This window comes from Streptomyces sp. QH1-20 (assembly GCF_041283565.1).
GTDB classification, from domain to species: Bacteria; Actinomycetota; Actinomycetes; order Streptomycetales; family Streptomycetaceae; genus Streptomyces; species Streptomyces syringius.
Genome location: NZ_CP166299.1, coordinates 6,059,371 through 6,116,590, shown reverse-complemented (window position 1 = coordinate 6,116,590; position 57,220 = coordinate 6,059,371). Strand labels below are relative to the sequence as shown.

Annotated in this window: 59 protein-coding genes (2 of these 59 running past the window's edge); 38 read left to right on the top strand and 21 right to left on the bottom strand. The window is 68.7% G+C overall.

The features are described 5' to 3' along the window. On the bottom strand, positions 1–146 hold the 5' portion of the coding sequence (locus tag AB8O64_RS27735; protein WP_370421992.1) for a glycosyltransferase family 39 protein. It extends 1,369 nt beyond the left edge of the window; 146 of the gene's 1,515 nt are visible here — the first part of the coding sequence; its start codon is at positions 144–146; its stop codon lies off the left edge, out of view. Between the two features lie 60 nt (positions 147–206). After that, positions 207–1,742 (bottom strand): amino acid permease, encoded by a 1,536-nt coding sequence (locus AB8O64_RS27730; protein WP_370421990.1) that lies wholly within the window; start codon positions 1,740–1,742, stop codon positions 207–209. A gap of 222 nt (positions 1,743–1,964) precedes the next feature. Between AB8O64_RS27730 and AB8O64_RS27725 the strand changes: the two genes are divergently transcribed. After that, on the top strand, positions 1,965–2,789 hold the full coding sequence (locus AB8O64_RS27725; RefSeq protein ID WP_370421989.1) for an inositol monophosphatase: 825 nt from the start codon (positions 1,965–1,967) through the stop codon (positions 2,787–2,789). A 254-nt stretch (positions 2,790–3,043) separates the two neighbouring features. Here AB8O64_RS27725 and AB8O64_RS27720 read toward each other — a convergent pair whose 3' ends face one another. Together AB8O64_RS27720 and AB8O64_RS27715 are read right to left on the bottom strand one after the other, a co-directional pair. Beyond that, positions 3,044–4,375, bottom strand: coding sequence for a tyrosine-type recombinase/integrase (locus tag AB8O64_RS27720; RefSeq protein WP_370421988.1), 1,332 nt, complete (start codon positions 4,373–4,375; stop codon positions 3,044–3,046). 238 nt (positions 4,376–4,613) lie between these two features. Further along, on the bottom strand, positions 4,614–5,057 hold the full coding sequence (locus AB8O64_RS27715) for a helix-turn-helix domain-containing protein (RefSeq protein ID WP_370421987.1): 444 nt from the start codon (positions 5,055–5,057) through the stop codon (positions 4,614–4,616). Between the two features lie 172 nt (positions 5,058–5,229). Here AB8O64_RS27715 and AB8O64_RS27710 point away from each other — a divergent pair, with 172 nt between their 5' ends. Continuing rightward, a complete protein-coding gene (locus AB8O64_RS27710; RefSeq protein ID WP_370421985.1) occupies positions 5,230–5,571 on the top strand; it encodes a helix-turn-helix transcriptional regulator in 342 nt (113 codons plus the stop codon). Between the two features lie 69 nt (positions 5,572–5,640). Here AB8O64_RS27710 and AB8O64_RS27705 read toward each other — a convergent pair whose 3' ends face one another. Then, positions 5,641–6,477, bottom strand: coding sequence for a helix-turn-helix domain-containing protein (locus AB8O64_RS27705; RefSeq protein WP_370421983.1), 837 nt, complete (start codon positions 6,475–6,477; stop codon positions 5,641–5,643). A gap of 658 nt (positions 6,478–7,135) precedes the next feature. Here AB8O64_RS27705 and AB8O64_RS27700 point away from each other — a divergent pair. The 15 genes from AB8O64_RS27700 to AB8O64_RS27630 all read left to right on the top strand — a co-directional run bounded on the left by AB8O64_RS27700 (position 7,136) and on the right by AB8O64_RS27630 (position 18,655). Further along, positions 7,136–8,056, top strand: coding sequence for a YqaJ viral recombinase family protein (locus AB8O64_RS27700; protein ID WP_370421982.1), 921 nt, complete (start codon positions 7,136–7,138; stop codon positions 8,054–8,056). Next, positions 8,053–8,841, top strand: a complete 789-nt coding sequence (locus AB8O64_RS27695) for a recombinase RecT (RefSeq protein ID WP_370421980.1) — start codon at positions 8,053–8,055, stop codon at positions 8,839–8,841. Before AB8O64_RS27700 ends, AB8O64_RS27695 begins: the two co-directional genes overlap by 4 nt. Continuing rightward, entirely contained in the window at positions 8,841–9,182 is a 342-nt protein-coding gene (locus AB8O64_RS27690) for a hypothetical protein (protein ID WP_370421978.1), read from the top strand. The genes AB8O64_RS27695 and AB8O64_RS27690 overlap by 1 nt, the downstream gene beginning before the upstream one ends. Before the next feature lie 98 nt (positions 9,183–9,280). Continuing rightward, positions 9,281–10,159 (top strand): hypothetical protein, encoded by an 879-nt coding sequence (locus AB8O64_RS27685; protein ID WP_370421976.1) that lies wholly within the window; start codon positions 9,281–9,283, stop codon positions 10,157–10,159. After that, on the top strand, positions 10,156–10,560 hold the full coding sequence (locus AB8O64_RS27680; RefSeq protein ID WP_370421975.1) for a hypothetical protein: 405 nt from the start codon (positions 10,156–10,158) through the stop codon (positions 10,558–10,560). The genes AB8O64_RS27685 and AB8O64_RS27680 overlap by 4 nt, the downstream gene beginning before the upstream one ends. Beyond that, positions 10,560–11,027: a single-stranded DNA-binding protein gene (locus tag AB8O64_RS27675; protein WP_370421974.1), complete on the top strand. Its 468-nt coding sequence runs from the start codon at positions 10,560–10,562 to the stop codon at positions 11,025–11,027. The genes AB8O64_RS27680 and AB8O64_RS27675 overlap by 1 nt, the downstream gene beginning before the upstream one ends. A gap of 40 nt (positions 11,028–11,067) precedes the next feature. Continuing rightward, the gene (locus AB8O64_RS27670) at positions 11,068–11,382 is read left to right on the top strand and encodes a WhiB family transcriptional regulator (protein ID WP_370421972.1); all 315 of its coding nucleotides are present in this window, start codon (positions 11,068–11,070) and stop codon (positions 11,380–11,382) included. Then, positions 11,379–11,573, top strand: coding sequence for a hypothetical protein (locus AB8O64_RS27665; RefSeq protein WP_370421971.1), 195 nt, complete (start codon positions 11,379–11,381; stop codon positions 11,571–11,573). The genes AB8O64_RS27670 and AB8O64_RS27665 overlap by 4 nt, the downstream gene beginning before the upstream one ends. A gap of 24 nt (positions 11,574–11,597) precedes the next feature. After that, positions 11,598–12,230 carry a hypothetical protein gene (locus AB8O64_RS27660; RefSeq protein ID WP_370421970.1) on the top strand — a complete coding sequence of 211 codons (633 nt, stop codon included), beginning with the start codon at positions 11,598–11,600 and terminating at the stop codon, positions 12,228–12,230. Positions 12,231–12,388: 158 nt separating this feature from the next. Next, complete coding sequence (locus AB8O64_RS27655; protein ID WP_370421969.1) at positions 12,389–12,613, top strand: hypothetical protein; 225 nt, start codon at positions 12,389–12,391, stop codon at positions 12,611–12,613. Next, positions 12,603–13,541 carry a class I SAM-dependent methyltransferase gene (locus AB8O64_RS27650; RefSeq protein ID WP_370421968.1) on the top strand — a complete coding sequence of 313 codons (939 nt, stop codon included), beginning with the start codon at positions 12,603–12,605 and terminating at the stop codon, positions 13,539–13,541. The genes AB8O64_RS27655 and AB8O64_RS27650 overlap by 11 nt, the downstream gene beginning before the upstream one ends. 731 nt (positions 13,542–14,272) lie before the next feature. Beyond that, entirely contained in the window at positions 14,273–14,704 is a 432-nt protein-coding gene (locus AB8O64_RS27645) for a hypothetical protein (protein ID WP_370421967.1), read from the top strand. A gap of 288 nt (positions 14,705–14,992) precedes the next feature. Then, positions 14,993–16,474: a terminase gene (locus tag AB8O64_RS27640; protein WP_370421966.1), complete on the top strand. Its 1,482-nt coding sequence runs from the start codon at positions 14,993–14,995 to the stop codon at positions 16,472–16,474. 91 nt (positions 16,475–16,565) lie between these two features. Further along, positions 16,566–17,879 (top strand): phage portal protein, encoded by a 1,314-nt coding sequence (locus AB8O64_RS27635; RefSeq protein ID WP_370421965.1) that lies wholly within the window; start codon positions 16,566–16,568, stop codon positions 17,877–17,879. Then, the gene (locus AB8O64_RS27630) at positions 17,876–18,655 is read left to right on the top strand and encodes a hypothetical protein (protein ID WP_370421964.1); all 780 of its coding nucleotides are present in this window, start codon (positions 17,876–17,878) and stop codon (positions 18,653–18,655) included. The genes AB8O64_RS27635 and AB8O64_RS27630 overlap by 4 nt, the downstream gene beginning before the upstream one ends. 537 nt (positions 18,656–19,192) lie before the next feature. On the opposite strand, the gene AB8O64_RS27625 is transcribed toward AB8O64_RS27630, so the two are convergent. After that, positions 19,193–19,420, bottom strand: coding sequence for a hypothetical protein (locus AB8O64_RS27625; RefSeq protein WP_370421963.1), 228 nt, complete (start codon positions 19,418–19,420; stop codon positions 19,193–19,195). A 450-nt stretch (positions 19,421–19,870) separates the two neighbouring features. On the opposite strand from AB8O64_RS27625, the gene AB8O64_RS27620 reads away from it, so the two are divergent. Genes AB8O64_RS27620 through AB8O64_RS27605 form a run of 4 tightly spaced genes read left to right on the top strand, consistent with a single transcriptional unit; the run spans position 19,871 to position 22,186 of the window. Then, positions 19,871–20,368, top strand: coding sequence for a hypothetical protein (locus tag AB8O64_RS27620; protein ID WP_370421962.1), 498 nt, complete (start codon positions 19,871–19,873; stop codon positions 20,366–20,368). 13 nt (positions 20,369–20,381) lie between these two features. Then, positions 20,382–21,377: a phage major capsid protein gene (locus AB8O64_RS27615; protein WP_370423983.1), complete on the top strand. Its 996-nt coding sequence runs from the start codon at positions 20,382–20,384 to the stop codon at positions 21,375–21,377. Positions 21,378–21,437: 60 nt separating this feature from the next. Next, positions 21,438–21,815 (top strand): hypothetical protein, encoded by a 378-nt coding sequence (locus AB8O64_RS27610; protein WP_370421961.1) that lies wholly within the window; start codon positions 21,438–21,440, stop codon positions 21,813–21,815. Then, the gene (locus AB8O64_RS27605) at positions 21,797–22,186 is read left to right on the top strand and encodes a hypothetical protein (RefSeq protein WP_370421960.1); all 390 of its coding nucleotides are present in this window, start codon (positions 21,797–21,799) and stop codon (positions 22,184–22,186) included. The genes AB8O64_RS27610 and AB8O64_RS27605 overlap by 19 nt, the downstream gene beginning before the upstream one ends. Positions 22,187–22,200: 14 nt before the next feature. Here the strand turns inward: AB8O64_RS27605 and AB8O64_RS27600 are convergent, their stop codons facing one another. Continuing rightward, complete coding sequence (locus AB8O64_RS27600) at positions 22,201–22,665, bottom strand: PLAT/LH2 domain-containing protein (RefSeq protein ID WP_370421958.1); 465 nt, start codon at positions 22,663–22,665, stop codon at positions 22,201–22,203. A gap of 98 nt (positions 22,666–22,763) precedes the next feature. Between AB8O64_RS27600 and AB8O64_RS27595 the strand changes: the two genes are divergently transcribed. From AB8O64_RS27595 to AB8O64_RS27555, 9 genes are all read left to right on the top strand, one after another. Then, positions 22,764–23,075 carry an HK97 gp10 family phage protein gene (locus AB8O64_RS27595; RefSeq protein ID WP_370421957.1) on the top strand — a complete coding sequence of 104 codons (312 nt, stop codon included), beginning with the start codon at positions 22,764–22,766 and terminating at the stop codon, positions 23,073–23,075. Continuing rightward, positions 23,072–23,458, top strand: coding sequence for a hypothetical protein (locus tag AB8O64_RS27590; protein WP_370421955.1), 387 nt, complete (start codon positions 23,072–23,074; stop codon positions 23,456–23,458). Before AB8O64_RS27595 ends, AB8O64_RS27590 begins: the two co-directional genes overlap by 4 nt. A 54-nt stretch (positions 23,459–23,512) precedes the next feature. Beyond that, the gene (locus tag AB8O64_RS27585; protein WP_370421954.1) at positions 23,513–24,112 is read left to right on the top strand and encodes a phage tail protein; all 600 of its coding nucleotides are present in this window, start codon (positions 23,513–23,515) and stop codon (positions 24,110–24,112) included. 72 nt (positions 24,113–24,184) lie between these two features. Beyond that, a complete protein-coding gene (locus tag AB8O64_RS27580) occupies positions 24,185–24,529 on the top strand; it encodes a hypothetical protein (protein ID WP_370421953.1) in 345 nt (114 codons plus the stop codon). Positions 24,530–24,609: 80 nt separating this feature from the next. Next, positions 24,610–24,945 (top strand): hypothetical protein, encoded by a 336-nt coding sequence (locus tag AB8O64_RS27575; protein WP_370421952.1) that lies wholly within the window; start codon positions 24,610–24,612, stop codon positions 24,943–24,945. 45 nt (positions 24,946–24,990) lie between these two features. Beyond that, complete coding sequence (locus AB8O64_RS27570; RefSeq protein WP_370421950.1) at positions 24,991–29,817, top strand: hypothetical protein; 4,827 nt, start codon at positions 24,991–24,993, stop codon at positions 29,815–29,817. Positions 29,818–29,865: 48 nt separating this feature from the next. Then, complete coding sequence (locus AB8O64_RS27565) at positions 29,866–31,431, top strand: hypothetical protein (protein ID WP_370421948.1); 1,566 nt, start codon at positions 29,866–29,868, stop codon at positions 31,429–31,431. Further along, the gene (locus tag AB8O64_RS27560) at positions 31,428–32,621 is read left to right on the top strand and encodes a siphovirus ReqiPepy6 Gp37-like family protein (protein WP_370421946.1); all 1,194 of its coding nucleotides are present in this window, start codon (positions 31,428–31,430) and stop codon (positions 32,619–32,621) included. The genes AB8O64_RS27565 and AB8O64_RS27560 overlap by 4 nt, the downstream gene beginning before the upstream one ends. Positions 32,622–32,718: 97 nt before the next feature. Continuing rightward, entirely contained in the window at positions 32,719–33,606 is an 888-nt protein-coding gene (locus AB8O64_RS27555) for a hypothetical protein (protein WP_370421945.1), read from the top strand. Between the two features lie 193 nt (positions 33,607–33,799). Here AB8O64_RS27555 and AB8O64_RS27550 read toward each other — a convergent pair whose 3' ends face one another. Further along, positions 33,800–34,225: a peptidoglycan-binding protein gene (locus tag AB8O64_RS27550; RefSeq protein ID WP_370421944.1), complete on the bottom strand. Its 426-nt coding sequence runs from the start codon at positions 34,223–34,225 to the stop codon at positions 33,800–33,802. 214 nt (positions 34,226–34,439) lie between these two features. After that, positions 34,440–34,871, bottom strand: coding sequence for a hypothetical protein (locus AB8O64_RS27545; protein WP_370421942.1), 432 nt, complete (start codon positions 34,869–34,871; stop codon positions 34,440–34,442). Positions 34,872–35,189: 318 nt separating this feature from the next. On the opposite strand from AB8O64_RS27545, the gene AB8O64_RS27540 reads away from it, so the two are divergent. The 3 genes from AB8O64_RS27540 to AB8O64_RS27530 all read left to right on the top strand — a co-directional run bounded on the left by AB8O64_RS27540 (position 35,190) and on the right by AB8O64_RS27530 (position 36,745). Continuing rightward, on the top strand, positions 35,190–36,056 hold the full coding sequence (locus AB8O64_RS27540) for a peptidoglycan-binding protein (protein ID WP_370421941.1): 867 nt from the start codon (positions 35,190–35,192) through the stop codon (positions 36,054–36,056). A gap of 165 nt (positions 36,057–36,221) precedes the next feature. After that, complete coding sequence (locus tag AB8O64_RS27535) at positions 36,222–36,476, top strand: hypothetical protein (protein WP_370421939.1); 255 nt, start codon at positions 36,222–36,224, stop codon at positions 36,474–36,476. Then, a complete protein-coding gene (locus AB8O64_RS27530) occupies positions 36,473–36,745 on the top strand; it encodes a hypothetical protein (RefSeq protein WP_370421938.1) in 273 nt (90 codons plus the stop codon). The genes AB8O64_RS27535 and AB8O64_RS27530 overlap by 4 nt, the downstream gene beginning before the upstream one ends. A gap of 76 nt (positions 36,746–36,821) precedes the next feature. Here AB8O64_RS27530 and AB8O64_RS27525 read toward each other — a convergent pair whose 3' ends face one another. Then, positions 36,822–37,688, bottom strand: a complete 867-nt coding sequence (locus AB8O64_RS27525) for a transcriptional regulator (RefSeq protein ID WP_370421937.1) — start codon at positions 37,686–37,688, stop codon at positions 36,822–36,824. A 1,836-nt stretch (positions 37,689–39,524) separates the two neighbouring features. Here AB8O64_RS27525 and AB8O64_RS27520 point away from each other — a divergent pair. The 3 genes from AB8O64_RS27520 (at position 39,525) to AB8O64_RS27510 (ending at position 41,130) form a co-directional block, all read left to right on the top strand. Next, on the top strand, positions 39,525–39,659 hold the full coding sequence (locus AB8O64_RS27520) for a hypothetical protein (RefSeq protein WP_370421935.1): 135 nt from the start codon (positions 39,525–39,527) through the stop codon (positions 39,657–39,659). A 171-nt stretch (positions 39,660–39,830) separates the two neighbouring features. Further along, positions 39,831–40,742 (top strand): radical SAM protein, encoded by a 912-nt coding sequence (locus AB8O64_RS27515; RefSeq protein ID WP_370421934.1) that lies wholly within the window; start codon positions 39,831–39,833, stop codon positions 40,740–40,742. A 28-nt stretch (positions 40,743–40,770) separates the two neighbouring features. Then, complete coding sequence (locus AB8O64_RS27510) at positions 40,771–41,130, top strand: hypothetical protein (protein ID WP_370421932.1); 360 nt, start codon at positions 40,771–40,773, stop codon at positions 41,128–41,130. A gap of 62 nt (positions 41,131–41,192) precedes the next feature. Here AB8O64_RS27510 and AB8O64_RS27505 read toward each other — a convergent pair whose 3' ends face one another. The 8 genes from AB8O64_RS27505 to AB8O64_RS27470 all read right to left on the bottom strand — a co-directional run bounded on the left by AB8O64_RS27505 (position 41,193) and on the right by AB8O64_RS27470 (position 51,130). Beyond that, positions 41,193–42,071 (bottom strand): hypothetical protein, encoded by an 879-nt coding sequence (locus AB8O64_RS27505; RefSeq protein WP_370421930.1) that lies wholly within the window; start codon positions 42,069–42,071, stop codon positions 41,193–41,195. Continuing rightward, complete coding sequence (locus tag AB8O64_RS27500) at positions 42,068–43,051, bottom strand: hypothetical protein (protein WP_370421929.1); 984 nt, start codon at positions 43,049–43,051, stop codon at positions 42,068–42,070. The genes AB8O64_RS27505 and AB8O64_RS27500 overlap by 4 nt, the downstream gene beginning before the upstream one ends. Before the next feature lie 457 nt (positions 43,052–43,508). Then, a complete protein-coding gene (gene dxs, locus AB8O64_RS27495) occupies positions 43,509–45,434 on the bottom strand; it encodes a 1-deoxy-D-xylulose-5-phosphate synthase (protein ID WP_370421928.1) in 1,926 nt (641 codons plus the stop codon). A 96-nt stretch (positions 45,435–45,530) separates the two neighbouring features. Beyond that, complete coding sequence (locus AB8O64_RS27490; RefSeq protein ID WP_370421926.1) at positions 45,531–46,334, bottom strand: TrmB family transcriptional regulator; 804 nt, start codon at positions 46,332–46,334, stop codon at positions 45,531–45,533. Between the two features lie 157 nt (positions 46,335–46,491). Next, the gene (locus AB8O64_RS27485; RefSeq protein ID WP_370421925.1) at positions 46,492–47,802 is read right to left on the bottom strand and encodes a sugar ABC transporter permease; all 1,311 of its coding nucleotides are present in this window, start codon (positions 47,800–47,802) and stop codon (positions 46,492–46,494) included. Next, on the bottom strand, positions 47,799–48,587 hold the full coding sequence (locus tag AB8O64_RS27480) for an ATP-binding cassette domain-containing protein (protein WP_130881716.1): 789 nt from the start codon (positions 48,585–48,587) through the stop codon (positions 47,799–47,801). Before AB8O64_RS27480 ends, AB8O64_RS27485 begins: the two co-directional genes overlap by 4 nt. A 69-nt stretch (positions 48,588–48,656) precedes the next feature. Beyond that, on the bottom strand, positions 48,657–49,766 hold the full coding sequence (locus tag AB8O64_RS27475; RefSeq protein WP_370421923.1) for a substrate-binding domain-containing protein: 1,110 nt from the start codon (positions 49,764–49,766) through the stop codon (positions 48,657–48,659). Positions 49,767–49,930: 164 nt separating this feature from the next. Next, the gene (locus AB8O64_RS27470; RefSeq protein ID WP_356456807.1) at positions 49,931–51,130 is read right to left on the bottom strand and encodes an ROK family transcriptional regulator; all 1,200 of its coding nucleotides are present in this window, start codon (positions 51,128–51,130) and stop codon (positions 49,931–49,933) included. Between the two features lie 681 nt (positions 51,131–51,811). Between AB8O64_RS27470 and AB8O64_RS27465 the strand changes: the two genes are divergently transcribed. Beyond that, on the top strand, positions 51,812–52,213 hold the full coding sequence (locus tag AB8O64_RS27465; RefSeq protein WP_130881718.1) for an ATP-binding protein: 402 nt from the start codon (positions 51,812–51,814) through the stop codon (positions 52,211–52,213). A gap of 76 nt (positions 52,214–52,289) precedes the next feature. Here AB8O64_RS27465 and AB8O64_RS27460 read toward each other — a convergent pair whose 3' ends face one another. The 3 genes from AB8O64_RS27460 to ngcE all read right to left on the bottom strand — a co-directional run bounded on the left by AB8O64_RS27460 (position 52,290) and on the right by ngcE (position 55,716). Further along, the gene (locus tag AB8O64_RS27460; RefSeq protein ID WP_370423982.1) at positions 52,290–53,192 is read right to left on the bottom strand and encodes a carbohydrate ABC transporter permease; all 903 of its coding nucleotides are present in this window, start codon (positions 53,190–53,192) and stop codon (positions 52,290–52,292) included. A gap of 121 nt (positions 53,193–53,313) precedes the next feature. After that, on the bottom strand, positions 53,314–54,231 hold the full coding sequence (locus tag AB8O64_RS27455; protein ID WP_370421921.1) for a carbohydrate ABC transporter permease: 918 nt from the start codon (positions 54,229–54,231) through the stop codon (positions 53,314–53,316). 51 nt (positions 54,232–54,282) lie between these two features. Then, on the bottom strand, positions 54,283–55,716 hold the full coding sequence (ngcE, locus tag AB8O64_RS27450) for an N-acetylglucosamine/diacetylchitobiose ABC transporter substrate-binding protein (RefSeq protein ID WP_370421920.1): 1,434 nt from the start codon (positions 55,714–55,716) through the stop codon (positions 54,283–54,285). A 401-nt stretch (positions 55,717–56,117) separates the two neighbouring features. Here ngcE and AB8O64_RS27445 point away from each other — a divergent pair, with 401 nt between their 5' ends. Next, positions 56,118–57,220, top strand: partial view of a GH92 family glycosyl hydrolase gene (locus tag AB8O64_RS27445; protein WP_370421919.1) — the start only. 2,764 nt of this gene lie beyond the right edge of the window; 1,103 of the gene's 3,867 nt are visible here — the first part of the coding sequence; the start codon lies at positions 56,118–56,120; the stop codon falls past the right edge of the window.

Here is a 57,220-nt window from a genome sequence, read left to right as displayed (position 1 = left end):
GACGGCAGTCGGGTCGTCACGGCCAGGGCGCACAGCACCGGCAGCAGCCGGGGCCAGAAACGACCGGCCCCGGGCGCGGTGGGCGGCCCGTCGGGCCGTGCGCCCGGGGCGGGGGCCGGGGCGGCGACGCGCTGCACTACTGACATGCACGTCAACCTATGGCCCCGTATGCCCCGTTCAGAGCTGACATACGGGGCTGTGTCCCGTTAAATGCCCGGCGGGGCCTGCCGAACCGAGGCATCCGCCTTGCCGAGACGGCTGTGCTGCCGCCCGTAGACGAAGTAGACGACGACGCCGAGCACCATCCACGCCGCGAACCGCAGCCAGGTCTCCCCCGTCAGATTGAGCATCAGCCACACCGAGGCCACCACGGACAGCACGGGAATGAAGGGGACGAGCGGGACCCGGAAGGAGCGCGGCAGGTCGGGGCGGGTGCGGCGCAGGATGATGACGCCGAGCGCGACGACGACGAAGGCGAAGAGGGTGCCGATGTTGACGAGTTCGGCCAGCACGTCGATCGAGGTGAAGCCGGCGAGCACCGCGACGACGACCCCGAGCAGGATGGTGGAGCGGTAGGGCGTGCCGAACTTCGGGTGGACCCGCGAGAAGATCCTCGGCAGCAGCCCGTCGCGGCTCATCGCGAAGAACACCCGGCTCTGGCCGAGCAGCAGGATCATGCACACGGTGGTGAGGCCGACGGCCGCCCCGAAGCTGATCAGACCGGCCCAGAAGGGGTGCCCGGTGGCCTTGAAGGCATCGGCGAGCGGCGCGTCCGTGGACAGCTCGGTGTACTTCTGCATGCCGGTGACGACGATGGACACGGCCACGTAGAGCACCGTGCAGATGGCGAGCGAGCCGAGGATGCCGCGCGGGACGTCACGCTGCGGGTTGCGGGTCTCCTCGGCGGCGGTGGCGACGATGTCGAAGCCGATGAAGGCGAAGAAGACCACCGCGGCGGCGGAGAAGATGCCCATGACGCCGAAGTTCGAGGGGGCGAACCCGAACAGCACCTGGATCAGCGGTGCCTTCACCCCGCCGCCGGCCTCGGTGCCCTCGGACTCCGGGAGGAAGGGGTCGTAGTTGGAGCCGGTGATGAAGAAGGCGCCCACGATGATGACGAGCAGGACGACGGTGACCTTGATGGCGACCACGACGGCGGTCACCCGCGAGGACAGCTTCATGCCGAGGACCAGGATCGCCGTCAGGACCAGCACGAGCGCGCAGGCCAGGATGTCGAAGCCGAAGCTGCCCTCATGGGTGCCCTCCAGCCCGGCGGGCAGATGCCAGCCCGCGTTGTCCATCAGCGAGCGGACATAGCCGGACCAGCCCACGGCGACCACGGCGCAGCCCAGCGCCAGCTCCAGGACGAGGTCCCAGCCGATGATCCACGCGGGCAGCTCGCCCAGCGAGGCGTACGAGAAGGTGTACGCGGATCCGGCCACCGGCACGGTGGAGGCGAACTCGGCGTAACAGAGCGCCGCGAGCCCGCACACCACACCGGCGAGGACGAAGGCGAGGGCTACGGAGGGGCCCGCGTTCTCCTTGGCGACCTTGCCGGTGAGAACGAAGATGCCGGTGCCGATGACGACACCGACACCGAAGACGGTGAGGTCGACGGCCGACAACGACTTCTTGAGCGCGTGCTCCGGCTCCTCGGTGTCCCGGATGGACTGCTCCACCGTCTTGGTCCGGAAGATGCCGCTCCTGCCGCGGCTGTTCCGGGAGGGTCGCACTGTGCTCATCAGCCCACCTCCGCCTGCTCGACCGTCGCTCGTCCCTGCAACTGAGCGAGTGTCCGCGATGATCCGGGCCGGATCCGGGCCATCCCGGCCACCGCTCCCAGGATTCACCCGATAGGACGCAGCGGCACCTATGCGAACGAGCCGACTGGTCCACCCGAACAGGCGAAAACCAGTCGGCTCGTCGGACGCCCGGGGCCGCGTCGTCCCGCTACTCTGCCCGCCATGATCAACTCAACTGCGAGCCTTGACGACGCCGATGTCGCGATAGCCGCCACGCGGGCCGGTGCGGAGGCCGTGCGCGCCAGGTACGGGCAGCGGCTCACCCACATCGACAAGGGTGCCGGGGACTTCGCCACCGATGCCGATGTGGCGGCCGAGGAAGCGATCCTCGGGGTCATCCGTGCGGCGCGGCCTGACGACGCGGTGCACGGTGAGGAGGGCGGGCAGCGGGGGGCGGCTGACGCGGGGCGCCAGTGGTGGGTGGACCCCTTGTGCGGCACGCTCAACTACGCCGTCGGCAGCATGCTCGTCGCCGTCAACGTGGCCCTGCGCGACGGTCCGGCCGCGGTGGCCGATCCCTTCAGCGACGAGGTCTTCTTCACCGACGGTGCGACCGCTTGGGTTCGCCGCGACGGACGCGACACGCGGCTGGCGCCGACGGCCGCCAACCGGTTGGTGGACGTGAACCTGGACCCGCCCTTTCCGAGCGCGCCCGGATTCCGGGCGGTGGACCTGCTCGCTCACCCGGGGTTCGTCGCACGGTTCCGGCCGCGGGTGGTGTCGACGACGCTGGCGCTGGCATGGGTCGCGGCCGGCAAGCGCGCCGCCTACGTCACCGACGGCGGCGACCTGACCGAGAGCGTGCACTTCGCCGCCGGCATCGCGCTGTGCCGGGCCGCCGGCTGTGTCGTCACCGGAGTCGACGGCGCTCCGGTCGGACAGACGGACGGACAGACGGGCCGTGGGCTCCTCGTGGCCGCGGACGCCGGGACGCATGCGCTGCTGTTGTCGATGATCCGCGCCGAGGACCCTGCGGTGACCTCGTAGACCGCGGCGGGTTCGATCAGGCTGCGGAGACGACGAAGGGCCGGTCGGAGCCACCCGAATGGGTGACCCGACCGGCCCTTCGCGAGAGCAGTGCCGGCGGAAGACCGCTGGTCAGCCGTTGACGACCCCGACGGAGTCCGTGGGCTCCTCGTAGCGGCCGTCGATCTTGGAGACCAGGCCGGTGACCTGGCGGGCGATGTCCGGGGCGGTGAGCCCGATCTCCGCCATGACCTCCTTGCGGAAGTACTGGCACACTATGCCGCTTGCACCATCTGACCTGCTGTTTTGTGGAATTGGTAGGGCTTCCAGATGTGCTCTGGGGAGAATTTGGGGAGAATCAGCTTCCGGGGAGCGGCGGTTGGCGCGTAGCCCAGCAGACGATCCACCGCCAGGCTGCCCCGTTGCCCTGACTGCGGAATGAAGTGCGCGTAGTACTCGAACGTGATGGTCGCGGTCTCGTGGCCGAGCCAGTGGGACAAGGTCACGACGTCCTCGCCGCCCTGCAACACCGATGAGGCGTAGGTGTGCCGGGTGATGTGGAAACCGTGCTTGCGTGACTTGACGAACTCCCAAGGACGTGAACCTGCCGGAGAGGGCGGGATGACGCCGGCGGCCACCAGTGCCGGTTTCCAAATGCGGACGTTCCAGGTGTTGAAGTTGTTTGCCCGGCCATAGGTAGTCGTGAGGACGAGACGGTGACTCGCGGTCTCTTCGGCCGTGTGCTTGCCCCAGGGCAGTTCCACCATCACCGGCGCGTAGTGGGCGACGTAGGCGCGCAGTTCGGCTTCGACTCCCGCAGCCATGGGGACGACCCGAGTCTTCTCGCCCTTCGGCAGCTTGAAGAAGAGGCGACTGCCGATCATCTGAACCTGGCGGCGGACGTGGATGAGCTTCTGTTCGAAGTCGAGATCTTCCACAGCCAGCCCGAAGACTTCACCCTGCCGCAGGCCTGCACCAGCGCCCAGGACGACGGCAATGCGGTGGCGGGGACTGATGGCTTCGATGACGCGACGGAGGACCGCAGGATGCCATGCCTCCCGCTTCTCCTTGATCTTCTTCGACGGGAAGACCACGGACTTGTTGCGTGTGGGGTTGCTTCCTATGCGTTTGTCCTCGATGGCAACGTCGAGGATGCTGCGCAGGGTCGAGCAGATGCTGTGTGCGTAAGTGGCGGCCAGGCCGGCAACCTCGTCAAGCTGGACGATGAACCGCCGCACGGCCGCAGGGTCGATGTCCAAGAGCGGGAGGTCACCGAGAAAGTCCTCTATGTGGTTGAGCTTGAGGCGGCGGTTTCTTTTGCTCTTCTCGGTCCCGCCCTTCCCTTTGATCCACACAGTTTCGATGTACTTGGTCAGGGTGATCAAGCCGTGGCGCGGGTCGGCGAACGTGCCGCGACTGGAGTCGGTCTGGGCCTTCGCGAGCCAGTCCTTGGCGTCCTGGAGGGCAGAGAAAGAGGCGTCGGCAACGCCGAGGACACCAGCAACTCTGTAGCGCTTGCCTTTACCGTAGCGACTGGTCCGGCGCCGCTGCCCAGTGGATGGGTCCTTCTTCTTGGTCAGCCAACGGTCTTCTATGTATCCCGGCATTCAAGTTCATTTCTGGGTAGGCGGAGCCGCACCCGGAGCAAGGTTCCGATGGAGTTCCGCAAGGGCATGCGCCTAGCGCAGCGCGGACCCGAGACGCAGAGGGCCGTCAAGCCGTGGTCGTGTGAGGTACGGCCCTCGTAGCGGCGCGCTGCAGGGCGATCGACTCGCCGGTCGCGAAGGGCTTCACGCGATATCGCGATGAACCGAGGTATGCCGCAAGCGGTGCGGTCTGCCGCAATTACTTGGGGGCGTCCGACCGTTCGGGATGGGTTTGAACGGTGGCAGCAAACAGGGCCTGGGCCGCTGCTTCAAATGCATCCAACTGAGCACTCGGGGCGCCGAGTTGCTTGCAGATCCAGCCGAATTTAAGTGCGCCGTAGAGACCCTTGCGGGCCTCGTCGAGGTCACCCCGAGGTGATGGCGAGGTCTCTGCGGGGTCGGGGGTTGGCTGGCCGCTCAAGATCGCATCGACTGTTCCGGCAGGCCAGCTCAACGCCTGCTCGATCCGGGTAAGGGTGTAGGGGCGCCGGCTTTTCGGGACTGCCCCGGCCTCGGCGTTCTTGACACTCCCCACGGATACGCCTGCGCGCTCGGCCAAGGCGGCTTGACTCAAGCCCTGGCGCTCTCGCTCCTGCCGCAGGGCGGAACCGAGTCGTCGCCAAGCGTGCTCTGACTCGTTCAAGATCCCTGCCCATCGTTGGCCCTCTGGTGGTCAAGGTACGTCCCCTCCTCTTCCCTCTGCAACGCAGTGCGCCGTAATGGAACATCGAATAGACAACGAAGTCAAACGAATGGGGATAGGCGTTGCTTAGTTAGCCATCGTTGCCTAACGTTGTGCACGTGGGTGCAGCAAGGTGCCCCGTTACCTTGGGGGTCTTGTGATCACTGGCGTTACATCGGCCGGGGCGGCCCGCGGGGGCGGCCTGGTTCCTGCTGTGCTCTCCACAAAGCAGGCGGCCATCTATCTCGGCGTGGCGGAAGCAACGCTGCGTACCTGGCGCCATCGCCGCCGGGGCCCTCGGTCCTTCCGAATAGAGGGCCATGTGGTGTACCGGCGGACCGCGCTGGTCGCCTATCTGGACGCTTGCGAAGCGGCTGATTCCCGCTCGAATTCTGAGCTGAACCCCCTGAACCTGGTTGCTGGCTCCAGGCGTGACCGATCCGGCGAACGACCGAGTGAACGTCGGGCCGCCTGATCACTTGGAAGCGCATACGGTGATGCCCCCTGCGGCCTGTGGCCGCAGGGGGCATTAGCTTTTTCCTTCTCAGGCAGCCGCGCGGAGCGGCTCGACGTCCGCGTAAGGCTCGCACTCGTCGGCGGGCACAACGGTCATGAGGCGGTAGCTGGGGTCACGCAGGAGGGGGAAGGCCAGGAAGACGACCTCGAATTCCTGATCATGGTGGTGCGGGAGGTACACCCGCCTCCGCGACCCGTCCGGGTGAACGTTGCGCAGGCCCTCTTCCCAGTAGATGCGTCGTGCGTCGGGGTCTTCGTTGACCTTCTTCACTACTTCTCGCAGGCGCGGGTGGTCCGGGTTCTTGTGCCTTGCCATGTGGAGCTGCGCCGCCATCGGGATGGCCCAAGACCGCTCCCAGTCGATCAACTGAAGCCGCGCTTCCGGCTGGGTGAGCGCCCAGAGCATGACGTTGCCGCCGCGCGTCATCCACCGCCATTGCTTGGCCGCCGCGTCGTTGTAGATGGGTACGTCCCAGCCCTGATCGGACACGTAGCAGGGGTGCGGCTGCATGTGTACGAACCTGGCGAGGGCGGGGTCGATGATGCTTGTGTCCACCCCCGGCACCGGCTCCGGGGGGCGCTTGACTGTGTAGGTGTAGAGCGTGTGGCGCTCGTCCCCGCTCAGCTCCAGCACCCGCGCGACGCTGTCGAGGAACGCGTCGCTGTAGGGGGTTTTCACGCCCCGCTCCAGATTGCTGTACCAGCGCGCGGAAAATCCGATCAGTCGGCTTACGTCGTCCTGCGTCAACCTGCTCTGCTGCCGCCGGCCATAGCGCGCGGTGAATCCTGGCAACTCCTCGGGGTCCACCCTCTCGCGCCACTGGCGCGCCATGCGGCCAATTGCTGCGAGGTCCCGCTCACTCACGTCTGCCACCTTCACAATTCCAAGATCAATATTCCAAGATCAATATCCGGGCCCCGCCCCACCGAACGCCTTAACCGTACACGCGTTCCGTTTGTTGAGAAATAAATTATGTGCGTCCGCCGGCGCCAAGAAACCCCCAACCCGGAATAGATCTGTTCCGGAACAGCGCCATTCCGGAACAGATCTGTTCCAACATGAGATCGAAAAAATCAGGCAGAGTAAGGGCCGCCGCACAGCCCGCCACCTGCGAGGAGGAGCCCGGCGTGAGCCGCTTCGATCTCTGATTTCATTCCCTTCGTCCTGCCGACGAACGGGTCATGTATCCCCTTCCCGCAGCCAACTCGTTGGCCAATCTGCCAACACTTCGCGCGGCGTCGCGCCACATGGCGCCTTCCCCCTTCTCTTGTGACGCCCATTCGCACGTCTCGATGACCTGTCGATAGGGCGACCTCTCTAGACCTGCTGGAGTGATTCGGCATGCCCGTAAGCCTGTTCATATCTGTGCCGTCCGCGCCTTTCTTCTCTCGTGGTGGTGCCGCATGAGTGCCTGGATCATCGTTGGGTTTCTGCTGCTGGGCGGCGGAACAGCCGCGTGGCTGGTACATACCGCTGGTGCACCCGGCGACCGGCGCAGTCGTCACCGTCGGGGAGATGCTCGATGACGAATGCACCCGAAGTGCTCGCCGCCCACTTCCTCGGCGCGTTCACACCGGGAACGCCGGAGTGGGACCAGGCCCGCTCAGGCCTCGTCATCACCGCGACAGATGCGGCTGCCGTCATGGGTCTGTCGCCCTGGCGCTCTCCGTTCTCCTTGTGGCACCACAAGGCGGGAACAGTCCTCCACGAGGACGTGGAACCGACGGCCGCCATGAAGTGGGGCACCCGCTTGGAACCGGTCATCGCCGAAGCATTCGCGGACGCCCACCCGGACCTCGTGGTCCACGAGACCGGTACGTGGGCCCACCGTGAGCGGGACTGGCAGCGCGCCACCCCGGACCGCATCATCACCCCCGCCGGCGGTGGCCCGGCGTCCCTGCTGGAGATCAAGACGAGCCGCTATGCGGACGGCTTCGGCGAACCCGGTACTGACGACGTGCCGGTCTACTACCGATGCCAAGTGCTTTGGCAGCTCGACACCTTGGGACTGGACTCCGCAACGGTGGCTGTCCTGGTGGCTGGGCAGGAGTACCGCGAATACACCATCGTCTACGACGCGGCGGAAGCGCTCTTCCTGCGGGACCAGGCCGCCGAGTTCCTTCGGAGTATCGCCGCCGCCGAGCCGCCACCGCTGGACGGCCACACAGCCACCTACCGCACCGTTCGGCAGCTCCCGGACGGCGTCGAAGACGTCGTGGCCGACATCGCCCCCGACATCGCCGAGGCATACCGGGCGGCGGTCCTCGACTACCAGCGGGCCGAGGAACGGAAGATCGCCCGCGCCGCTGCCGTCCTGTCCGCCATGGGCAACGCCCGCCGCTGCAAGGCCGACGGGCAGACAGTTGCCACCCGTACCGCCCGGCCGGACGGCACCACCCGCTCCCTCATCCCCAACCGCACCTACATGAAGGCAGCAGCATGACCACCTCGATCCGGGCAGCCGTCGCCCGGCGTGCGAACGACCCGGCGGAGCTGGTCAGTCAGTACGCCCCCGACTTTGCCCGCGTCCTGCCCTCTCACGTCTCCCCGGCTACGTTCGTCCGTCTCGCTCAGGGCGTCCTGCGTCGTGATGAGAAGCTGGCCCAAGCGGCGGCCAATGACCCCGGCCAGCTCATGGCCGTTCTTCTGGACGCCGCCCGCCTCGGCCTCGACCCGGGCACCGAGTCCTATCACCTGGTCGTCTTCAAGGGCCGTGTTCACGGCATCGTGGGATGGCAGGGTGAGATAGAGCTGATGTACCGGGCCGGGGCCGTGTCCACCGTGGTGGTGGAGACGGTCCACGAGGACGACGAGTTCGTGTGGACCCCGGGCGCACTCGACACCGAAGCGGCCCCGCCACGGTGGAACGGTCCGATGGTCCGCCCGTTCCACCGTGCCGAATGGGCCCGCGACCGGGGGCCGCTCCGGCTCGTCTACGCATACGCGGTTATGCGCGACGGGGCCGTAAGCAAAGTCGTCGTCCTGAATCAGTTGGACATCGACCGCGCGAAGCTCACTGCCCAGGGCGCAGATCGGCCTTCGTCTCCGTGGCAGCTTCACGAAGCGGCCATGTGGTCCAAGACGGCCGTTCACCGTCTGGCGTCCTATGTTCCGACGTCCGCCGAGTACCTCAGCGCCCGACTGGGTGCCGTGCGCCGAAGCGGGGGCGCTCCGCTGGCCTCGGCGCAGCGGGACGAGGTCGCAGTCCTGCGAGCGGAGGCGGCGTAATGGGTACCGTCCACCTCGCGCAGTTCCGGGCCGAACGCAACGCGAACAGCCTCCTGGGGCGCATCCGCTCGGCGGCCGGCGGCGACCAACTCGCGCTGGTCCAGGCCCTCATCCTCGACCACGCGCTGACCGCCGCCGAGTTCTCCGCGAACGACTTCCGCGACCAGCTCCCCGACCTTCCGCACGGGCTGCTCGGCGCGGCAGTGCGCGGCCTCGCCGCTTCCCGCACGATCACCGCCACGGGCCGGACCGTGCCCAGTACGTCACCCGCGACACACGGGCACCGCATCACGGTCTACCGCCTCACCGCCGCCGCCGACGACCTCGCGTCTGCGGCATAACACCGGACGCCCACAGCCCCGACCCTCACCCATAGACAACCAGGAGTGTTCCCGTGCCGTGGGTCCGCCTAGACGACCGATTCCCCTCGCACCGGAAGGTGGCCACGCTGACAGACCGGGCCTTTCGGCTGCATGTCTCGGCCCTGTGCTGGTGCGCGGAGAACCTGACCGACGGCATGATCAGCGACCGCGAGTTGCCTCTTGTGGCGCACGTGCGCGGCATGACGGCGACAGCACGGCAACTCGAAGCGGCCGGTTTGTGGGCGCGCGTTGAGGGCGGCTGGGTGCTGCACGATTTCAACGATTACAACCCCCTCGCCGAACAGGTCCGTGCGGAAAGGGAGCGCAACGCCGCACGTCAGAGGCGTTTTCGTGACAGGAAGACCGGCAAAACGCCGCCACCGGACGCGCCGGATGACCTCGCGCGTAACGGGGGCAGTAACGCCGTTACTAACAGCGTGAGTCACCCCGTGACTAACGCTGCCCCGTCCCCAACCCGTCCCGTACCCGTACCCGGTTCTATCCCTGACGGGATAGAACCGTCCCCCCTACGCCCCCCAGCGCGTTCCGCCGCTCCGGCTGCGGCCGGTGCGGTCGGGGTTCCGGAGTTCGCCCGGCCGCTGGCCGACCAGCTCACGGCCGTTGGATGTGTCGTGGGATGGCGGACCGACAGCGCCGATCGGGAATCGCTCCGCCGTCACCTGGAGCGCGTGCCCACCGCCCGCCTCGTGGACGCCGCATGCCGTGCCTGGAACCCCGCTGACCCGCCCCGCAGCATCCGGTACCTGATCCGCGTGTGGGATGCCCTGCCCGACATTCCCGCGGACGCCCCCGCCGCGCCTGCCGCCAGCCCCGCCGTCAACCGGCTCCAGAGCACGACGGACGACATGTTCGCCCGCGCCCTGGAACGTGCCCGCGCCCGCTCGGCCGGCGACGTCTCCGCCGGTGAGGACACACAGAAAGCCCTGATCGCGTGACCCCCGAAGAGACCGTGGCCCTGACCCGCTACGTCCGCGCCATCTGCCCCGGGCAGCGTATGGACGAGTTCACGCCCGACGCCTGGCACGACGTGCTCGCGCCCTACGACCTCACCGACGCCCGCGCCGCCGTCGTCGCCCTCGTGGACGGCGGAGCGGCATTCGTGGCCGTCGGGGAGATCACCGCACGGGTACGCCAGATGCGCGCCAGCCGCTCCCGCCACATCCACGGACCCGGCCAATCCCCGGAAGTCCCCGACGCCGACCCCGACGACATCCCCGCCTACCTCGCCGCCGTCCGCGCCCAGCGCCTGCGCGCCGCCAACCCCACCGCCCGCCGCCGCCCCCTCGCCGAACTCCTCGCCACCACCGGCCGCCACGTCCCGAAAGCCACCTGCTGATGCCCACTGACACCCACCTCACGGCCACCGGCAACCTCGCCGCCGACCCGGTCCTCCGCTTCACCCCCAGCGGCTCCGCAGTCGCCTCCTTCACGGTCGCGTGCAACGACCGCCGCAAGAACCCCGCCACCAACGAGTGGGAGACCACCGGAACGCTTTGGCTCCGCTGCACCGCATGGGACCGCATCGCCGAAACCGCAGCCGACCAGCTCACCAAGGGGCACGCCGTCACCGTCACCGGCCGGCTCAAGCCGGACGACTACGAGAAGGACGGCATCAAGCACACCGGGTTCCAGCTCCACATCACCAACCTCGCTGTCCCCCTTCGCACCACCAGCCCCACAAAGGGGCGCAACGCATCCTCTCAGGCCACAGCAGCCCCTTTCGGGGCCAATGACCGGCGGGCAACGGAGAACGCCTCTCACAGGGCCGCACAGCGATTCGGACCAGCCGCGCCGACGTTCTGAACCACCCCGACCACCGACGAGCACCCCGGAAAGCCCCTTCGTGCCCCCCATCAAGATTGTCCCCCCGCCCTACGTCCCGAGCAGCGACGACTACAGCGTCCCGTGCGCGGCCGCCCCTGGCCTGTTCTTCCCGCCCGACCGGCAAGAGCGCCAGAGCGAGACGACCGCCCGCGTGGCCGCCGCGCGGGAACTGTGCTTCGGCTGCGCCATCCGCACCACGTGCGGCGACTGGGCCCGCGAGCATCACGAGTGGGGCATCTGGGGCGGCCGCACCGAGGCAGAGCACGACTACCGCCCCACCACCCGACGCCTCAAAGCCCACCGGGCCGAGCCCACGGAGGCCACCGCCGCATGACCCGCGACAGCGCGAACACCATTACGGACGACCGCCTCGACGACCTGTACGAGCGACTCGCCACCGCCGCCCACATCGCCGACACGCTCATGTGCACCCCGCGTCGGCACGGAGACATCGTCGCCGCCCTCCGGGACCTGTGCGCCGGTGACATCTCGCCTGACTACGCCCTGGCCCAAACCGCTGGCTGACCACACCGCTGTTAGGAAAGCCCCTTGATCAGCACCGACAGCCCCTCCTGCGCCGTCTGTCTCCACACCCTGTGGACCGACGAACAGCACCGGTACGCGTGCCGCCCCTGCGAGCGGCGGATCACCGACCACCTCGACCAACTTCCCGACCTGATCGGCGACCTTCACGGGCTTCTGGCACCTAGCCCCGGACGAGCACCCGACGGGCCCCGCGCACGCTCCCACACCGACCCCCCGGCCCCGCTCCGCCTCGACATCCTCGACCGCATCACCGCCGCCACCGCCGCCCTGGACAGCTGGCTGACCGACTGGCACGACCACCTCGAATGGCCCGCCCCCACCTACCGCTCCGACCCGCTCGCCGAGGCCGCCGCCGCCCTTCGCACCAACCTTCCCTGGGCCATCGAGAGCCACCCCGCAGTGGACGACTTCGCCCGCGAGATCGGCGACCTGCACAGCGATGCATCCGGTCTCCTCGACCCCGCCAAACGCGCCCGCCGCATCGGCCACTGCCCCGCCCCCGGTGCCGACGACGACACCCAGGCGTGTGGCGCCGTCCTGCGCTACACCCCCGGCGCGATCACCGTCACGTGCCGGTGGTGCCGCACCACCTGGGACGCCCTCGACCTCGGCGCCGCCCTGGCCCTAGCTGTCTGATCAACAGGGGTCCTTGGGGTTTTCCTCCACCCGTGTCACACTCAAATGCAGCGCCCCCCGTATGCCTACATACCGGCGTGAACATAACCGAAAGCCCCTCCGGCCCACCCCCCTGGCTGGCGGGGCTTTCGGCGTACCTGGGCGGGAGGCAGACGCACGTGTCCCCACCCCTCCCCCTTTCCTGTGACACCGTCGCCGCCGCCCAGTACGCCCGCACCACCCCCGCCACCATCCGCCAGTGGATCAAGCGCGGGCACATCAAACGCACCGGCTACGACACCGCAGGCCGCGCCCTGGTCGACCTCCGGGAACTGCGCGCCCACCTCAACCGGCGCGCGGCCAGCCGCACAAGCACCGCCGGAGGGGTACCACATGCTCAGTGACGCTGTGGCCGCAGACCCGAGGCAACTCGCCCTCCTCGACCCCGGGCCCCCCACTGGGCCCCGGCCCGGACTGCCCGGCATCCTCCCCTTCTCCGTACTGCGCACCGACCTCGGTCCGTGGCGCGACCGCCGCCGCGCGTGGGAAGACCTCGGCTTGAACAGCCGCCGGGGGCGTGAGCACGTCACCACCTACGCCACCGACAACGCGTTCGGCCGCAAGCTGGCCGCCGTCAACGACGGACTCTCGACGTTCGACCCTGTCCTAGCCGAAGCGTCCTACGCCTGGTACTGCCCCGACGGCGGGAAGATCCTCGACCCCTTCGCCGGTGGCTCCGTGCGCGGCCTCGTCGCCGCCAACGCCGGACACCACTACACCGGCATCGACCTCTCCCCGTCGCAGGTTGACGCCAACGAGGAAGCCGCCGCCACGTGGAGGGACCGTGACCTCCTCGCCGCCGAGCCCCAGTGGATCCTCGGCGATTCCGCCGACGAGATCCCCCAACTCGCGTCCGGCGCCTATGACTACATCTTCACCTGCCCGCCGTACCACGACCTAGAGCGCTACTCAGACCACCCGGCTGACCTGTCTGCAATGCGGTGGTCGGAGTTCGCAGAGGCATACCGGACGATCATCGCGGAATCCGTGCGGTGCCTTGCGCAGAATCGGTTCGCCACATGGGTGGTGGGTGAGGTGCGGAACTCCACCGGGTACCTGCGCGGCCTGGTCCAACTGACCATTGCCGCCCACGAGGCCGCCGGGGCCCGCCTCTACAACGACGCCATCCTGGTGAACACCCTCGGGACAACGCCGATGCGGCTAGGCGCCCAATGGTCCGCCTCCCGTAAACACGGACGGCATCACCAATACGTCCTGACCTTCGTCAAGGGCAATCCGCGCAAGGCAACCGCAGCACTCACACACCCCTAGGCCAACGCCCCTGCCCGCACTCGGCGGGGCGCCACGGTCCCGCCCAGGCAAGAAGCGCCCCGCCCCACCCGGCGGGCGGAGACCGGTTCGACTCCGGCCGAGACCACCAGGGGACTGCACCGCCCACAAGTAACCGGCCCCCGCTCCACGCGGGGGTGAGCCGAACGGGGTCGTAAGCCCGTGCAGCCCCCACACGCCCGCCTGACCCAAAGGAGAGGTGCGCGGCTACCGCCTTCGCGCGGAAGAGGGCCGCAGAGATCCCGGTTCGAACCCGGGGGCGGGCACAACCCCCACCGTCACCGACCTGCCCGGAGGTGACGGCCTCTGCCCTGGCACACCAGCAACCGCAAGGCGCGGCTACCGTCCGCCTGGTCCACCATCCGGGCCCGCATCCTTGCCCGTGATCCGGTGTGCCGCATCTGTGGCGTCCGCCGGTCGACCCAGGTTGACCACATCAAGGCCATGACCGACGACCACCGTGACCGTGCCCTACAAGGCATCTGCGGCCCCTGCCACGCCCAGAAGAGCGCCGCCGAAGGGGCCGCCGGACGCGCTCTTCGACCCGGCCGACGGCGTCCCGACGACCCCCATCCGGGCCGCCTGGCCTGACCCCGGGGTGGGGGGTGGCCCCCTCCCGGGTGCCCACCCAGGGCGATAGGCAATGCACTTCCGGTCCTGTACGGGTTCCAGGGTCGCGAACCGCCTCTGCGACAGGTGAAGGGAGGTGTCCCATGGGCACCCGTGGCCCTGTTCCGAAACGCGCCTCAGAGCGCCGACGACGCAACGCCCCCGACGGCCCGGAGCTGCTGAACGCCCCGTCCGCGCCCGGTGTGGTGTCGTGGCCGGAGCCCGAGGACGCATGGCATCCGATCGCCCGTGACTGGTACCTCTCGCTGTCGGCTTCGGGACAGTCGCAGTTCTACGAACCTTCCGACGTCGCGACTGCCCGCTACGTCGCCGAGGCCATGTCCCGCAATCTCGCCGCCGGCACACGCTTCTCCGCTCAGCTCTTCGCCGCCGTCAGCAGTGCCATGACGGAGCTGTTGACCACCGAGGGAGCCCGACGTCGCGTTCGGGTCGAGCTGGAGCGGGAGCCCGCCGAGAAGGAGACACCAGCGGGCGTTACCGCCATTGCGGACTATCGGGCGGCCCTCGGCGCCTGAACCCGCGCACGGACGGGGGTGGTCAAGCTGTCCACCCCCGCCCCTGATGAACAGGCGCCGCCCGAGGTCATCGAGCCTGTGGTCCTCGGCCCCACGTGGAGCCGTGGGCCTGACGGTCGGTTCCTCCTGCCGGAGTTCTCATTGGGCTGGCACGTCCTGGCATGGACGGCGGAGTACCTCCAGCACTCCACGGGCCGCCCCTGGAAGTACACCCCCGAACAGGCGCGTTTCACCCTCTGGTACTACGCCATCGACCCGGCGAACAACCGTTTCCTCTACCGGGACGCGGTGTTCCAGCGGCTGAAAGGCCACGGCAAGGACCCACTTGCGGCGACCTATGGGGCCGTTGAGTTCGTGGGCCCGTGTCGCCCGTCCGGACGTCTGGCCGGGCCGGAGCATCCGTCGGGTGTTCCCGAGGGGCAGCCGCTAGGGCAACCGCACCCGGAGGCGTGGGTGCAGCTCGCTGCGGTGACCCAGAGCCAGACGAAAAACACCATGGTCCTCTTCCCGGGGCTCTTCACGCCCCGGGCTCTGGCTGAGTACGCCATCGACCTGGGCAAAGAGGTGATCTACGCCCACAAGGGCCGGTCACGCCTAGAGGCGGTGACCTCCTCGCCGCGCTCGCTGGAGGGCGGCCGGACCACATGGACCCTGCTGAACGAGCCCCATCACTGGCTCGCGAACAACTCGGGCCACGAGATGGCGGCCGTCATCGAGCGCAACGCGACCAAGTCGGCCGACGGCTCGTCGCGCACCCTCGCGATCACGAACGCTTACGAGCCGGGTGAGGACTCGGTGGCGGAGCGGACCCGGGAAGCATGGGAGGCCGCGCAGGCCGGGCGGGCGGTCGATACAGGTCTCCTCTATGACTCTCTGGAGGCTCCGCCCGGCGCGAAGTTGAATGCTGCCTGGGCGCCGGCCGTCATTCGTGCCGTGCGCGGGGATGCGACGTGGCTGGACATTGATCGCATCGTCGCTTCGATCCTGGACGTGCGGAACCCGGCGTCCAGGTCGCGCCGGTTTTGGTACAACCAGATCACGGCCGCCGAGGATGCGTGGATGGCTCCCTACGAATGGGACGCCTGCGCCCGCCCCGACCTGGAGCCCGCCGACGGGGACGAGGTCGTTCTCTTCCTCGACTGCTCAAAAAGCGACGATTCCACCGGGCTTGTGGCCTGTCGCATGTCCGACGGGCACGTGGTCACGCTGGGAGTGTGGCAGCGCCCGCCGCAGGTCGACGTGTGGAACGTCCCGCGCGAGGACGTCGATGGAGTCGTTGACCATGCGTTCAGCCGGTTCCGGGTCCTGGCGTTCTTCGCTGACCCCGGCACCGGTGAAGACCAGGCCGACGGCAGCCGCTACTGGGACCGCTTCATCGACGCGTGGGCGGAACGTTACGGCGCTCGGCTCCTGGTCCACGCGACCTCGACCGGCACCCGTCGGCACGCCGTCGAATGGGACATGGGCGGCGACCGCCGCCGCCAGGAGGAATTCACCCACGCCGTGGAACGCGCCGAGGTGGACATCCTGGAACGCCAGGTGACGCACGACGGCCACAAGGTCATGCGCACCCACGTCCGCAACGCCCGCCGCCGCACGAACGCTTTCGGCATCACGATCGGCAAGGAACACCGGGCCTCCGCCCGGAAAGTGGACCTCGCCGTCTGCATGGTCGGCGCCCGCATGCTCCGCCGCCTGGTCATCAACAGCAGCAAGTACGGAAAGCGCCCACGGGCGCGAGGCAAGGGACGCGTGATCGTCCTCGGATAACGAGGAGACGAACACGCTGTCCACTCCTGCCCTGCCCACCCTGAACCTCACGGACGCCGAGGCCGCCACGCTGTCCCGGCTGACCGCCACAGTGGCCGAGGACGCATGGCGCCTCCACACGCTGGACACCTACTTCACCGGCCTGTCCCGCATGGCAAACCTGGGCATCGCCATCCCGCCGGCGCTCCAGTCCATCCGCACCGTCACCGGCTGGCCCCGGATCATCGTGGACGCCCTGGACGAGCGCCTCGACATCGACACCATCCGGTCCGACGATGCCGGGGCAGAAGACGCGTTGGGTGCCATCTGGGCCGCCAACGACCTCGCCGACGAATCCCAGCTCGCCCACCTGGACGCCCTGGTCTACGGTCGGTCGTTCCTGGCGGTCGGCGTCGATGACTACGGCGATCCGCTGGTGTCGGTGGAGTCGCCCCAGCACATGAGCGTGGACTACGACGCCAGGACCCGCACCATCCGGGCCGCCCTGCGCTTGGTCTCCGCCGGTATCCAGCGGTCCGCCACTCTCTACCTGCCCGACCAGACCGTCTACCTGGAAGAGTCCGGGACCGGCTGGACGGTAACGGACCGGCAGCCCCATGGCCTCGGCGTGGTCCCTGTGGTCCGCCTCGCCAACCGGCAGAGGATCGCCGACCGGCGGGGCTCGTCGGAGATCACCGAGGAGGTACGGGCCCTCACCGATGCCGCGTGCCGAACCCTCCTGGGCCAGGAGGTCGCCCGCGAGTTCTTCGCGGCGCCGCAGCGCTACGTCCTCGGCGCTTCCGAAGGCAGCTTTCAGGGCCCGGACGGCACGCAGCGGACCGCGTGGGAGACCTACATCGGCCGCTACCTCGCGCTCGAGCGCGACGAGGACGGCGCCGTCCCCGAAGTGGGCCAGTTCCCCGCCTACGACCCGGCCGTCTACGGCCGAATCGTCGACACCTACGCGCGGCTCGTCGCCGGCGTGACCGCACTCCCCGCCCACATGCTCGGATACACCACCGACAACCCCGCCTCCGCCGAGGCCATCCGCAGCTCGGAAGCTCGGTTGATCAAGAAAGCGGAACGGCGTCAGCGCACGTTCTCCGGCCCCTGGTCGCGCGCGATGCGCCTGGCGCTCCAACTCACCGGCGCCACCGCTCCCGTGCCTGCGGTCGAGATCCAGTGGCGGGACGCGGCTACCCCGACGGTGGCCGCCCAGGCCGACGCCACCACGAAACTGGTCGCCGCCGGAGTGCTGCCCGCGGACTCCGAGGTGACGTTGGAGCGGGCCGGTATCGACCGCGCCCAGCGCCAGCGCATCGCCGTCGAGCGTCGCCGCAGCGCGGGCCGGGCCGCCCTCGACGATCTCGCCGCCACCCTCGGACCCGACAGCACCGCTGCCGTCGACCACCGGGCCGCCGCGTGAGGATTCTGAGAGTCCTCGCCGACGGACACCGCCGACGACAGGAAGCCCTGTCCCGCGTGCTCCGCACGGAGTACCTGACGGCCTGGGCCCGCTACCAGGCAGCGGCCCCAGGCCCGGAGACCGAGCGGGCGTGGTCAGCAACGGTCGCCCTCATGATCCACAAGTACGGGCGTGCCTCCGCCGAGGTAGCGGCCGACTACTACACCGAAGCCCGCCAGACTGCCCAGGCGAAGGGCACCTTCACCGTGCCGGTGGCTGACCCGCCACCCCTTGCCCAGGTCACTGCATCCCGCAAAGCCGTGCGCAAGTCAGCCGCCCCCCGCCCCGGAGACGACGACGCGCAGGCCACGGAACGGTGGCGCATCACCCAGCGGGACCGCGACCTCGCCGCCGTGCAGCGACTCGCCGCCCAGGCCGGACGCCGCACGATCGAAAAGGCCGCCCGCGCCGACCCCGCAGCGGTCGGCTGGGTACGCGTGACCGGCGGCAACTGCTGTGCCTTCTGCGCCATCCTCGCCATGCGCGGACTCGTCTACGCCGACCGGGAATCAGCGGTCCGCACCGGGTCCGGCGACTCCTACCACGACCGGTGCGCCTGTACTCCGGAGCCGGTATTCCGGGGGCGCCCGTCCGACGACGAACCCCAGGTCGCCGAGTGGGAAGAGCTGTACTACGCGGCCTCACACGGCGCTTACGGCACCGAGAAGCTCAGGGCCTTCCGGCGGGCTTTTGACGCCAAGTACGGAGGCCGGCACGCCAGGGGCGCCTCTACTTAACAGCCGATAGCACCGCGCCGCGTCGCGATCAGGCTAAGGGAACGACGAATCTCCAGGGCAGGTTGCCTCTCTATACAGTGTGATCACTGGAATCATCAGAGGGAGTTGTGCCTGGTGATGTTTTTTGGTCAGCGCTTCGTTGCGCTGCTGAGTCACCGTTCCTTCGGTTATGGCTTCGCCATGCAGCCCTGGCCTTGTGCCAGGCCGCGAATAGTTCAGGCAGTTGCCGCAACAGTGAGACGGAGAGCATCACGCACAGGCCAGTGAAACCGAATACCCCAAGAGCGAGCAATGTGGCTGAGTTCCAGTCCACGGGGACTGCTGTCCTTTCCGTGATGGCAGTCGCGGCACCCGCTCTGCGGAATTCGACCACGCCATTTGATAAATGCGAGTCGCGCCCGTCTGTGAGTACAGGTTACCTAGGAGCGTCCGGCAAGAGCCCCACTTGGGCACCCTCGCCCGGGGCCTGAGTTGACGCATAACTCTGGGGATACGCCTCCCACCCAATGGGGCCGGAGGCGCATCCGTCTAGTACGGCTACTCGCTGGCCTGCGTTGAGTCCCATGCCTTGCGAAGGTCAGGGCCCTTCTTCACCAGAGCGTCGGCCACCATGGGGGTGTGCTCTTCGATCTGCTCAGGCAACCGGCCGAGCCACCCGGGAACCTCTTTCCCCGCTCCTTCGGCAAGCTCGACGCCAGCCTTGATTACTTCGCCGACCACGATAGCCCCCGCCGCCAAAGCGAGCTTTGCCGCAAGTGGATGCATTCCTGCCTCCTTACCCGTTCATGTTTACAAGTAATGAACGGTCGAGCGCTAGCGTAGGTCGCTCGCGCTCGCTGCGGCAAGGGGTAGGGGCATGGCGATCCGATCCATCTGACCCCATCGACCTCATGAAATCCTCTAACCTCAGATGGCTTGCCACTCCAGTTCCCTGGAAAGGCAGGAACGATTCTCCTATCACGCGATTTGAGTAAACCGGTCGTTATTAGCGGCGCTGGTGTTGCCGATGTTCCATCAGGTGTGAATGAGAATATTCCTTCAAAGCATGAAGGACGCAGGGCTCGCAGAGGGGGCCGTGTGTGTATGGCTTGAAGATCCACCTAATGGGGCATGGCCAATTTAGACGATGCTCACTGAAATATTCGTTATTGGCCCATCCTCAACCCCGTCACGCGTTTTGTGCCGGGGCCTTCTCAATGCCCGGAGGCGCCCCCTTTGACCCACCTCGACCCCGTCCCAGGCCCAGACGGCACCGCCCTGCAGGACGGTGAACCGCGCCCGTGGGAGGACCCGGCCGCCGCACGCGCGGAGATCGAGCGCCTCGCCGCCGAGCTGGCAGGCCACGCCGCGCGCGTCGCCGAGCTGGAGCCCGCCGCCGCCGAGCTGCACCAGCTCCAGGAGGCAGGCAAGACCGAGGCCCAGCGGCTCACCGAGCGCGCCGAAGCCGCCGAGCGGCAGGCCGAACAGACCCGCGCCGAACTGATCCGCGCCCAGGTAGCGCACTCGCGCGGCCTCACCGAGCGCCAGGCCGCCCGCCTCGTCGGCACCAGCCGCGAAGAGCTGGAGGCGGACGCGGACGAACTCCTCGCCGACCTCGCCCCCGGTCACCGCCTGATGCAGCCGGACCCCTCGCAGGGCTCATCCGGCCAGCACACCGCCGCCGACCCCGCCGCCATGTTCACCGGGATCCTCCACAACTCCCTTCACCGCTAAGGACAGCACCACCATCGCTACCGTCACCCCGATACAGACCGGCAACGTCCCCTCGAAGCTGCTGCCCCCGGAGATCACGGGGCCGATCTTTGATCAGGCTGTGGAGTCCTCGGCCGTCATGCAGCTCGCGCGCCGCGTCCCGCTGTCCCTCACCGCCGAGACCGCCATCCCCGTATCCGGCGACGTGCCCCTCGCGGACTGGGTGGATGAGGCAGGCGCGAAGCCTCTCGGCTCCGGCTCCCTTTCCGTGCGAACGATGCGCGGTAAGAAGGTCGCCGTCCTGGTACCCGTCAGTGCCGAAGTGGCGATGACCAACCCGGCCGGCGTGTACCAGCAGCTCCAGCGCGACCTGCCCACCGCACTCGGCCGAGCCTTCGACTACGCCGCCATCCACGGCAAGACCATGACCGGCGGGAAGGGCCCGTTCGAGGACCACCTCACCGCCACCCCCAACACCCAGGTACTGGGTACGGCCACACAGGCCAAGGGCGGTATCTACGCCGACGTGGTCACGGGCCTCAAGTCCGTTGCAACGGCGGGCTACGACGTCAACGGCTTCGTGGCCGACCCGCTTCTGAAGCCGGAAATGCTCCTGGCCACCGACACCACCGGACGACCGATGTTCGTGCCGGACCCGGCTGGCCAGGGCACCGTCTCCCGAGGCTCCCTCATCGGCTACCCCATCGCCTACAACCGGGGCGTGGGCGGCAAGCTCAACCGGCAGTCCACTACCGCGGACACCGGTCTGCGGGCGGTCGCCGGTGACTGGGACCAGGCCGTCTACGGCGTCGGCATGGACATCACGATCAAGACGACCGACGTCGGCACCTACACCGACAGCGATGGACACGTGCACTCGGCCTTCCAGGAAAATTTGGTCCTGATCTTGTGCGAGGCCCATTACGGGTTCGCGATCGGCGATACGGAAGCCTTCGTCACGTACACCACGCCGCCCGTCGCCCCGAAGGGCAAGCCCCCGACGCAGGACAAGTTCGCCCTGGCCGCATAGCCCCACCCACCCCACGCCCGCTCGGTTCCGAAAGTCTGGGGGTGGGGCATGGCGCCTCGGGTGACACCTCAGGAGCTCGCGGATTTCCTCGGCCAGGACGTCCAGGACGACCGCGCGGCGCTGATCATCACGCAAGCCGAGGCCCTGTGCCGCGCCGTTGTGAGTCCGCTCCCGGAAGGGGCGGGCGCCGTAGTGCTGTCCGTAGCCGCCCGCGCCTACGCCAACCCGCAGGGGCTCGTGGCGGAGACGGTGGGCCCGTACAGCGTCCAGCGCCCCCAGTCGCAGGCTGGTCTGTATATGACCCGCGACGAACGCCGCTCGTTGAAGCTCATGGCGGGCAGGGGCGGCGCATTTTCGATCAACTCGACCCCCGCAGGAGCGGGCCCACCGCCGGGCCGTCCGGAGCCTTGGGATCTTCCGTGGTGGTACGGCCAGTGACGGCGACCGCCGCGCCGATCCCCATGTTCGGCGAGACGGTCACCGTCCTGCGTCCTGGTCCGCCCGTGCGGGACGTCTACGGCAACGACGTGGACGGCGCCGCCGTGGAGCTCCCGGTGCCCGGGTGCGCTATCGCCCCCGGGAGCGCCGGCGCCGGTCCTGGGACCGGCGGGGAGATCCTAGGCGGCCAGGACACCGTCACCGTACATCTGGTGATCTACGCCCCCGCCACCGCCGATGTCCGGCCCACCGACCGGCTCCGCGTCCGCGGAATGGCGTACACAGTCCACGGTCCGGTCGAGGTCTTCCGCTCACCCCTGACCGGCACTACCGCCGGCGTGCAGATCACTGCCCGCCGTGTGAGTGGCTGACCCTCCGGCTGTGGTCAGAAGAAGGGGATGATGACCTTCCGTACCCCGGAGGTGACCAGATTGACGGTCTTGTCGATGCCGCCTTCGTCGCTGGCCAGCCACAACCCCGAGAAGGAGTCGGGGGTTACGGAGTAACGCCAGTCGTCGTCCCCGTGCACTTGGCCGAGCGTGGGCCACCAGTTCTGCACCTGCTGATTTTCGCTCCACCTGATATCGAGGGCGCGCATGCACCAACCTGCCCGGGCTCCGGAATTGTCGTGGAACAGGCGTGCCTTCTTGAGGTTTCCGATGTCATCGATGGTCACTTCGTAAACAGCGAGGTCGCCCTGCTCGAAGTCGTCCTTGCCGGGCTTGTCCAGGGGTATCTCGGGGCTCTTTCCTTTCTCCCCGATCAGCTGGATTTTCACATTCGCGTCGGTACCCGCATTGGCGACGTTGGCGGTCTTGATGGTGATGCTGTAGGTCCTCTTGTCGGACAAGACGCCTCCTTGAGGTGATGAGCAGTCCCAGGCACGCTAGGCCCCGAATCGATCAAAGCAACAGGTTGGATCACGTCAACATTAGAAGGAGGGGGAGCGTGCCACCGAAGGTGAAGATCCAGCGGTCCGGCCTGCGCGAGCTCCTCAACTCATCCATGGTCGCCGCCTACTTGCTCCAGACCGCCGACCAGATCAAGGCGGTTGCCGAGGCCACCGCCCCGACCGGCGTCGGACAGTACAAGACCTCATTTTCGACCGAAGCGCGACGGCGTATGGGTGCTGCCAAGGACCGCACCGGCGCTGTCGTGATCAACGACGCGGCGCACGCGCGGTTCGTGGAGTACGGCGGACAGGACACCCCCGCCCGCCACACCCTCCTGCGCGCGGCTACCAGCGTCCGTGTCCCGTGAGCTGGCCGGACGCAGAAGCGGCCCTCGTCGCTTGGCTCGCGCCGCAGCTCGGCGTGCGGGTGTGCACCGACACCCCCGCCGACCTGGACGCCGTCGTCCCGCTGGTGCGACTGCGCCGCGTCGGCGGGAGTGATGACGGCTTCCGCCTCGATCTGGCCGTGATGGACATCGAGGCATTCGCAGCCACCCGTGCCGAGGCCACCGACCTCGCCGCGCGCATCCGTGACGCACTGCTGACCGACCTGCCCGGGTCAGCCCCGACCGTGGCCGCCGTGTTCACCGCAGCATCCACCATCTCCGCTCCGTCCTGGCGACCGTGGGAAAACCCCGGCCTGACCCGGATGGGCGCGACCTACGCCGTCCGCCTCCACGCCAGGCCCTGACGGCCGCCCCCTCTCCCCGCTCCGGCGGGGCTTCTCGTTGAAGGACATTCCCTCTTGGTACAGATCACCCGCGCCGCCGACCTGTCCATGGTCGGCGCCAACGGGGGCGGCTGGGTTGCCCCGCTCGGCACCACAGGCCCCACCACCCTCGGCACACCCCCGGCCCCTTGGACGGGCCTGGGCGCCATCTCCGACGACGGCCTGAAGTACGGCGTCGACGAGGACCACAAGGAATTCCAGCCCTGGGGCGTGACCAGCGCCTTCCGCACGCAGATCACGAAGAGCGTCCGGACTTTCGGGCTCACGCTGTGGGAGACCAACAGCCCCATCGTGAAATCGATCATGTTCCGTGTGCCGGTCGCCGACCTGGCCCCGGGCGCGGACGGAACAGCGTCGTTCGCCGAGACGGCGTCACCCAGTCCGGACCGCCGGGCCTGGTACTTCCTCGTGGCCGACGGCGACACCATGAGCGGCTTCTACGTGCCGTCCGGCGAAGTCACCGACCGCAGCGACGTCACGTACAAGAGCGAGGAGATGGCGGGTTACGACATCAAGGTGACCGCGTACCCGGACGCCGCCAACAACACCGTCTACCACACCTTCACGGCGAAGATCCCGACCGTGCCGAAGGAACCGCCGGCGCCCAAGAGCTGACCACCCGCCGCGCCACAGTTCCGCATCCCCACCCCACCCGGCACAACCGGCTGAACCCGTAAGGACCCCCTCATGTCTGTGACCACCAACGCCCCGTCCCACGCCGACCACGCGACGGTGGGGCAGGAGACCGACGCCACCCCCGGCTACGTACCGGTCGAGCTGGCGGGATACCCCGTCCGCGCGCTCCCCTCGCAGCGCTGGCGCGCCTCGCACCTGCGCGCCCTGAACACCGGTGACCTCGACGCATTCGCGGAAGGCGTGCTTCACCCCGATGACGTCGACGCCTGGTACGACGGCGACCCGACACAGGACGAGATCGGCGCGTGGGTCGCGCAGGTCGCCGAGGCCGGTGGCGAGTCGCTGGGAAAGTCCAGTGGACCGCGCGCGTCGTCGAAGACCACCCGGAAGCGGTAGAGGCCGACTTCCGGAGGTACTACCCCGGTACGGATCTGCTTGACCTGTACCGGGGTCGGCTCACCTGGCGACAAGTGCGGGTGCTGATCGAGCATTTGCCGCCGGAGTCGGCGACCGTGACCGCCCTGCGCAACGCCGCGCCAGCGGACGACCTGGACGCCCAGGCCGAGCGCGCCGACCCTTCCCGGGGCCGCTGGTCACAGACGGAACTGCTGCTCGCGCAGGCCATCGACGCCGTCCATCGCCTCTCCCACTACTACGCGCTGGTCAACACCAGCGACGGCAAACGACCGGAGCCCCCGCACCCCGTCCCGCGCCCCGGCGTCCGCCCCGCGCCCGACCGCCCCCGCATCAGCACGGCAGCGGCAGAAACGCTGTTCCAGATCATCAACGGCACCCACACGCCACCCCCGTAACCCCCGCCCGCACGGCGGCCACTCCAGCACGTAAGGAGGGCCGCCGTGGCGATCGTCCTGGGGTCCGTCGAAGTCCAGGTCATCCCGACCGTCCAGGGCATCACGCAGCGCCTGAAGTCCGCGCTCGCGCAGCCTGCCACGACCGCCGGCCACGATGCGGGCCGGATCGCCGGGCAGGCGTTCACGCAGGCCATGACGGCCGGTGTCGGTGGCGGCGCGCAGATCGGCACCACCCTCGGCCGGGACATCGCCGCCGCCCTCGCCCCGGCCATCCGTAACGCGATTCCCGATGCCGTCCGCCAGGGCGGCACGCGGGCCCGCCGGGACGCTACGCGGGAAGGCGACCAGTCCGGCGGCGCCTTCGCCCGCAGCTTGAAGGCCCGGTTGGAGGCCGCGTTCCGGACGCTGCCACGGCTCCAGGTCGGGGCGGACACCGACGAGGCCGACGCCGACCTCCAGGCCCTTCGCGTCCGCATGGAGGCCCTGGCCAATCGCACGATCGGCGTCGACATCGACGCCGAGTCGGCCCGCGCGGAAGCCGAGGCCCTAGAGGCCGAGCTGACCCGGCTCGGTGCGGCTCACCCGGACGTCACCATCCGCGCGGATACCGCAGCCGCCCGCGCCCACCTTGCCGCCGTCCGCGAGGACATCGACCGCCTCACCGCCCGCCCCGGCGTCATCCGTCTGGAGACCGACGGCGGATTCGGGGCACGCCTGCGGGCACAGGTCCAGGCCGCGCAGGCCGCCCTGCCCGAAATCAACATCACCGCGGACACCGCCCCCGCCCGCGCTGAACTCGGCGCGCTGCGCGCCCAGCTCACCGCACTCGCCACCGCGCGGATCGGCATCGATGTCGATGCTGCCGCCGCCATGGCGCAGATCGAGGCGGTACAGGTCCGCCTGGCCGCGCTGTCCGCCTCCGACGCGGACATAGACGTCCGGGTCGATGCCGCGCAGGCATCCGCTGCCCTGGCCGCCGTCCGCGCGCAGGCCGACGCCCTCGACGGCAAGCGCATCGATTTCGACGTCTCCCCGGCACTCCTGGGGACCACGGGCCTGACCCTCGCCCTGGCCGGGCTCGCCGCCATCCCTGGTGCCGAGATCCTGGCCGGGCAGGTCGCCGGCCTGGCCGCCGCGACCATCGTGGCCGCCTCCGGATTCGTGGCCCTGGGCGCCGTCGCAGCACCGGCGATCATCGGGATTGCCCAGGCCCTCCAGGCCAAGAAGGCGGCCGAGGACGCCGCCGCGTCGGCTACCGACAACGGCGCCCGCGCCGCCGTCGCGGCCACGCAGCGCGCCGCGCAGCAGGAAGGCGCAGTCCGGGCCCTGGCCACCGCCCAGCGCACCGCCGCCGAACAGATCGCCGCCGCACAGCGGCAGGTCACCCAGGCCGAGGACGGCGTCAGTCGCGCTGAACAGCAGCTCGCCCGCGCCCAGGACGACGAACGCCGGGCCCAGCACGCCCTGACGCAGGCCCGCGCGGACGCCGTGCGGCAGTTGGAGGACCTGACCAACCAGCTCGCCGACTCCGCCCTGTCGGAGCGCGCGGCGACGCTTCGCCTGACCCAGGCCAAACAGGACCTGGACAAGGTGCGGGCCGACCCGGCCGCGAGCCAGTTGGAGCGGGACCAGGCCCAGCTCACCTACGACCAGGCCGTCCAGGGCCTGAAGGAACAGTCCCTCGCACACAAGCGGCTGGAGACCGACGCCCGGAAGGCGACCGCAGCCGGAATCGACGGCGCGGACGGGGTGCGACGCGCCCAGGACGCCGCCGCGCAGGCACACGAGCGCGTCGCCGACCAGGCCCGCGCCGTCGCCGACGCACAGGCCCGCGTCGGCGACGCGGTCCGGGGTGTGGCCAGGGCGCAGGCTGCGGCGGCCGACACGATCGCCAATGCTCAGCGGCAGGTGGCAGCCGCGCAGGTGCAGACCGCCGACGCCACGTCGGCGGCCGATACCGCCGCGCGGAAGTACCAGCGGGCACTGGATGCCCTGTCGCCGTCGGCCCGCGCGACCTTTGACGCGTTCGTCGCGCTGAAGGCCGCGTTCAAGGACTGGTCGGCCTCCCTACAGCCGGAGGTCATGCCGCTTTTCACGCGCGGCCTCGACGGCGCCAGAGCATCCCTGCCCGCCTTCACCCCGCTGGTACGTGCTGCGGCGGCCGGCGCCCGCGATCTGATGGACGCCACCTCGGCCGACTTCAAAACCCCTTTCTGGGACCGGTTCCGCGATGACCTGACGAAGTCCCTGCGTCCGGCAATCCGCAACACCGGCACGGCCCTTGGGCTTCTCTTCAAGGGGTTCGCCGGGATGCTCGACGCTGCCCTCCCGCATACCGAGAGTTTCACAGCGCGTCTGGTCGACCAGGCGAAACGATTCTCTGAATGGGGCGAACGGCTCCGCGACTCGCCGGGGCTTGCCGCCTTCCTCGCGCGGATCCGTGAGAACGGGCCGATCGTCGGCGGCGTCCTGCGCGATATCGGCGCGATGCTCGGCCGCCTGTGGGCGGCCATTCAGCCGATGTCCGGGGTAACCCTCCTCTTCGTCGGCGACCTCGCGCGCCTGGTGGCCATGGTCCCTCCGGGGGTCCTGGAGGCCATGGCGGTTGCGCTGATCTCCATCAGCCTCGCCCTTAAGGCGGTCGCCGTAGCCGAATGGCTCGTCAACTCTGCCACGAGCGCGATGGCGCTGGTGATGCAGGCGACGCCGATCGGCTGGACGGCCGACGTCATCCTCCTGGTCGTCGGCGCGCTTGTCGCCCTGGGCCTGGCCGTGGTCTACGCCTGGCGCCGATTCGAATCGTTCCGCGACGGCGTAACCGCATGCTGGGACGTCATCAAGGCGGACTGCATTGTTGCGTGGCTGACGGTCATCAAGCCGGTCTTTGACTCGATCGCCAACATCGTCATGTCCACCGTCGTACCCGCCTTCATGTGGCTGTGGACCAACGCCCTCAGCCCCCTCTTTTCGTGGCTTTCCATTCAGCTCCCCCTGATCTGGGCGACGTATGTAAAGCCCGCTTTTTCCTGGCTCGCTGAATTCATCATGACGCGCGTCGTCCCGGCCGTCATGTGGCTGTGGCAGAACGCATTCGCCCCCGCTTTCCAGATGATCGGCCAGGTCGTCTCCACGGTCTGGACCGGCGTGCTCCAGCCGGTCCTGTCTGCCCTGTGGGCCGTCATCGCGAACACCCTGGTGCCCGTCGTCCGGGACTTCGCCATGACGTGCGTGTTTCCCATGTTCCAGTTCATCGGGCAGGTCATCAAAACCGTGTGGCTGACCGTGATTTGGCCGACGCTCCAACTGTTCTGGAGCTTCATCAAGAACATCCTGTGGCCGGTCATCGTCCTCCTCTATGACGCCGTGGTGAAGCCGGTGTTCGCGCTGATCGGAGCGGCCATCGCGGCGGCTTGGTCCTACGTGATCCAGCCCGCCGTGAGCGCTTTCGCGGCCTTCCTCAAAAGCGTGCTCGGACCGGCCATTTCGTGGCTCTACCACAGCGTCGTCAAGCCCGTATGGCGGTGGATAGGCGACGCCATTTCGTGGGGCTGGGAAAACACCATCCGCCCGGCATTCGAGGCCCTCAAGACCGGGCTCGGGAACATTTCCTACGCCTTCGCTCACGCGAAGGACGCCATTGCCATCGCATGGAAGAAGATCGAGGGCGCCACGAAGGACCCGATTAATTTCGTGATCGGCACCGTGTGGAACAAGGGCGTCTTGGACGTCTGGAACACCTTGACGGGCTGGATTCCTGGTATCGGCGACAAGCTGAAAATGGAAAAGCTTCCGCTACTGGAATCCGGCGGTGCACTTCCTGTTCGCCCGGGGGTTTTCAATAGACCGACGGCGATCGTGGGCGAAGGCAACCCGCGTCATCCGGAATACGTCATCCCGACCGATCCCCAATACCGGCCGCGCGCCCTGGCGCTTCTCCAGGCCGCCGGCACCCAGATGCTCGCGAAGGGCGGCGTCCTGGGCTCGGCCCTCGACTGGGGCAAGGAAAGCGCGGGCAAGGCGTGGGACTGGACGAGCGACAAGGCCACCAAGGCATGGCGCGGCGTCCATGGGGCCGCGGACATGCTGGCCCACCCCGGCAAGGCCATGGACGTGCTCTTGAAGCCCGTCCTCGGCGACCTGGACACCCTGGATACGGCGAAGTGGTCACAGATGGTCGGCCACGTCTTCCGAACTCCCGTAACAGGCTTGAAAGACGCCGTCGTTGACTTCGTGAGCGGCTTCTTCTCCGCCGGTGGAAGCCCGCAGATGGGGGGTGACACCGGCGGTAGCGGGGTCACCCGGTGGACGCCGCAGGTTCTCCAGGCCCTGACCATGCTCGGGCAACCGGCCTCATGGCTCGATACGGTCCTCCGCCGCATGAACGACGAAAGCGGCGGCAACCCGAACATTGTCAATGACTGGGATATAAACGCCCAGGACGGCACCCCGTCGGTCGGTCTCATGCAGGTCATCGGGCCGACTTTCGACGCCTACGCCGGGCCTTTCAGGAACACGGGTCCATTCCTTTACGGCACGTCCGTTAATCCGCTTGCTAATATATATTCCGGCCTGAATTATGCGATTCACAGATATGGCTCACTGTCCGCCCTGGATCGTCCGGGCGGATACGACTCGGGCGGCTACCTCCCTCCTGGACTGTCCCTGGTCTACAACGGCCTGGGCCGCCCCGAGCCGGTGTTCACCCCGACCCAGTGGGACATGATCGCCGAGTCCAAGGGGATCAACTCCCAGCCCCCAAGCAGTGGAACACCGGGCAGTGCCCCCGTGATCCACCTGCACGCCGTGCCCGGCGTCCCCACCGAGAACCAGATCGTGTCCGCGCTCCGCTTCGCGGACGCCCTGTACGCCTGACCCACCGGCGCGCGCGCCAACCTCCGTCACTTGAAAGGGGGTTGGCGCGTGCGCTTACTGGCCACCCTGAATTCCCCGTCCGCCGTCGTCCCCACAGGCATTCTGGCCGAGCCCGACCACGCCTCAGCCGACGCCCCGCCCCGGGTCACCCTCACCGCCGGCGGAACTGAGTTCCTGCTGACGGCAGACCTGTCCCACCAAGGGGCCTGTATCGCCATCCTCCCCGGGCCCACCGGCCTGGACGCACCGCCGGTACAGGCCACGGTCAACGAGTACGCGGGCATGGACGGCGGACGCCTGGTGAAGGCACGCGCCACGTCCCGCCGCATCACGCTGCCGCTGCTTCTGTGGGCTCCGACCCGCCCGGAGCTGCTGGCGCTGAAACGCCGGTTCGTCGCCGCACTGGTCGCCGATCGAGGGCCGTGCATGCTGCGGGTGGCGGAGGCCGACGGCACGGCCCGCAGTATCCGCGTCCACTACACCGGCGGCATGGAAGGCGACGAGGGCACCGACGGCGCCGGCCTCACCTTCACCCGGTACGGACTCCAGCTCACCGCCCCCGACCCCTACTGGTACGGCGACGAGCGGGCCGAGACATTCCGCGTCCACGGGGCCCCGCACTTCCTGTCCCACCCCGCCGGGGCCTGGGCGCCCCTGTTGTCCGACACCATGAACAACCCCGCCGCCTGGACCACGACCACCACGGCCGGAACGGTACTCAACGACCGCCGGGTAACCGACGGCCAATACACCCGCCTCCCCGCCGACACCCGCACCGTGGGGACGACCACCGTCCCCTACGACGGGACCAGCCTCTACCGCCTCACCGCCCGGGTACGCCGCAGCAGCAAAGCCGCCGCGGACAGCCGCACGTCCGTCTCCGTCGGTCTCTCCGGCACGGCCGCCGACGGCTCCGCCCTTCCCGGCGGGCCCCGGTTCATCACCGCCGCCGGGCGCCCGCTTGTGGACGGTGAGGGCTGGGTGGAGGTCACCGGGTACGCCCTGGGCTGGAGTGACCCCCACACCTCAGCCGACGGCGGCCACCCTTCGGAGGCCGACCCCGGGACCATGCCCGTCGGCACGGTCACAGTACGGCCGGTCATCCAGGTTGACGGAACCCCCCTGGACACCGACCACCTCACCCTGTCCCGCCTCGACCCCACCGGCACCACCGGGGAGGCGCATGCCGCGCCCTTCTTCCCTCTGCGGATCGCGCCGAGCGTGATCGGGGACGAGGGGATCCCGGTCCAGGTCACCTCTGATGTGGACGCGTGGCCGGTATGGCGGATCACCGGCCCCCTCGGACAGCAGGACTCCGGACAGCCCGTCGTCCCCCTCCGCCTGGCGAACCTCAGCACCGGCAAGGGCCTCACGTTGGCCTACGGCATCCCTGCCGGACGCACCGTCGTGATCGACACGCGCCCCGGCATCAAGGCCGTCTACCTGGAGACACCCCAGGGCGGACGCGGCGAGAACTTGTGGCCGTACCTCGTCGGACCGGCCGCCCTGTGGCAGCTCACCCCCGGTGAGAACCGCGTCTCTCTCACCGCCGCCGGGGCCTCCGAACAATCCGCCGTGTCCCTCACCTACCAATCACGACACCTCGGAGCATGACCGTGCGGCGCTACCGCGTCGACGTCCGTGACGCCGCCCTGCGCCGCATCGGACAGATCGACTCGTACACCTCCTTGGACGTCATCGTCCGCCACCTCGACGTAGGCGCCTGGACTCTCGTCCTGCCCGCCGACCACCCCCACGCGCGACTCTTCACCGCAGGTGGCCAAGGGGTGATGATCTGGTCCGACGACGCCCCCGAACCCCTGCTTACCGGGCCCGTGACCGGCATCCGGCACGACTGGTCCAACAATGGGGGGACACTCACGTTCTCCGGCGTCTGCGACAACGCCCCACTCGCCGCGCGGCTCGCCTTCCCCGACCCCGCCCGCGCCCCCGACTCCGGCAACGGCCGCTACGGCGTCGACTACTGGACAGCCACGGGCCCGGCCGGCGACATCATCACCAACCTCGTCGCCGCGAACGCAGGCCCGACCGCGCTGCCCGGCCGCCGCGTCCCGGGCCTGGACACCGGACCACTCACCGGACTCGGCAGCGCCACGAAGACCTCTCTGCGGTTCGACACCCTTCTCTCCGCGATACAGACCCTGGCGTCCACCTCCAGCCTGTCCGTGCGGATCACCCAGTCCGACCCCGCCAGGCCCCGCCTCGCCCTCCAGATCGGCACGGCGCGCGACCTGCGCGGCCTGGTCCGCTTCTCTCCCGAGCTGGGCAACCTCTCGTCCTTCTCCTACCAGCTCACCGCACCGCGCACGACGCGCGCCATCGTCGCCGCCCAGGGCCAGGGGAAGGACCGGTTCTTCTGGCAGTGGTCCACCCCCGACGCCGAGGCCGAGTGGTCACGGATGGGGGAGACGTTCGTGGACCAGCGGGGCACCGCCATTCCCGCGCGCCTTGACGAGACGGACCCGCAGTTCAAGGCACTGCACACCTCGGCCACCAACGCCCTCCAGCAGGGCGGGGCACAGGCAGAGCTGTCACTGTCCCCGGTCGATACCGACCAGTGCCAATACGGACGCGACTACCGCACCGGCGACACGGTCACCGTGACCACCACCGCCGGGACCGACCTCACATATCCGGTGCGCGAGGTCCACCTCACCGACACCGCCGACGCCAGCACCGTACAGGCCACCGTCGGCACCGAGGCCGCCACCCAAACCCCCGCCCTCTACGCCCAGGTGCGGCGTCTATGGCAGGCCGTGAACCAGCTCAACACCCGCTATTGATCGCTAGCTTGGAGACGACTTGGCCGAGTACTACTTTCCCTTTGACAGCGGCGCTGGGACCACCGTCACGAGTGAGCAGTGGTCCCAGATGACGTCGATGTGGCAGACGGACGGTATTCGTGCCCCGCGCACCAGCGACCCGGCCGACCCCCTCACCGCCACGGCAACCGGCCAGGACATGACGATCAACGTCTCCGCCGGTCACGCCACCGTCCAGGGCTTCCACTACTACTCGGACGCCGAACGGCACGTGGTGATCAGCCCCAACACCGGCACACAGTCCCGGGTCGACCGGATCACCGTCCGCCTCAACCGCGCCGGACAGCGGATCGCTATCGCCTACCTCCAGGGCACCCCGGCCGCGCAGCCCCAGCCCCCCGCCCTCAGCCAGGGACAGGACGGCGTCTTCGACGTACCCCTGTGCCGGGTGACCGTGGCCCCGCAGACCGGGGCGGTAGCCCCCCGGGACATCACCGACGAACGTGTGTATGCCCTGACCCAGAGCGTGTACGCGAACACCGCCGCCCGCGCCGCCTCACCCGAGCGCCCCGTGCCCGGCAAGTTGGCCTACCTCCAGGCCGAGGGCCGCATGGAGATCTACGCCGACGACGCCTGGACTCCTCTGTCCCCGGGTCCGTGGCGCCCGCTCCCGCTGCCCTCCGATGTCGTCGCGCACGGCGGCAATCCCCGGTGGCGTCTGGTCAACGGCACGATCGAACTGTCCGGCTCGGTCGAGAGGAAGGACGGCAAGGACTTCAACGTCGCTTCGGCCTGGCGGCTCGCCATCCTGCCGCCCGAGGCCCGACCCCGATATCTCCGGTCCTTCGTCTGCGCCACCTCGCTCAACTACGAAAAGGGCAGCTCGACGCGGGTCGACGTGCTCTCCCGCAGCGACCAGCAGGCCGGCGGCGAACTTCAGGCCGACATTCAGTCGCCGGTGAAGTGGATCTATCTGGACAGCATCCGGTTCGCCCTCGACGCCTAACGACTATCACGGACTGGTCTGCTGCATCGATACCGAGGCGATCGGCACGGATCGTCTCTGGGAGTAGGCAGACCACTTCAGTGGCCGCGGCCGACCATGGGCATCGAGCTCGTCCGCTGCCACGAGCTGAGCACCAGCGGTGCCCAGGGCTCACGCAGGGCAATGCCGTTGCGGCCGATTCAGTGGCCGGGCGTCACGCCATGCGCAGCGATGACCAGGTTTTGGGGCCCACAATGCCGTCCACCCTCAGTTTGAAGGCCGCCTGGTACTTCTTGACTGCCGACCGGGTGTCCTTGCCGAACTCGCCGTCTATTCCGCTTGGACCGACGGGGTACCCGTAGTCCACGAGTAGAGCCTGGATTTCCTTGACCTTGGGGCCCGAATCGCCGTATTCGGCGTAGTCCATGCCCGTGTAATAGCCGCAATAGACGCCAATGGTCGTGTGTACGTAGCAGCGGACGGCTGCGGATGCGGCAGGCACTGTGCCGGCTTCGCTCGGCGCCGACGGAGCAGCAACGGCTGTACCAGCCAGGACTGCCGAGGTCAGGAGCCCCGCACTTAGGGCAGTGATGATCTTGGTACTGGCGAGCTTCGGCTTCTGCCAGGAGCGATGATTCATGAGATCTCCCACTGGTGGTTGGCGTGGCTGCGGGTCGAGCGTTCGGCGCGGGGTCTGGACGAGGGCTTGACTGCTGCCGCAGAGGTCGCTCGCGGCGCATGAAGGTCGGCCGCTGGAGGATGTCCCCTATGGAGGGGTGCGTACCGACAGCCGGACCAGCGGTGCGGATGCGCTTGCGGTAGCGTCGGTCAGCGGGGAAGGCCCGGCCGTGCCGCTAGATCTTGTGGAAGGCCCGGGCCTCGATGGTGTGTGCCTTCCCCCTGAGGTAGATGCGCATGTAGTAGCTGGTACCGGGCCTGGCGTCGGACATGTTGATGTTCATCCAGCCCCCGTTGCACCTGCCCCAGCCGCCCTTCTTGACGACCTTCTTGTCGCTGGTGCGCACGACGTCTATCCGGAGGTCGGTGCCGTCCTCGCCGCCCCAGCATCGAGCGTTGGACCCGAGCACCTTGCTGCGCGGCACGTAGTCGGCCGTCGCCCAGTACTTGGTGGGCGCGTGCGAGACCGGGCCCCAGATCAGCACCCAGCTCGCCTGCACTGCGGGCTTCGACGACGGCTCCGCCTGCGCGGCGGGAGTGGCCACCGCTAGGCCGCTGCCGAGTGCCACGGCGGCCATGGCGAGAACGAGGCTCTTACGCGTTCGCATGAGGTCTCCTCCGTTGGGTGTGTTCTCGGCGGTGCCTTCTGGGCTCTCCCCGACGCATGTCCATTGAAGGGCCAGCCTGGACGTCGCTCAAGGTGTGCGATTGAGCCAAGGGGGCGATGGTGGCGCAGGCCTGTTGATAAGTCCTGGGTACCCAGCTGCCCCGGGCCATTGGGACGCGGGGCAGTGGGGAGCCGCTGCCATGCACTTGGGCTGATGTCTTCACCGTATGTCCCACCACGGACAACTAACCCTGCACACCACACCCCACCACCCCGCGCCGACCGGCCCGGGGCTTTCGCATGTCTGGAGAACACCCCCATGGCAAACCCTCTGTCCCCCGACCGCCTCGCCGCCGCCCTGCGCGCCGAGGGTGTGCGCGTTGTCGAGCACGGCTCGTGGCGCACCCACAATCGCGCCGGTCACGGCGCCTGGGGCCCGGTCCACGGCGTGATCATCCACCACACCGTGACGTCCGGCACCGCCTCCTCCGTCGACCTCTGTTACGACGGCTACGACGAGCTTCCCGGCCCGCTCTGTCACGGCGTGATCGCGAAGGACGGCACGGTCCACCTGATCAGCGCGGGCCGCGCCAATCACGCGGGCAGCGGTGACGGCGACGTTCTCGCCGCCGTGATCGCCGAGCACCGCACCCCCGCACCGTCCGCGGACGACACCGACGGCAACGCGCGGTTCTACGGGTTCGAGTGCATCAACCTCGGCGACGGCGACGACCCCTGGCCCGCCGCCCAGCTCGACGCGATCGAGCGCGCGTCCGCCGCGATCTGCCGCGCCTTCGGCTGGAGCGCGGCCAGCGTCATCGGCCACAAGGAATGGACCGCGACCAAGATTGACCCGGCCGGCTTCTCCATGTCCGCCATGCGCGACCGCATCAGCCGCCGCCTCGGCCACACCCCCGACAAGCCTTCCCCGAAGCCGGAGTTCGAGCCCTTCCCCGGTGCCGAATTCTTCCGTTCCGCCCCCCGTTCGCCCATCGTCACCGCTATGGGCCGCCGCCTGGTCGCGGAAGGTTGCTCGGCCTATGCCGACGGTCCCGGCCCGCAGTGGACCCGGGCGGACCGTGAGTCGTTCCGCCGCTGGCAGCGTCACCTGGGGGACGCTCCGGCGGCCTGCGACGGGTGGCCGGGGCCGCGCCAGTGGGACGCGCTGAAGGTGCCGAAGAGCTGACCCGCTCGCCCCAACGCACCGGTGGCTCCAGGCCGCCCGTTCTCGATCCAGCAGGAGACCCCCGTATCGGCGCCAGGGGTTCGCGGGCCCCGCCGCAAACGGCTGGCCCGCCCCGACCACATGGGATGCGCTCAACGTCCCTACCGCACTCCGAACGGAACTCTCTTGACCGACGCCATCCGCCGCACCATCCGCACTACCGTGCAGACCGCCATCACCCTCGCGGCCCTTCTGCCCGCCATCGTCTCCGCCGCTGGAATCCCCGCCACCCTCCCGTGGGCCGCCGGCGCCCTCGCCCTCGCCGCCGCCCTCACCCGGATCATGGCCATCCCCGGCGTCCAGGCCCTCCTTCCGACCTGGCTCCGCACCGCCCACCCCGACGACCAGTTCCCCGCCATCACCTGCGAGGGCAGCGCGTGATCGAACCCACTCCCACGACGGCAGATACGGCCGCCGTTGCACTGGAACTCGAACGGCTGCGCGGCACCGTAGAGGCCGGGTTCGCCCGCGTCGACGGTGCCCTAGCCCTCCTCGTGCAGCGCTCCGACCAGAGCGAACGCCAGCTCACCGACCACGAGACGCGACTCGCGACCCTCGAACGATCTCGGTGGCCGCTGCCGAGCATCGCCGCGCTTGTCGCCGTGCTCGGCCTGGTCGTCACCCTTTGGCAGGCCACCGCCGCTCACTGACGCAAACTGCCCCCTTTCCCGGCTGCGGCCGGGAAAGGGGGCAGTTTGGCCGTGTCAGCGGTCGATGGCGGACGCGTCAGGCCGCAGCCAGAGACGTGATGCGCGCCCGCGCCTCCTTGACCCTGTGCTCGGAGCGATGTGAGGCCAGGGCTTTGCTGACCTCCTGGAGCCGTTCCACGCCCCTTTGCGTATGAATCCCTGTGCCGAGGCACTTGATCGCCCGATCGGTGGCGTCAAGGGCGCCATCCAGATCTCCGGCTTGGTGGTAGGCGAGCGCCAGGGTGCCGCAACGCACAGCCTGATCTCGGGGGGCCGCGTGGGTCACCGATTTTTCGAGTGCATCCGTGGCGCGGGATGCCTGACCCGTGGCCAGCAGGAATCGGCCCTCCGTCGATCGAAGCTGAGACTCACCGAACCAACGCAGGTAGGACGGGCGGTCGGTACTGTCGCTTTGCTCCAGGGCGGCGAAGGCTCGGTTGAGGGCCTGAGCAGCCTTCTTGTGGTCTCCGCCCTTGCACAAGACCGTGGTTTGGTGGGCGGCGAGGGACGACTTCATAGCCGCCGGAACGCGCGTGCTGACGCTCGTTGCAGACTCCATAAGGCCGATGGCCGCTCGCTGTTCGCGGTGGTTGGATGCCTGCGTGGCCATAAAGCACAGCGTGTGAGCACCCAGCATCTCGTCGCCGGCCGTATTTGCTGCCCTGAGTGCTGCCGTGTAGTTCTTCTGCGCTGCCGCCTGCAACCCGGCGTCGTAGCTCATCCAGCCGAGCAGGCAGCACACTTCTGCGGCAAGGGTGTAGAGCCTCTTGCCGATCTCGTCGGTGTAGCGGCTGTTGCCGATCATGCGGGTGAGAAGCCGCAGATCGGCACGGGCCGAATCGAGGAAGTCCACACCGCCCGTGTCCTGTTCCATGGCGCGGATGGACTCGACGCGCTCAGCCATGCGATCTACCGTGCGGTTGGTGATTTGGTCGCCCTTTGTGGCTGCTGCCAGAGCTGGATCAGCGGTCGCCCACTGGGATCCGATGCCGACTAGTGCAGCACCGCTGATCCCGATAAAGCCCCTTCGGTCCACTGGTTCACTCCCTAGTGCCGTCAGAGCCTCCAGCGTAGACCTTTGGGTCCATGGCGCCGCAACGACTTGATCCTCCCAGGCAGGCAGCCATAGAGGCCATGGCCTAGTGCCGATCACCTCCGGCGACACACGGAGGCCAGCGCCCCGGAGGTAGTCGGCAATGACCACTTGCGCCAGAGCCTCCGGATCGTGATCGTTTCGCTCCCACTTGAAGATGGTTGATCGAGTAGTACCCAAGTGATGACCGAGCCGCTCACCGTGGTTACAGATGGCCTTTGCGAACTGCGTTTTCCCCATCCCGAGTTGATCTCGCACGTAGGCGAGAGGATGCGATAGAACGGCTGACCTGGAGTCGATCACAGCAACGCTCCTCTGCTGATGATGTGACAACTTAGCGACGCCAACGCATCTGTCCAGGGCGCATGGTGGGGATTGAAACCCCTGTGAAACCTTCCGGTCACCACACCTCCGGGTAGATGGTCGTCACGTCGGCCCAGGGGTCAGCAGGGCGCCGAGGATGCATCGTGCCGTCAGAGGAAGATGCTGCGCGTCCCGTCCTGGGCCGACACCTGCCAACGAGTTGCCGGGCCGGAGGCCACGGCGGCGGGTCAGAGGGGATCACATGACTGAGTCCACTTCTTCCTTCGACAACCACACGAGTAGCGCCCGAACCGCCTTGTACCGGGTCGCGGAACGCGGGTCCGGGGGCGTCCTCCTGGTATCCCGAGACTTGGGGGAATCGGCAGACGGACCCGACGCGTCGACGGGCACGATGGCCTACCCGCCCTGCCAGTGCCCCCAGCATCGCGACGGGCGAGGGAACCCGGATCCTGCGGCCTGTCGCCAGCGTGGTGCGGTGTGAGCCGACGTAGGACATCGTCTGCCTCGTGCTGCGCGAACGGCGACAAACTTCGTCAGGCACGGACCCGGGCGGCGCAGGAGGGACGGCAGAAAGCCGCTCAACTCCTAGCGGGGGCCCTCAGACGCCACGAGCCAGCGGCGCATGGCCCGCAGCACGCCCCCAAGGGACCAACGGGGCAGGAGCCCCCAGTGGGCTCCGAAGCGCCCGGTCGACGGGCCTTCGCGGTCACTTCGATTGGGTCGGCCACGGCTTTGGTGCCCGCGCCAGGCAGGATGCGTCAGTGGCCTCGCCCGATCGCCCATGAAGAGGGGGCGTGATGGCGCGCACTGCCCTGAGGTACGCAAAGCACACGATCGCCGTACACCCGGACTCCGTCACCTACGGCGCGCAGTGTCGGGGCTGCAAGTGGAAGACCGAGGGGCATCAGGAACTGGGGCCATCACAGGACGAGTGCTTGAAGCACGCCGGGCGATCGGGGCACAGGGTCTTCCACACCTTCTCCCGAGGTACCTCTTACGTACTACGGGAAGACGAGGGGACACCCGAGTGAACATCGACGGACCCAATCTGCCGCGCACGAGGGGCAAGCTCCCTCCCGCATCGCACGGAAGCCGACCTGAAGCGCGACCGGCGGGACGCCCTGCCCTTGCCCACCCTGTCCCTCTGGCCCATGTCGCTGGCCCGTCCAGCTCCGATCGGAGTATCTGCTCGGAGTGCGTCCGGCACGCCCTGGCTGAGGATGCAGCGCGGGCACGCGGCGACAGGATCGCGACGCGGAGACATCGGTACTCCAAGCTGCGCCACTTCCGCGTTGGGCACCCGGCACACCCGGTGAACGACGAATGAGGCGCCACAGAGCCCCTCGGTGGATCGACTGGGTCGGCATAGGCAAGGGTCTGTTTGCCACTGCTCTGCTCGTCGCCGCCTGCGCTGCCGTCACCTGGCTGGCCGTCCACGGCGAGCCCAGCCACATCTAGAGCCGCCTGCCTCTCACCGGATGTTGGGCTTCCCCGATGCGTCCGCCCGGCTGAGAGGCAGGCCACAGGCGCCCGCCCCGGCCGTTGACCGGCCGGCAGAAGCGCCCGCCAACGAACACCGCTTCGCGGTACTTCGTGGCACTCCTTCGCAATCCGCTTCAAGGAGGCGTAATGAGTGTTGCCCAAAAGCCCTTAGGTTTCGCGTGGCTGGAGGTGACGGGGTTCTGCAACCTCACCTGCACCCACTGCTATGCCGACTCCTCGCCCCAGGGCACTCACGGCACCATGACTGTGCAGGACTGGGTGAGCGTCTTCCGTCAGCTCGCGAGCATGGGAACCAAGGAAGTGCAGTTCATCGGCGGAGAGCCGACTCTGTACCCGGACCTGTGCGAGCTGATCGCGCGCGCCCACTGGACGGGGCTGTCGATCGAGCTGTTCACGAACATGACCTACATCCCGAAGGGGATGTGGCGGACGATCAAGAAGCACAACGTCAAGCTCGCGACGTCCTACTACTCCGACAGCGCCGACGACCACGACAAGGTGACCAACACCCGAGGCTCCCACCGGCGCACCCGGGCGAACATCGGAAAGGCAGTTTCCCTGGGCATCCCCATCCGCGGGGGCGTCGTCTCGGTACAGGCAGAACAGCGCGTCCACGAGGCAGCCCAGGACTTGACGGACCTTGGAGTGCAGCACGTCGGGGGCGACCGGGTTCGGGCGTTCGGGCGCGGCAGCAAAGGGGCCGACCCCACCGTGAATGATCTGTGCGGGCACTGTGCTCTCGGGCAGTGCGCCATAGGCCCGGACGGCTCGGTATGGCCGTGTGTCCTCGGGCGTTTCATCACCCTCGGCAACGTGCGCGAGACCCCGTTGGAGGAGATCTGGAACAGCCCTCGCACGGCCAAGGCACGAGCCGAGATCGTCGCGGCCACCGGAGAGAAGGCGTGCCAGAGCTGCACGCCCCCGCAGTTCCTCCCAAGCTGTGCACCGTGCAGTCCCTGCGTCCCCGATGTGGGTCACTGTGACCCGAGAGAAGCGGGCCCCCCGGCGGCCACGGCTACGATCGGCGCACCCGCGTGAAACGCTGACCTAGTCAGGAGCGCTACCGATGGATCACGGAGACGACTTCTTCGGCGGGTGGCCGGCGCAGAGCCACCACCCCGACGCCGTCCAGCGGACCGACGAGCAGTGGGCGCAGATCGCCCGCTATCTGAGGCAAGCGGCAGGCAAGATCGGTCCGCCGCTGCCTGTGTGTCTTCCTGGCGAGCCCCGCGAATGCGGGCGTAGCGCTCAACAGCACGTGCTGGCCTGGGCTGCTGAGATCAAGGCCGTGGCGCATCACATCATCGAACAGAGTGCCCCGACTCCCGAGCATGCGGCGTTCGCTGCGGGGACGCTCTACCAACGCCACCTGACAGAGCTGCGCGAGCAGAACAGCATCCTCCCCCACGCGAAGGTGACCCGGTAGCTCCAGGCGACCCGTCACCGGTCCGCTCGCGCACCACTATCGGTGCGCGAGCGGACCCATGTCTACGCGGCCATCTCCAAGTACCGGCGGCCGGTCCGTTCGGCCACTCCGAAATGGTCGCCCACTGTCCGGCCGGTCACCGGACGGCCGTCGGCCACAAGCGCGGCCATGGCCGCCCGCACGTCATCCGGCCCAGGAAGCCCCTTACCGGCCTGCCGTGTCCGCCGTCGGCCACAGCCGCCGGACAGTCCCGCTGCCTCTGGCCGCGCGGTCACCCCTGACAGCCCCGGAAGGGGCTCAGCCACCGGTCCGCCCCCTTCGTCGGCGACCGTACCCCCTGCTGCGGCCGCGGCCGCGTTGGCTGGGGCCGGGACAGCCACTGCGTCCACTCCGGCACTTTCCAGGGTCTTGCCGGTCGTGGCCGCAGACGTGGCCGTCCTGTCCATGGCCACCGGCCGACCAGGGGACAGTTCACGGCCAACCGGATCCGCCGTGGTGGCCGCCGCTTCCGGAGCAGCCTTGACCGCTAGCGCCTCGGCCGAGGTGTCCGGCCGACAGGCCGCCTCGGCCGCAAGCGCCATATGCATCAGGTGCGCCACCACGAGCGGCGGGACGCCGGACACAGCGGCCACCATCCACGCCGACTCGTGCACATACCCGGCGGCCACCAGATGCGCGGTCACCTGAAAGGACAGCGCGAGGACCAGCGCGGCCACAGCACCCACGATGGCCGACGTCCGTCCGGCCGCCCCGTTCGGAAGCTGGGCCGCGATATAGGCCGCCACGGCCGCGTATACCGAGACCACCACGGGCATCAAGAGCGCCACAGGTCCCGACCACCGGGCGGCCACGGCCAACGCGTACTCGCCCGGTGCCGACATCGCCAGCGCGCTCGTCAGGACCAGCCACACGTACCACGGCAACGACGTCTGCCCCTTCACGCCGACACCCCCGCCGCACCGCACAGCGCCTCACGCACGGCACCCGCTCCCCGCAGCGTCGCCGCCACGGAGCCGCCCGCGTCCTGGTCGGCCTCGGCCGCCTCGCAACGGCACTGCCGACACAACACCTCGTCTGCCACCGGCCGGAACAGCATCGCCTGGACATGGTCGCCCTGGCACTCACGCGCCCCGGCCACCCGAGACGGCGCGGCCGCCCGACGCTCGGCCGCGCGCTGCTCAGCAAACGTCGGGGCCGTCGGCATCTTGCGGACCAGCCGGTCCCGAACAATGCCCGCCGGAGAGTGCACCGCCTCCGGGAGCCCGGACGTCAGAGCATCCCGCAGCTCCGCCATACCTGCGCCGCGCTGGAACCACTCGCCCACCAGCGGCGCCAGCGCCGCCACCTCTCGACCCGACAGACGCAACCGCCGTTCACTGTGCGACACGGCCGCCAAAGCCCGCCCGGCCCGTTCGACGAGGGGGGCGGGCACCGACGGCGCCGCCGCATCCGTGCTCTCTGTCGCCTCGGGAGAAATCGGCTCCCCCTCCCTCTCTGCCGAAGGCTCCGCGCCGTCCTGGTCGTCCGGTATGGCGGAAGGGGAGGGAGGGTTGTAGTTGTTCTCATCAGTGTTCCTGGGGGAACGACCGACGGCCCGGCCCTCCGGCGCTCCGGCGGCCGGAATCACGTCCGCCGGACGGCCGTCCCGTACCTCCACAGCGTCATCTGCGGTCAGCGGTACGTTGGAGATCAGTTGGGTGGTCGACCATCGACCTGCCGCGCCTTGGCGCCGCCACTCGTGAAAGTAGCCCTCGGCCGCAAGCTGCCGCTTCGCACGGATGAAGCCGGTCTTCTTGATCCCCGCCCGCTTCGCCGTCTCCGACAGCGGCTGATCAACCTCGTCCGGGAGGGACAGGTGCCACGTCAGCAGACGCACCGCGTCCGACCCGAGATTGGGGTGGCGGATGACCTCGTTGGACACCTGCGTGAAGAATCGCGCAGGCGAGATAACATGCCTAAGCATCCCTGGGAGCCCTAACTCCTAGTGGTGAAGACCCCCGGTCCGGTGTTGACGCACCTGCCGGGGGTCGCTCCGTTTTCGGTACGAAGCGACCTGATGCCTGGAACCGTACCCCACGGACGATCACAGCTACCTCCTCGCCCCCGGCTCGAAGCGCTCCCCGACCGGCACGGCGATGCCCGCCGGTACGCGGTCGGCGGGGGCAGGATCGGGGGCCTCACCCTGGGGAGAATCTGGGGAGTGCGGGCCAGCAAAACCTGAAACGTCCTGCAACGCTCTGAAACGAAAACGGCGCCACAGCACCCTCGAAGCAGGCGATGCCGAGGGGAACGGGAAATGACGAAGGGCCGGTCGGAGCCACCCGAATGGGTGACCCGACCGGCCCTTCCTGGTACCAGTACCAGCGGAAAACCGCTGGTCAGCCGTTGACGACCCCCACCGAGTCCGTCGGCTCCTCGAAGCGGCCGTCGATCTTGGAGACCAGGCCGGTGACCTGGCGGGCGATGTCCGGGGCGGTCAGCCCGATCTCCGCCATGACCTCCTTGCGGGAGGCGTGGTCGAGGAAGCGCGGCGGGATGCCGAAGTCGCGCAGCGGGAGGTCGACGCCCGCGTCGCGCAGCGCCTGCGCGACGGCCGAGCCGACGCCGCCCACCCGGCTGTTGTCCTCGACGGTGACGACGACGCGGTGCCGCGCGGCCAGCGCGGGCAGTGCCTCGTCGACCGGCTTGACCCAGCGGGGGTCGACGACCGTCGTCGAGATGCCCTGCTTGTCGAGCAGGTCGGCGATCTCCAGGCACATCGGCGCGAGCGCGCCGACGGAGACCAGGAGGACGTCGGGACGCTCCGTGCCCTCGGCCGGCTCGCGCAGGACGTCCATGCCGCCGACCCGGCCGACGGCCTTGACCGCCGGGCCGACCGCGCCCTTGGAGTAGCGCACGACGGTCGGGGCGTCCTTGACCTCGACGGCCTCCCGCAGCTGGGCGCGGACCTGGTCGGCGTCGCGCGGGGCGGCGATCCGCAGGCTCGGCACGACCTGGAGGATCGACATGTCCCACATGCCGTTGTGCGAGGCGCCGTCGGTGCCGGTGACCCCGGCCCGGTCCAGCACGAACGTCACCCCGCACTTGTGCAGGGCCACGTCCATCAGGACCTGGTCGAAGGCGCGGTTGAGGAAGGTGGCGTACACCGCGAAGACCGGGTGCAGCCCGCCCGTCGCCAGCCCGGCCGCCGAGGTCGCCGCGTGCTGCTCCGCGATGCCCACGTCGTAGACGCGGTCGGGGAAGGCCTTGGCGAACTTGTCCAGGCCCACGGGCTGGAGCATGGCCGCGGTGATCGCGACGATGTCCTCGCGCTCGTGGCCGAGCTTGACCATCTCCTCGCCGAAGACGGAGGTCCAGTCGGCGCCGGAGGAGGCGATCGGCAGGCCGGTGTCCGGGTGGATCTTGCCGACGGCGTGGAAGCGGTCGGCCTCGTCCGCGAGGGCGGGCTGGTAGCCGCGGCCCTTCTCGGTGAGGCAGTGGACGATCACCGGGCCGCCGAAGCGCTTGGCGCGCTGCAGGGCGGACTCCAGGGCCTCGATGTCGTGGCCGTCGATCGGACCGACGTACTTCAGGCCGAGGTCCTCGAACATGCCCTGCGGGGCGATGAAGTCCTTGAGGCCCTTCTTGGCACCGTGCAGCGTCTCGTACAGCGGCTTGCCGAGGACCGGGGTGCGCTCCAGCAGGTCCTTGCCCCGGGCCAGGAAGCGCTCGTAACCGTCGGTGGTGCGCAGGGTGGCCAGGTGGTTGGCGAGGCCGCCGATGGTGGGCGCGTAGGAGCGCTCGTTGTCGTTGACGACGATGACGAGGGGGCGGTCCTTGGCGGCGGCGATGTTGTTCAGCGCCTCCCAGGCCATGCCGCCGGTCAGCGCGCCGTCACCGATGACGGCCACCACGTGGTCGTCCTTCTTCAGGACCTCGTTGGCCTTGGCGAGGCCGTCCGCCCAGCCCAGGACGGTGGAGGCGTGGCTGTTCTCGATCACGTCGTGGTCGGACTCGGCCTGCGCGGGGTAGCCGGAGAGGCCGCCCTTCATCTTGAGCTTCGAGAAGTCCTGGCGGCCCGTGAGCAGCTTGTGGACGTAGCTCTGGTGCCCGGTGTCCCACAGGACCTTGTCCTTGGGCGACTCGAACACCCGGTGCAGGGCGATCGTCAGCTCGACCACGCCGAGGTTGGGTCCGAGGTGTCCACCGGTCTTGGAGACCGCGTCCACGAGGAAGGACCGGATCTCCGCGGCCAGCTGATCGAGCTGCTCCGGGCTCAGCCGGTCCAGATCGCGCGGTCCCCTGATGCGGGATAGCAGCGCCACCCGTGCCTCCTTAAGCGTTCGAGCTGTCGAGCTTTGCCGGTCTGTCGAGTCTAATGTTCCGCTCGCGGTGCCGGTGAACGGGTGATGCGACGTATGTCACGCAATCGGCGTAGCGCGGTCCCATACCGTCCGGAAGGCCAGTCCGAGGCAGGCCGCGAGTGCGGGGTGTTCGATGGAAAGGGCGGTGGTGGAGCCGCTGCCGGCCACGGGATCGGGCAGGTCGCACAGGACGTGCGCCGCGTCGGCGACGACGAGTTTGAGCGGCAGCGCGTCGGTGACCCGGGCCTCCTGCCCGGCCCGGGCGAAGATCCGGACCTTCTCCCGTACCTCCGGGTCCGCCAGCGCGTCGTGCGTGTAGACGGCGCGCACGGTGCCGCCGTCACGGGTGATCCGGCGGGCGGCGCGGGTGACGACGGCGGTCGCGGGAGGTGCGACGAAGGGCGGCCGGCAGAAGGTGAGGAGTTCGCCGGTGGCCCGCGCCTGGATGTCGGCGAACCGGTCGACGATCGCGCCGGGATCGCGGAGCACCTCGATGTAGTCCAGCGGGTCGGTGTGCGAGCGGCCGTCGGTCCACAGCGGAAGCAGGGCCACTGCGAGCCCGGCGGAGACCCGCTCCAGGTCCTCCAGGGCCTCCCGGCGGCGGCTCAGCAGCCGGGAGAGGGCCTGCGCCGGAGCCATCGCGGAGAACGTCGTGACCCGGCCGCCGTGGGCGGCCGCGAGTCCGCCGCGGACGAGCCCGTCCAGTACGTCGTAGATCCGCTGACGGGGCACCCGCGCCTCGCGGGCCACCTGGGCCGCCGTGTAGGACTCGCGTCTGACCAGCGCGTGGTAGACGCGGGCCTCATAGCGGGACAGCCCGAGTGCGACGAGGTCGGCCACCGATCCTTCCTCCGGCTCCATGGGAGGACACGCTATACGCCCGTGATCACCCGCCGGACCGGCCACACGGGTACGCCGGACGGGCTGGTGGTGGCTGAGCTCAGCCACCACCAGCCCGTCCGGCGATTGAGGACCGCGCCCGCAGGGCGCCCGCCGCCGAAGACCGGCCGGAGGGGCCCTACGCCCGCCCGGCCGTCTTCTGCGTCTTGCGGGAGACCGAGTCGATCACGACGGCTGCCAGCAGCACCGCGCCCGTGATCATGTACTGGATGGCGGAGGCGATGCCCAGCAGTGCCATGCCGGAGGCGATCGACTGGATCACCAGCACACCCAGCAGCGCCGACCAGGTCTTGCCCCGGCCGCCGAAGAGGCTGGTGCCGCCGATGACGGCCGCCGCGATGGCGTTCATCAGCAGGCTGCCCGCGCCGGAGGACTGGTTCGCCGCGTTGATCTGCGAGGCGAGGAACATTCCGCCCAGCGCCGCCATCGTGCCCGAGAGCGCGAAGACCGAGATCCGGATCGCGGAGACGTTGATGCCCGCGCGACGGGCCGCCTCCACGCTGCCGCCCAGGGCGAAGACCTTCCGCCCGTACGGGGTGCGGCGCAGCACGAAGTCGAGCGCGACGACGACCCCGAGGAAGATCACCACGGCCAGCGGCAGGCCCTTGTACTCGTTGAACAACCAGGCCACCACGTAAGCGGGCACCGCGATGGCGGTGGTCCGCAGCACGATCTCGCTGAGCGGACGGCTGGGGACGCCCGCCGCCGCGCGTCGCCGCGCGTCCCGGAAGGACAGCGTGAAGAAGGCGACCACGCTCAGCGTCGCCAGCCCGTAGCCGGCGGCGATGTCGCTGAAGTAGTGGTTGGTCAGCCCGGCGACCAGCCCGGAGTCATCCAGGTTGATGGTGCCGTTGGAACCGAGCACCTCGAGCATGAGGCCGTTCCAGCCGAGCAGACCGGCCAGTGTCACCACGAACGCGGGCACGCCGATCCGGGCGAAGAAGAATCCGTGCAGCGCCCCGACCAGGGTGCCCGAGAGGAGCGCGAGGAGCAGTGCGAGCCACTCGGGCATGCCGTTGCTGACGTTGAGGACGGCGAAGACCGCGGCGGCCAGTCCGCTCACCGAGCCCACCGACAGGTCGATCTCGCCCAGGATCAGCACGTAGACGATGCCGACCGCGATCAGGCCGGTGCCGGCGGCGGTGACGAAGAGGTTGGAGAGGTTCTCCGCGCCGAGGAAGGCCGAGTCCTGGAGCTGGAAGACGAGGCCGATGATGACCAGCCCGACCACCACGGGCAGCGAGCCCAGCTCGCCGCTGCGCATCTTGCGGCGGAACTCGCTCCAGTAGCCGGCGAAGCCCTCCTCGCGGACCAGCAGTCGCGGGTCCACGGCGGTGACGGCGCCCTCGGCCGCCGGCTGGGCGTCCTGGGGAGGCGTGTCCTGCGGGGCGTTCCCCGCGCTGTCGGACTTGGACAGGTTCGTACTCACTTCTCGCCCTCCGCGGTGCGCGCCTTGCGGCGGGTCACGGCGTTGTCCGTGGCGCCGGTGATGGCGGAGATGATCTCTTCCTGCGAGGTGGCCCGCACATCGAAGGTGCCGTTGTTGCGGCCGAGGCGGAGTACCGCGACCCGGTCGGCCACGGCCTTGACGTCGGCCATGTTGTGGCTGATGAGGATGACCCCGAGGCCGCGCTCGCGCAGCCGCTCGACCAGGTCGAGGACCTGCGCGGTCTGCTCGACGCCCAGCGCGGCGGTGGGCTCGTCGAGGATGACGACCTTGGGCTCGCCGAGCAGCGAGCGGGCGATGGCGACGGTCTGCCGCTGCCCGCCGGAGAGCGAGGCGATGGGGATCCGGACACTGGGGATCCGGATGGAGAGGGTGGAGAGCAGCTCACGGGCGCGGCGCTCCATCTCGACCTCGTCCAGCACCCCGGCGCGCACGATCTCGCGGCCGAGGAAGAGATTGCCGACGACATCGAGGTTGTCGCAGAGCGCGAGGTCCTGGTAGACGGTCGCGATGCCCAGTTCCTGGGCGGCGTGCGGCCGGTCGACGGTGACGGGCCTGCCCTCCCATTCGATGACGCCTTCGTCGGCGGGGCCGGCTCCGGCGATCGTCTTGACGAGGGTGGACTTGCCGGCGCCGTTGTCGCCGACCAGGGCGACCACCTCACCGGGATGGATCTCGAGCTCTACGTCGGTGAGCGCCTGGACGGCACCGAACCGCTTGGAGATCCCGCGCAACGCCAGCACGGGCGTAGCGGACACGTGCATCATCTCCTTCGCCGCCTGACCGGCGGGGAGTGGGGACAAGGGGGACAGAGGGAAAGAGAAAAGGGGGTGTGCTTACTTCAGTCCGGCCTTGTCGCACTGCGCCTTGTACTTGGCGGTGCAGATCTCGTCCAGATTGAAGAAGCCCTCCTTGCCGACGTACTTCCCGATGTCGCCCTTGGTCAGTGCGAAGGGGGTGACGATGATCGAGGGGATCTTCTTCTCGGTGCCGCTGTCGACGGTGGACTTGGCGATCGAGTCGAGCTTCTTGCCCTGCGCGAGAGCGACGGCCATTTCGGCGGCGGCGTCGGCCTCGGGCTTGTACGGCTTGTAGACGCTCATGAACTGCTCGTCGGCGAGAATCCGCTGAATGGCGGAAAGCTCGGCGTCCTGGCCGGTGACGGGCGGGAGCTTGTCGAATCCGGCGCTCTTCAGTGCGGTGATGATGCCGCCGGCCATGCCGTCGTTGGCGGAGTAAACGCCGACGATCTTGTCCTTGCCGAGCGAGGAGATGGCGCCCTTCATGTTCTCGTTGGCGTTCTCCGGCTTCCACTCCTTGGTGTCGTACTCCTTGCCGATCTTGACCTTGCCGTCGAGGACGGAGTGGGCGCCGTCCTTGTACATCTTGGCGTTCGGGTCGGTGACGGAGCCGTTCATCATGACGATCTCGCCCTTGTCGGCGTCGTCGCCCAGCTCCTTCAGCAGGGACTCGCCCTGGATCTTGCCGACGCGCTCGTTGTCGACGGAGGTGTAGGCCTTGATCGGGCCCTCGGCCAGACGGTCGTACGCGACGACGGGGATGCCCTTGTCGTTCGCCTTCTTCACCGAAACCGCTATCGACTTCGCGTCCACCGCGTCGACGATCAGCGCGTCGACCTTCTTGGTGATCATCGTGTCGACCTGCTGCTGCTGGACGGAGGCGTCCTGCTTGGCGTTCTCGTAGAGAACCTTGGTGTCCGGGCCCGCCAATTCCTTGATCTTCTTCTCGATCAGCGGGTGGTCGAACCGCTCGTAGCGCGCGGTCTGGTTCTCCGGCAGCAGGAGGCCGATGGTGAGCGGCCCCTTCTTGTCCTTCTTCTCACCGCTGCCCTTGCCCGATTCCTTGGCGCTGCCACAGGCGGCGAGTCCGGCGGCCATCGAAACAGCGGCCACGGTGACGGCGGCACGACGCAGATGCGTGTTCACTGAAGAAACCTCCCTGACGAGGCCGCGTCGTTGCGGCCGAGGTGGCTGGAAGTCAACTCGGCCACCAAGGCACCGTCAAGAAGTAAATCCTTAACGAGATGGCAACGATGCCATTCGTTATCTGCGTGAACTCAAGAACCGTGCCGGGGAAACGGTGACGACCGTCAGGCGGGCGCGGGCGCGTCCGTCGGGACGCTCTCGTCCAACAGCGTCGAATCGCCCATTTCATTCAGCACGAGCGCGATGGCGCCCAGCACCTCGGCCCGGCCGCCCAGCGCTCCCGGTACGACCTCCAACTGCCGTGCGGCGCTGGGGATCGCGTACCGGGAGACGGATTCGCGGATCGGCCCGAGGATCAGCTCACCCGACTCCGCGAGGTCGCCGCCGAGCACCACTCGGCGGGGATTGAGCAGATTGCACAGGTTCGCCACGCCGCTGCCGATATGCCGGCCGACATCCGCGATCACCCGTCGGCAGCCCGGGTCACCCTCTCGCGCGAGCTGCACCATCCGGGCCACGGTCAGATCGGTGCCGTGGGCCGAATGGAGCAACGGCAGGACATACCGGGCCGCGGTGAACGTTTCCAGACAGCCGCGGTTGCCGCACCGGCAGACCGGACCGGACTCGTCCAGGGTGATGTGTCCGATTTCGCCCGCCGTGCCGCCCGGTCCCCGGTAGATCTGCCCGTTGATCACCAGGCCCGCGCCGACACCGCTGGCGACCTTGATGTACGCGAGGTCCGCCGCCCCGCGGCCGGAGCCCCAGACCAGCTCGCCGAGCGCGCCGAGGTTGGCGTCGTTGTCGACGTACACGGGCACCCCGAGCCGGGCGGCGAGGTCGTCGCGCGGGTTGGTGCCCGCCCAGCCCGGCAGGATCGCCGTCGAGCCCAGCACCCCGGTCTCCACGTCGATCGGGCCCGGCACACCGAGACCCACTCCGACGATCTTCTCCGGACTGATGCCCGCCGTCACTATCAACCTCTTGACCAGCGCTTCCGCCCGGTCGAGGCCCTGTGCGGCGGAGGCGTCCACATCCAGCGGCTCGGCCTCCTCGGCCAGCACCCGATGGGCGAGGTTCCCGATGGCGACGTGCAGATGGGTGTGCCCGAAGTCGACACCGACGACGATGCCGGCGTCCCCGGACAGCGACACGCTGCGGGCCCGGCGCCCGCCGGAGGACGTGGGGGTGACGTCGACGGTCCCGCCGTCCTTCAGCTCCCGGACGATATTGGAGACCGTGGCGGCCGACAGCCCTGTGGACCGGGCGATCTCCGCCTGGGTGAGCGAGCCCGCCATGCGCACCGCGCGCACGACCCGCTCCAGGTTGGCCCGGTGCAGCGACGACTGCGACCCCGGAGTCTCCACGCCCATTCACTCCCGCCTCGCGGGCCCGGCACGACCGCCGCGCCCTCGGCCGGACCACAGCAGTGGAGCCCGGCTCTTCGTACAACATGTGAACTCTAAGCTGAGCCGCCTGGGTGAGATCCCGTCAAGGCCTTGACTCCACTTGAGCCCACATCGAGCCCACATCGTACGGATCCACGGGGGCTCACAGGGCGCCCAGGGCCCGGCCCACCGGGCCCTCGGCAGGCCGCCCGGGCCGCTCCCGCCGCGCGGTGCCCGCCGTCCGGCCCCCGTCGTCGATCACCCGAGGCGATCGTGTGAAGCCCGTCACGGAGGACGCCGGAGCGGCACCCGGGGCACCGCCGCCGCTCGGCGCCGCAGGCGGACCCGCCCCGGCCGGAGCGACCGGCACCCCGCCGACCTCCCGATAATCACCCCATACGCTGTGAGTAGCCCGGGTAGCCCGAATGGGCGAATCCGGTTCCCTCGGGGTCCAATCCGACTGATCTTGGCTTGTCCGCACTCAAGCGCTTCTGCGGCATGTTCGCCCGACATAACCTCCGCTCCCCCGCCCTCGCGCAGCTCCGCGACCGGGTTCAACTGTCGGATAGTTGGGGCCTTCTGCGGCATTGGCGACGCACGCCAACCGATTCATGCACGCGCAGCCACCGTCCAAGCCATAGAACGAACGGAGCCCAGCACATGTGCGAGGACCCCCAACTGGCCACCGCCGACTGGTGGTACACACTCCGGATCCCGGCGCAGCCCTGGATGATCAGCCTCATCCGCAGCTCGCTCCAGCTCGCACTGCAACGGCACGGGCGGCTCGACCTCGCCGACACCGCCTGCCTGTTGGCGACGGAGCTGGTGACCAACGGCGTGGTGCACGCCAACTCACCGGTGACCGTCGACCTCAGCTGCCGCTCCCGGACCCTGCGGGTCGATGTGCACGACAGCAGCCCCGAGGCGCCCGCCCGGCGCAGCGCCGGCTGCGACGACGAGTCGGGGCGGGGCCTGACCCTCATCGACGCCTGCGCCACGGCCTGGGGCGTCTACCCGGCGGCCCACGGCCGGGGCAAGGCGGTCTGGTTCACGCTGTGCTGAACGGACGCCGAAGGCGGCCCTGTGGGGGCCGCCTTCCTGTGCGTGCGGCCACGCCGTCGCCCGGCGGGCCCGGCCGCTACTTGAGCGCGCCCGCCGTCAGTCCCGCCTGGACCTGGCGCTGGAAGACGATGTAGGCGGCCAGGACCGGGAGCATGGCGATCACCAGGCCCGCGAAGAGCCCCGACCAGTCGCCCTTGTAGCCCTGGCTGACGGCGAGGGCGACCAGCCCCTGGGGAAGGAGCTTCTTGTCCTCGTCGCCGACGTTGAGCACGGTGGGCAGCAGGTACTGGTTCCACTGGCCGAGGAAGTTGAAGATGCCGACGCTGATCAGGCCCGGCTTGGCCATGGGCAGCATCACCTGGAAGAAGGTCCGGGTGTGCGAGGCCCCGTCGATCATCGCCGCCTCCGCCACCGAACTGGGCAGCGTTTTGAAGAACCCGCTGAGGAAGAAGATCGTGAACGGCAGCGAGTAGGCGATGTAGACGAGGATCAGCCCGGGATAGGTGTTGAGCAGCTGCATGTTCTTCATGACGAAGAACAGCGGCACCAGGGCCAGGATGATGGGGAAGCTCATCCCGCCCACGAACAGGAAGTAGACGAAGCGGTTGCCGGGGAATTCGAAGCGGGCCAGCACATAGGCCGCCATGGAGCCCAGCAGCATCGTGCCGAAGAGCGAACCGGCCACGACGATCACCGAGTTGAGGAAGTACTGGCTCATGTGCGCCTGGGACCAGGCGCGGCCCCAGGCGTCGAAGTGCAGGCTCGTCGGCAGCGCCCACGGCGAGGTGAAGATCTCCTTGTCGGTCTTGAAGGCGCTCATCACCGCCCACAGCAGCGGCAGGGTGACCATCAGGCCCCACAGGACCAGCACGCCGTGCGAGAAGACGTTGAGGACCCTGCCCTCGCTGCCGAGCCGCCCGCCCGGCGAGTCGATCGCCGGCCCGCCGCGCTGCGACGGCAGACCGGGCGCGGTGTCCACCGTGGTGACCTCCGGGAGGTCGGGGAGGTCCGAGGGCTCGGCTTGCGCGGTCACGGTGCTACTCCCGGTTCGGCGGTGGGGCGGGGGGTCGGCTGCGGCCGCGTGGCCGTCGAGGCGGCCATCAGTACTCCAGCCGCTCGCGCCGGCCGAGCTTCATGACGATGCCCGCGAAGATCATGGTGACGATCAGCAGCGCCACGCCGAGCGTGGTGGCGTATCCCGCCTGTCCGTCGCGGAACGCCTTCGTATAGAGGTAGTAGGCCAGGACCTCGGTGGAATAGTCCGGGCCGCCCGGACCCACGGTCATGATCTGGATGACCGCGAAGGCGTCGAGCGCCATGATGCCCATGTAGACCCAGCCGGTCTGGACCGTGTCCCACAGCAGCGGCAGGGTGATCCGGAAGAACGTCTGGACGCGGTTGGCGCCGTCCAGCAGCGCCGCCTCGTAGAAGTCCTTCGGGATGGAGCTCATGCCCGCCGAGAACAGGACGACGTAGAAGCCGACGTTGCACCAGATCATGACTGCCATGACGCACCACAGCGCGAGCTGCGGGTCGCCGAGCCAGTCCGGCTGTACGGAGTCCAGGCCGATGGCCTGGAGGAAGGAATTGAGCGCGCCGCTGTTGGGGTTGTACGCGAACTGGAACAACAGTGCGACGATCGCGATCGAGAGCACCTGCGGGAAGAAGTAGACGACCTTGTAGACGCTCGACCCGCGGACCCCGGCGATGGCCGCGTTCTTCCTGCGCCGGCCGCCGACATTGAGCATGAAGGCGAAGAACAGCCCGAGCCCGAGCGTCACCAGCGGGAGCACCAGCAGCAGCAGGACGTTGTGCCCCACGGATTTCCAGAAGACCTCGTCCTCCCAGAGCCGCTGGTAGTTCTGGAAGCCGACCATCTCGAAGTCGGGACTGAGCCCCGTCCAGTCCGTGAAGGAGTAGTAGATGGCCTGGACGAACGGCGAGATGACGAAGACACCGTAGATCGCCAGCGGCAGGGCCAGGAATCCGGCGATGAAGCGGTACTTACCGTGCTGCATGACTTTCGACCCCGATCTCTTCCCGCGGGTGCCGCCGCTGGTGACGCGAGCTCACTTGTGCCGGTACTTCTTGACCGAGGCGTCCTTGGCGGTGTCGTCGGCGAACCGCTGGATCTTGGCGATCGCCTCGTCGGGGGTGGCCCGGCCGGCCATCAGCTCACCGATCGCCGCCACGCCGATCTTCTCCTTCTGGAGGGCGACGTACCAGTCCTGGATGCGCGGATTGACGACGTTCTGGCCGGCCTTGGTGAGCGCCTCCTGCGAGGAGGCCAGACCGGGCGGCAGGGAGAGTCCCTCGGTGCCGCCGTTGAGGGAGGTGAGCGAGGAGACCTGCTTGATGAAGTTCTGCGAGGACTTCTTGCTCAGCATGATGCGGAGCAGTTCCATGCCGCCGCGCGGGTTCTTCGCGTTCTTCGGCACGATGAAGGGCTCGCCGCCGGAGGCCCAGATCGTCCCGAAGGGCATCTTGTCGCTCTTGTCGAGGCTGGAGGGGGCCCCGACGGCCATCTGGAAGTCCTTAGGGGTGGTCTTCTTCGACTCGTTCTCCACCCAGGAGCCGTTCGGGAGGAACAGCGCCTTGCCCTCGTTCCAGGCGGTCTGCGACTCGATGTGGGTCAGGCCCGGGGTGCCCTTGAGGATGTACCCCTTCTTGTACAGCTCGTAGTACGCCTCGAAGGCGGACTTGACGGCCGGGTCCTTCCAGGCGTTCGGCTCCAGGTTGTCGATCTTGTCGAGGACCTCCTTGCCGCCGATCTTGGCGATGAAGGGGTAGAGGCTGAACGGCAGGTAGTACGGGTGCTTGCCCGCGTACGTCCAGCCGGCGATGCCCTTCTTCTTCGCCTTCTCGCAGACCGCGAGCATCTCGTCCCAGGTCTCGGGGTACTGCGCGTCGAGCTTGCGCAGATTGGTCTTCGAGTACCAGACGCCGTAGACCGTGTAGGCGTAATAGAGGATCCAGGTCTCCCGGCCGTCGAACTGGCCCATCTCCACGACGCCCGGGCGCAGCGTGTCGCGCACCTTCTTCTTGGGGTCGTCGACGGAGGGCGCGTCGAGGAGGGCATTGAGGTCGGTGAGCTGCTTCTTCCCGACGAGGGTGCCCATGTCCATCTGCTCGGCGCCGGAATTGTCGATGAGGTCCGGCGGGGTGCCGCCGTTGAAGCGTGGCTGGAGCGTGGACTGGATCTTCTGGGTGGCGGAGTGGCTCACCTTGCTGCCCGGGAAGGCCCTGGCGTATTCCGCCTCGGCGTCCTTCGCGTACTGCTGGCCGAAGCCGCCGTCGAAGATGACGACGTCGAGCGGCGCGCCCTCATTGATGGCGAGCGGGTTCGTGGCGCTCTTCTCGCCCTTGTCGACCTGGTTGGAGTCGCCGCTGTCGCCGCCGCTCGCGCAGGCGCTCAGCACGCTCATCGACGGCACCGCGATCAGACCGATGGCCGCCGCTCGTTTGATCAGATCGCGTCGGCCGAATTCCGAGGTGGATCCCATGCTCAAGTCCTCGCCTTCTCCAGGACTCAGGCGGTGTACCGGTCTTCCCCTTGCGAACTCGCCATCGACGAAGGGCCCGACACCGCGGGTCAGTTGAAGCTTGGTGTGTGCTGGGTGTGCGTCCGGGATCGGTGATGTTCCCACGGCTTGGTCGCCCGCCGCTGCCTCCCGGGTCCGCCGCGGCGCCGAACCGTCGCCTCGGACGCCGACAGGTATAGTCCACTCCCCATCAACTGGGCAAGATCGAAAGCAGCTTTGACGACCAGTCTTTCCCGAGTTGAGACCTCGCCGACATACGCCGACACCAACCCCAAAACCCTTGACACCACTGGTGTCTCACGCCCTACTTAACTCTGCGCGACTCGAGCGACAACGTTGTCAGTTTCGTCGAGAGGCATGAGATGCGACAGAGATTCAGACACCGATGGCGTAGCTGTGCCCGCCCCACCGCCCTCCTCGTGGCCACCGTACTGCTGACGACCGCTCAGGGCACCCAAGGGTGGGCCGAAAGCGCTTCCGCCGTTCGGAGCAAGGCTCCTGACGAAGAGTTCGCTTCCTCCTTCGAGAAGGGTGAACCGCAGCCCGATTGGCGCAACACCGTCGAGACCGGCCCGGGTGGCCAGAAGAGGTCCGCCGGGGTCGACGGCAACGACACCACCGGAATCCCCGGCAATGCCACCGACAAGGTGACCGGTGTCCGGGCCAGCGGCGAGAACGCCGAGGCGGGAGAGGTCAAGGAGAACCTCGTCGACGGCGAGAGCGCCACCAAATGGCTCACCTTCGACAGGGCCGCCTGGCTGGAATTCACGCTGTCCGAACCGGTCAAGGCCGTCCGCTACGCACTGACCTCCGCCAATGACGCGCCCGGACGGGACCCCCGGGACTGGACGCTCAAGGGCTCCGACGACGGATCGCACTGGACCGTCCTGGACGTCCGCGAGGGCCAGGTCTTCGAAAAGCGGCACCAGACCCGGGAGTTCTCCTTCGGCGGCACCGTCTCCTACCGGCACTACCGGCTGGACATAGCCCGCAACAGCGGAGACGCGGTCACCCAACTGGCCGAGGTGCAGCTCGCGACGGCGGACCCCGGCACTCCCCCCGCCTCCGACATGCGCAGCCACACCGACCGCGGCCCCACGGGCTCCCCCACCGCGAAGGCCAATGTCGGCTTCACCGGCACCCAGGCCCTGCGCTACGGCGGCACCCACCAGGCGACCGGCCGCGGATATTCGTACAACAAGGTCTTCGACGTCCACACCAAGGTGACGCCGAGGACCCGTTTGGCGTACAAGGTCTTCCCCTCGATGCCCGAGGCGGATGCCCGCTACCCCGCCACGCATGTCTCGCTCGACCTCGCCTTCACCGACGGCACCTATCTCAGCGACCTCGGCGCCGTCGACCAGCACGGCGCGCGGCTGACCCCACGGGGGCAGGCCGATTCCAAGACGCTGTACGTCAACCAGTGGAACAACAAGACCGCGCTGATCGGCGCGGTCGCCGCGGG

What these genes read in the sequence shown, in the direction of transcription:
- AB8O64_RS27725 (WP_370421989.1), top strand. Translation starts at nt 1,965, where the DNA reads ATGATCAACTCAACTGCGAGCCTTGACGACGCCGATGTCGCGATAGCC.
- AB8O64_RS27540 (WP_370421941.1), top strand. Translation starts at nt 35,190, where the DNA reads ATGGCAAACCCTCTGTCCCCCGACCGCCTCGCCGCCGCCCTGCGCGCC.
- AB8O64_RS27645 (WP_370421967.1), top strand. Translation starts at nt 14,273, where the DNA reads ATGGGCACCCGTGGCCCTGTTCCGAAACGCGCCTCAGAGCGCCGACGA.
- AB8O64_RS27730 (WP_370421990.1), bottom strand. Translation starts at nt 1,742, where the DNA reads ATGAGCACAGTGCGACCCTCCCGGAACAGCCGCGGCAGGAGCGGCATC.
- AB8O64_RS27665 (WP_370421971.1), top strand. Translation starts at nt 11,379, where the DNA reads ATGACCCGCGACAGCGCGAACACCATTACGGACGACCGCCTCGACGAC.
- AB8O64_RS27560 (WP_370421946.1), top strand. Translation starts at nt 31,428, where the DNA reads ATGACCGTGCGGCGCTACCGCGTCGACGTCCGTGACGCCGCCCTGCGC.
- AB8O64_RS27490 (WP_370421926.1), bottom strand. Translation starts at nt 46,334, where the DNA reads ATGGAGCCGGAGGAAGGATCGGTGGCCGACCTCGTCGCACTCGGGCTG.
- ngcE (WP_370421920.1), bottom strand. Translation starts at nt 55,716, where the DNA reads ATGGGATCCACCTCGGAATTCGGCCGACGCGATCTGATCAAACGAGCG.
- AB8O64_RS27510 (WP_370421932.1), top strand. Translation starts at nt 40,771, where the DNA reads ATGGATCACGGAGACGACTTCTTCGGCGGGTGGCCGGCGCAGAGCCAC.
- AB8O64_RS27580 (WP_370421953.1), top strand. Translation starts at nt 24,185, where the DNA reads ATGTCTGTGACCACCAACGCCCCGTCCCACGCCGACCACGCGACGGTG.
- AB8O64_RS27480 (WP_130881716.1), bottom strand. Translation starts at nt 48,587, where the DNA reads ATGATGCACGTGTCCGCTACGCCCGTGCTGGCGTTGCGCGGGATCTCC.
- AB8O64_RS27650 (WP_370421968.1), top strand. Translation starts at nt 12,603, where the DNA reads ATGCTCAGTGACGCTGTGGCCGCAGACCCGAGGCAACTCGCCCTCCTC.
- AB8O64_RS27625 (WP_370421963.1), bottom strand. Translation starts at nt 19,420, where the DNA reads ATGCATCCACTTGCGGCAAAGCTCGCTTTGGCGGCGGGGGCTATCGTG.
- AB8O64_RS27545 (WP_370421942.1), bottom strand. Translation starts at nt 34,871, where the DNA reads ATGCGAACGCGTAAGAGCCTCGTTCTCGCCATGGCCGCCGTGGCACTC.
- AB8O64_RS27555 (WP_370421945.1), top strand. Translation starts at nt 32,719, where the DNA reads ATGTGGCAGACGGACGGTATTCGTGCCCCGCGCACCAGCGACCCGGCC.
- AB8O64_RS27695 (WP_370421980.1), top strand. Translation starts at nt 8,053, where the DNA reads ATGACCACCTCGATCCGGGCAGCCGTCGCCCGGCGTGCGAACGACCCG.
- AB8O64_RS27550 (WP_370421944.1), bottom strand. Translation starts at nt 34,225, where the DNA reads ATGAATCATCGCTCCTGGCAGAAGCCGAAGCTCGCCAGTACCAAGATC.
- AB8O64_RS27675 (WP_370421974.1), top strand. Translation starts at nt 10,560, where the DNA reads ATGCCCACTGACACCCACCTCACGGCCACCGGCAACCTCGCCGCCGAC.
- AB8O64_RS27520 (WP_370421935.1), top strand. Translation starts at nt 39,525, where the DNA reads ATGAGGCGCCACAGAGCCCCTCGGTGGATCGACTGGGTCGGCATAGGC.
- AB8O64_RS27455 (WP_370421921.1), bottom strand. Translation starts at nt 54,231, where the DNA reads ATGCAGCACGGTAAGTACCGCTTCATCGCCGGATTCCTGGCCCTGCCG.
- AB8O64_RS27700 (WP_370421982.1), top strand. Translation starts at nt 7,136, where the DNA reads ATGACGAATGCACCCGAAGTGCTCGCCGCCCACTTCCTCGGCGCGTTC.
- AB8O64_RS27465 (WP_130881718.1), top strand. Translation starts at nt 51,812, where the DNA reads ATGTGCGAGGACCCCCAACTGGCCACCGCCGACTGGTGGTACACACTC.
- AB8O64_RS27690 (WP_370421978.1), top strand. Translation starts at nt 8,841, where the DNA reads ATGGGTACCGTCCACCTCGCGCAGTTCCGGGCCGAACGCAACGCGAAC.
- AB8O64_RS27525 (WP_370421937.1), bottom strand. Translation starts at nt 37,688, where the DNA reads ATGGCTGAGCGCGTCGAGTCCATCCGCGCCATGGAACAGGACACGGGC.
- AB8O64_RS27515 (WP_370421934.1), top strand. Translation starts at nt 39,831, where the DNA reads ATGAGTGTTGCCCAAAAGCCCTTAGGTTTCGCGTGGCTGGAGGTGACG.
- AB8O64_RS27720 (WP_370421988.1), bottom strand. Translation starts at nt 4,375, where the DNA reads ATGCCGGGATACATAGAAGACCGTTGGCTGACCAAGAAGAAGGACCCA.